Here is a 55,789-nt window from a genome sequence, read left to right on the forward strand (position 1 = left end):
TCACGACGGCGGGGTGCCTTGCGCAGCGAAATAAAGGAGGAGGCCGCAGGCCGGGGGACATTCGCGGAGCAAGGTACCCCGCCGGCGTGAGCAAGCCCCGAACAACAACGCTTCATTTTCAGAACTTCTCCGACCAAGGACGCAGATCGAGTTCGTGCGTCCACGCATCGCGCGGCTGCGAATGGAGCATCCAGTAGCTGTCGGCAATGTGGTCGGGGTTCAGGATGCCGTCGCTTTCCTTCAGCGCATAGCGCTCGGGGAAGTTGCTGCGGATGAACTCGGTGTCGATGGCGCCGTCGACCACCACGTGCGCCACGTGAATGCCCTGCGGACCCAGTTCGCGCGCCATCGACTGGGCCAGCGCGCGCAGCGCCATCTTGGCGCCCGAGAACGCGCCGAAGTTCGCCGCGCCGCGCAGCGACGCCGTCGCGCCGGTGAAGATGATCGTGCCGCGGTGCCCACCCTTGGGCATCTCGCGCGCCACCATCCGCTTGGCCACCTCGCGCCCGTTGAGGAAGCCCGAGAAGCAGGCCATCTCCCACACCTTGAAGTACTTGCGCGCAGTCTCGCTGAGGATGCTCTCGGGCACGTTGGCGCCGATGTTGAACACCATCACCTCGATCGGCCCGACGGTCGATTCGATCTGCTCGACGAGCGCGACCACTTCTTCCTCCTTGCGCGCATCGCAGGCAAAGGCATGGGCGCGGCCGCCGTCGGCCTCGATCTGCGCGACCAGCGGCTGCAGCTTGTCGAGGCTGCGCCGGGTGACGCAGGTGGCGAAACCCTCGCGTGCGAAGCGGCGTGCGATGGCACCGCCGGTGGCGTCGCCGGCGCCGACGATGAGCGCGGCTTTCTGCAATGCGGCCATGTTTCTTTATTCCTTGTAGTAGACGATCTGGTTGGAGGTGGCCAGCAGCACGCCCTTCTCGCTCCACAGATGCGCCGTCTGGTCGAAGAAACCGTTGAAGAACTGCTGCCCCGCCGCACGGCCGAGCAGGTAGCCCGTGCCGACCTCTGCCAGTTGCGCCGGGCCGGCGTGGAAGTAGGTGGTGATCGACACCGTGCCCGCCGGCACGTGCCTCGCCCGGCGCAGCCACACGCGCGGATAGAACACGTCGCTCATCGCGGCGAGCGAGGCGAAGTCGAGCGGGCGCGGTTGGGCGTCGCGCAGCCAGATGCGGGTTTCGCTGTGTTGCAGGCTGCCGTCCCACTTCGCGGGAATGCCGCCGCTGAAGGGGCGCATCTCGTACTGGTCGATCCACGCCACGCCCGATGGGCCGATGCTCATGCGGTCGACGGTCTCGGGCCGCGGCGCCTCGGGCATCGGCATGTCGCCCTCGCCCCAGGTGTCGCGGCGCGCGGCCGTCACCACGGTGGCGGTGGTCGTCATGTTGGGCGCGCCGCCGGGGCCGGGCTGCGTGACCTGCACTGTCCAGTGCTGTGTCGAGCGGTTGGTGCGCACGGCCGTGGCCTGGATGTCGAAAGCGCCCGCCTCGAGCGCGGCGGCGTAGTTGACGGTGAGCGCGATGGGCGTGCCGAGCACGTCGGGGTGCTGCATCACCGACTGCAGCACCAGCGCCGCCGTGGTGCCGCCGAACGGCCCGACCATGTTCCAGTAGTCGGGGCTGGTGGTGCCGGTGAAGTGCCCCACGCGGATGTCGCTGTGGTGGATCCTCAGGGCTTTGTCGAAGGGGTGCGTGCTCGTCGTCATGATCGGCAGTGTGCCTCCGGTGGGTGCGCTCGCGCAGTCGTGTGCGGGACGCCCCTGGCTGCGGCGCGGCACAGCCAGGGGGTCATGCTCAGACCCGCTCGAAGATCCCGGCGGCGCCCTGCCCCATGCCCACGCACATCGTGACCATGCCGTACTTCAGGTTCTCGCGGCGCAGCGCGTGCACCACCGTGGCCGAGCGGATGGCGCCCGTCGCACCGAGCGGATGGCCCAGCGCGATGGCGCCGCCCATCGGGTTGACCTTCGACGGATCGAGCCCCAGCGTGTTGATGACGGCCAGCGACTGCGCGGCGAAGGCTTCGTTCAGCTCGAACCAGTCGATGTCCTCGTGCTTCAGGCCCGCGTAGCGTAGCGCGGCGGGAATCGCTTCGATGGGGCCGATGCCCATGATGTGCGGCGGCACGCCCTTGCTGGCAAAGCTCACGAAGCGTGCGAGCGGCGTCAGGCCGTACTGCTTCACGGCCTTTTCGCTCGCCAGGATCAGCGCACCGGCGCCGTCCGAGGTCTGCGAGCTGTTGCCGGCCGTGACAGTGCCGCGCGCGGCGAACACGGTGCGCAGCCTGGCCAGGCCTTCGATGCTGGTGTCGGGGCGCGCGCCTTCGTCGAGGCTGACGGTGCGCGTCTTCGCGATCGACTCGCCGGTCTCCAGGTCGGGCGTGCGGTCGGTCACTTCGATGGGCGTGATCTCGTCGGCGAACTTGCCGGCCTTCTGCGCGGCCAGCGCCTTCTGGTGCGAGGCGAGCGCGAACTCGTCCTGCGCCTGGCGGCTCACCTTCCACTGCTGCGCGACCTTCTCGGCGGTGAGGCCCATGCCGTAGGCGATGCCCACGTCGCCTTCGCGTTCGAAGATGGAAGGCGACAGCGAGGGCGAGTTGCCCATCATCGGCACCATGCTCATGCTCTCGACGCCGGCGGCGATCATCACGTCGGCCTCGCCCACGCGGATGCGGTCGGCGGCCATCTGCACGGCCGACAGGCCCGATGCGCAGAAGCGGTTGACGGTGATGCCGCCGACGCTGGTCGGCAGCCCGGCGAGCACCGCGCCGATGCGCGCGACGTTCAGGCCCTGCTGCGATTCGGGAATCGCGCAGCCGCAGATGATGTCTTCGATGGCCTTGGGGTCGAGGCTGGGCACGGCGGCCAATGCGGCACGCAGCGTGGTGGCCAGCAGGTCGTCGGGGCGGTAGTTGCGGAAATAGCCGCGGTGCGACTTGCCGATGGGGGTGCGGGTGGCGGAGACGATGTAGGCGTCTTGGACTTGTTTGCTGCTCATGAGGAAGCTCCTGAATTTTCTTGCTCCTTCCCCCTCCGGGGGAAGGCTGGGATGGGGGCCGGCTGCGTCAACTCGACAAGTCGGTTGGCGATGGCCTGGCGCACCCCATCGAAATTGATGAACGGTTCATTCGATGCGAAGCGCAATACATCGAAGCCTTGTTCGCGAAAAAAGGCGTCGCGTCTCGCGTCATAGACCTGCTGGGCCTGATGTTGGGAACCGTCGAGTTCGACGATCAACTTCGGGGCCAGACAAGCAAAGTCCGCGATGTAGTTGCCCAGCGGATGCTGGCGCCGGAACTTCACGCCCAGTTGCTCCGAGCGCAGTCCACCCCAGAGCTTGCGCTCGGAATCCGTCATCTCCCGGCGAAGCACTTGCGCATTCGCTCGGGCATTGGGAGTGGACTGGTTTCGCATCGTGCTTGGTTGGAGAGCCCCCATCCCGGCCTTCCCCCGGAAGGGGAAGGAGGGATGCGGAAATCAGTTGCGCACCGGCTTGCCCGTGCTCAGCATCCCCATGATCCGCTCCTGCGTCTTCGGATGCACGATCAGCGAGCAGAACGCCTTGCGTTCCAGCGCCATCACGTATTCCTCGGTCACGAGCGAGCCCGCGTCCACGTCGCCGCCGGTGACCACGTTGGCGATCAGGCTGGCGATGTGGAAGTCGTGGGCGCTGATGAAGCCGCCGTCGCGCATGTTCACGAGCTGCCCCTTGATGGTCGCGGCGCCGCTGCGGCCCGCCACGCGGAAGCTGCGGCGCAGCGGCGGGCGGTAGCCGGCGTCGGCCATGGCCTTGGCCTGCTGCAGCGCCACGTACAGCAGCTCGTCCTTGTTCGGCACGATCACGTCGCTGTCGAGCAGGTAGCCGAGCTTCTTCGAGTCGAGCGCACCCGTGCCCACCTTCGCCATCGCGGCGGCGGTGAAGCCTTCGGTCAGGAACGGCAGCAGGTCGGTGCCCGTGGAAGCCGCGGCGTTCTCGGCTGCGCGGCGGGCGATGTAGGTCAGGCCGCCGGCGCCGGGAATCAGGCCCACGCCCACCTCGACCAGGCCGATATAACTTTCCATCGCGGCCACGCGCTTCGCCGAATGCACGGCCAGCTCGCAGCCGCCGCCCAGCGCCATGCCGCGCACGGCGGAGATCACCGGCACGTTGGCATAGCGGATCTTGAGCATGACGTTCTGCAGCTCTTCCTCGGCGCCTTCGACCGCGCCGATGCCGGCGACCACGAAGGCCGGCAGCATGGCCTGCAGGTCGGCGCCGACCGAGAACACCTCGTCGGGCGACCAGATCACCAGACCCTTGTATTCGGCCTCGGCCAGCTCGACCGCAGCGCCCAGCGCCTCGGCCACGTCGGGGCTGATGGCGTGCATCTTCGAATGGATGCTGGCGATGAGCACTTCACCGTCCAGCGTCCACACGCGCACGTCGCCTTCGTCGCTGATGGTGGTGCCGGCCGTGTTGGCATCGGCGGCGTTCGCGCCGAGCACGCTCTCGGGGAACAGCTGGCGGTCATGCACCGGCAGCCTGCGCTGCGGCACGAACCTGTTCTGCGATGCGCTCCACGAGCCTTCTGGCGTATGCACGCCGCCCGCCTCGGCCACCGGGCCTTCGAACACCCACCTGGGCAGCGGTGCGCTGCTCAGCGCCTTGCCGGCGTCGATGTCTTCCTGCACCCACTTGGCGACCTGCGCCCAGCCGGCTTCCTGCCACAGCTCGAACGGGCCCTGCTTCATGCCGAAGCCCCAGCGCATGGCGAAGTCGATGTCGCGCGCGCTCTCGGCGATGTCGGCCAGGTGCACGGCGGCGTAGTGGAAGCCGTCGCGCAGGATGGCCCAGAGAAACTGCCCCTGCGGTCCTTCGCTCTCGCGCAGCAGCTTCAGGCGCTCGCCCGCAGGCTTCTTCAGCATGCGGCCGTACACCTCGTCGGCCTTGGCGCCGGCGGGCAAGTATTCGCCGCTCTTCAGGTCGAAGCGCAGGATGTCGCGGCCCACCTTCTTGAAGAAGCCGGCCTTGGTCTTCTGGCCCAGGTTGCCCAGCTCCAGCAGCTTGGCGAGCACCGGCGGCGTCGCGAAGTTGGCGTAGAAAGGGTCGGTCTCGGCGTTCAGGTTGTCCTGCAGCGTCTTCACGACATGGGCCATCGTGTCGAGGCCCACCACGTCGGCGGTGCGGAAGGTGCCGGAGCTGGCACGGCCCAGCTTCTTGCCGGTGAGGTCGTCCACCACGTCGGGCGTCAGGCCGAACTTCTCGACCTCCTTCAGCGTGGCCAGCATGCCCGCGATGCCGACGCGGTTGGCGATGAAGTTGGGCGTGTCGTGCGCGCGCACCACGCCCTTGCCCAGCGTGCTGGTGACGAAGGCTTCGAGGTCGTCGAGCACCTGCGGCTGCGTGGTGGGCGTGTTGATCAGCTCCACCAGGAACATGTAGCGCGGCGGGTTGAAGAAGTGGATGCCGCAGAAGCGCGGCTTCAGCGCTTCGGGCAGCGCCTCGCTGAGCTTGGTGATCGACAGGCCCGAGGTGTTCGAGGCCAGGATCGAATGCTTGGCGACGTGCGGCGCGATCTTCCTGTAGAGGTCGAGCTTCCAGTCCATGCGCTCTGCAATGGCCTCGATGACGAGGTCGCACTCGCCGAGCTTGGCCAGGTCGTCTTCGTAGTTGGCCTGCTCGATCAGCACGGCGTCGGCCACGTCGCCGAGCGGCGCGGGCTTGAGCTTCTTGAGGTTGTCGATGGCGCGCGTGACGATGCCGTTCTTCGGGCCTTCTTTTGCGGCCAGATCGAACAGGACAACAGGCACGCGTACGTTGACGAGGTGGGCCGCAATCTGCGCGCCCATCACGCCGGCGCCGAGCACGGCGACCTTCTTCACTTGAAATCGGGACATAACTGGGCTTCGAAGTTTTGATTCGGTTCGGGGAACACCGCGGAACCGGCTTTGCCGGGCCGCTGGTGTTGCCCCCTTGAGGGGGAGGCTGCTACACGAAGTGAGCAGCTACGGGGGTGGGTCAAGGAACACGGTTCCAGGTTTGGGTGCGCCAGAAGGGGCCCAGGTAGCCGCGCACTTCGAGCTTCTTGCCGCCCTCGATGGGCGTGAAGCTCGCGCGGTATTCCTTGCCGTTCTCGGGGTCGAGGATCTTTCCGCCTTCCCAGACGTCCTTGCCCTCGGCCTTCTTGCCGCCGCGGATGATGTCGAGGCCGACCATGGGCTTGTCCTTGCGGTCGTCGCTGCATTCGCTGCAGACCGCGCCGGGCTTGGCGTCCTTGCCCAGCGCTTTCTCGATGCGCCCCGACAGGCCGCCGCCGGTCTCGGCGATGCTGATCTCGGCCTTGACCTCGCCCGTCTTGTCGTCCACGTTGCGCCACAGCCCCACCGGCGTGCTCTGGGCCATGGCCGAAGAAGCGGCGGTGGCGGCGAACAGGAGGGCTGCGAGTGTTGTCTTCATGATCGGCGAGTCCTGGAAGTTGAGGAAAGACGAGACGGTACTACCGCTCAGGCCAGTGCTGCGTCCGTGTCCATCAGCACCTTGCTGCCGGCACGCGCGGTGCGCATCAGCGTCGCGGTCTCGGGGAACAGCTTGGCGAAGTAGAAGCGCGCGGTCTGCAGCTTGGCGACGTAGAACGGGTCGGTGTTGCCGGCCGCGATCTCGCGCAGCGCGACCTGCGCCATGCGGGCGAACAGGTAGCCGAACACGAAGTGGCCGGCCACGCGCAGGTAGTCCACCGCGGCGGCGCCCACTTCGTCGGGGTTCTGGAAGCCCTTGAAGCCGATCTCGGTGGTGAATTTGGTGAGCTGGTCGCCCAGGCCCGCGATCGGGTTGATGAACTCGGCCATCTTCTCGTTCACGCCTTCTTCTTCCACCAGCTTGCCCACGAGCTTGCCGAACTTCTTGAGCGAAGCGCCGTTGTTGCCCAGCACCTTGCGGCCCAGCAGGTCCAGCGACTGGATGGTGTTGGTGCCTTCATAGATCATGTTGATGCGGTTGTCCCGCACGAACTGCTCCATGCCCCATTCCTTGATGAAGCCGTGGCCGCCGAACACCTGCATGCAGGCGTTGGTCGAGATGTGGCCGTTGTCGGTGATGAAGGCCTTGACGATGGGCGTGAGCAGCGCGACCAGCTCGCCAGAGTCCTTGCGCACCTTCTCGTCGGGATGGTTGTGTTCCTTGTCGAGCAGCAGCGTGCAGAAGATCTGCAGCGCGCGGCCGCCTTCGGCGTAAGCCTTGGCCGTGAGCAGCATCTTGCGCACGTCGGGGTGCACGATGATGGGGTCGGCTTCCTTGTCCTTGGCCTTCACGCCCGACAGCGAGCGCATCTGGAGGCGGTCCTTGGCGTAGGCCAGTGCGTTCTGGTAGGCCACCTCGGTCAGGCCGAGCGACTGGTTGCCCACGCCCAGGCGGGCGGCGTTCATCATCACGAACATCGCAGCCAGGCCCTTGTTGGGCTCGCCCACCAGCGTGCCGGTGGCGCCTTCGATCACGATCTGCGCGGTGGCATTGCCGTGGATGCCCATCTTGTGCTCGAGGCCGGCGCAGAAGATCGGGTTGCGCTCGCCGAGCGAGCCGTCGGCCTTGACCTTGAACTTCGGCACCACGAACAGGCTGATGCCCTTGCTGCCCTTTGGCGCGTCGGGCAGGCGGGCCAGCACCAGGTGGATGATGTTGTCCGTCATGTCGTGCTCGCCGGCCGAGATGAAGATCTTGCTGCCGGTGATGCGGTAGGTGCCGTCGGCCTGCGGTTCGGCCTTGGTGCGCAGCAGGCCGAGGTCGGTGCCGCAATGGGGTTCGGTCAGGCACATGGTGCCGGTCCACTCGCCGCTCGTGAGCTTGGGCAGGTAGGTCTTCTTCTGCTCTTCGGTGCCGTGCGCGACCAGCGCCTCGTACGCGCCGTGCGAAAGGCCGGGGTACATGGTCCAGGCCTGGTTGGCGCTGTTGAGCATCTCGAACAGGCACTGGTTCACCACGAACGGCAGGCCCTGGCCGCCGAACGCCGGGTCGCACGACAGCGCGGGCCAGCCGCCTTCGACGTACTTGGCGTAGGCGTCCTTGAAGCCCTTGGGCGTCTTGACTTCGTGCGTGGCCTTGTCGAGCGTGCAGCCCTCTTCGTCGCCGCTGATGTTGAGCGGGAAGGTCACTTCGGCGGCGAACTTGCCGGCCTCTTCGATCACCGCGTTGATGGTGTCGGCATCGGTCTCGGCGTGGGCCGGAAGCGCCTTGAGCTCCTCGGCGACGTTGAGCACTTCGTGCAGCACGAACTGCATGTCACGCACGGGCGGGTTGTAGGTAGGCATCCGGGACTCTCCTGGTCGAAGCTAGATAGAAAAAAGAAAAGGGAAAACGAAAAGGGAACGAGCCGCGCGCCCGGGTCAGCGCACGGTCTTGAGGCGGCGGCCCGCCGGCGCGGCGGCCGCATCGGGCTTGGGCGCATCGGGCGTGGCGGCGCGCGCGAGGATGTTGTCGAAACCGACATTGGCGCGGCCGATGGAGCCGGGCACCTGCAGGAAGCGCGCTTCGTAGTGCAGCGCGAGGATCAGGCCGTGGATCTCGAACGCCAGCTGGCGCTCGTCGGCGTCGGCGCGCAGATGGCCTTCGCTCTGCGACTGCACGATGGCGCGCAGCACGGCCGCCTGCCAGATGCTGACCGACTCGACCAGCGCGTCGCGCACCGGGCCCGGGCGGTCGTCGAATTCGGAAGCGCCGCTGATGTAGATGCAGCCCGAGTCGATCTCGGTCGAGGTGCGCTTCATCCAGTTGGCGAACATGGCGCGCAGGCGGGGCAGGCCGCGCGGCGCCTGCAGCGCGGGGAAGAACACTTCCTGCTCGAAGCGCGCGTGGTATTCGCGCACCACCGAGATCTGCAGTTCCTCGCGCGAGCCGAAGTGGGCGAAGACGCCCGACTTGCTCATCTTGGTAATTTCAGCCACCGCGCCGATCGACAGGCCCTCCAGGCCGATCTGCGCGGCCAGCGCCAGCGCTGCGTCGACGATGACGGCCTTGGTCTGCTGGCCCTTCTGGGCAGCACGGGCGGGCTTGGCGGGGGCGGCTGAAGCGGACATCGTGGAACTCCCGAATAAAACGAACGGTCGTTCTATTTTGCAGGGACTTCGCACTTTGGTCCGCCAAAGACCTTCAGCGAGAGAAGGTTAATTGATGCGCGAGAGGGCCGCAATCGGGCCCTCCCCGCATATAGCCTTTCAGAACTCCTGCGACACCGGCCGCAGCACCACTTCGTTGATGTCCACGTTCGCAGGCTGCTCCACCGCATAGACGACCGCGCGCGCCACCGAATCCGCCGGGATCTGGTTGGCGTCGTAGAACGCCTTCACGCCGGCGGCGCTCTCGGCGTCGCTGCTGCCGAACTTCAGTTCCGAGTCCACCGCGCCGGGCGAAACGACGGTCACGCGCACGCCACTGTTGCCCATTTCCACGCGCAGCCCTTCCGAGATGGCGCGCACCGCGTACTTGGTTGCGCTGTAGACGGTGCCGATGGGCGTGAACACCTTCAGCCCCGCGATCGACGCGATGTTGACGATATGCCCGCTGCCCTGCGCCTGCATGCGCGGCAGCACGGCGGCAATGCCGTACAGCACGCCCTTGATGTTGACGTCGATGGTGCGGTCCCACTCGTCGACCTTGAGCTTCTCCATGGGCGACAGCGGCATCACGCCCGCGTTGTTCACCAGCACGTCGATGCGGCCGAAGGCCTCCACCGTGGCGGCCGCAAGCTTGTCGAGGTCGGCGCGCCTGGCCACGTCGGTGGCCACCGCGATGGCCTCGCCGCCGGCTTCGCGGATTTCGGCGACGACCTTCTCGAGCCGGTCGGTGCGGCGGGCGGCGAGCACCACCTTGGCGCCACGCGCGGCCAGGTGGCGCGCGGTCGATTCGCCGAGCCCGCTGCTCGCGCCGGTGACGATGGCGACCTTGCCCTTGATGTTGTCTTGAACGGATGTCATGGCTGCTTTCCTTTGCTGGGGTGTTGAAGAGATGCCCTGAGTGTGGAAAATCCGCCTGTTCCCGTAAATGAAACTCTGGCGACTTCAAAATTCCTGAAAAAGGAACACTCCAGCTCCCATGTCCAATCGCCTCGAAGCCCTGCGCGTTTTCTGCGCCGCCGCCGATGCCGCCAACTTCCGCGACGCGGCCGTGCGCCTGTCGGTGTCGCCGCAGGTGGTGACGCGCGCCGTTCGCGAGCTCGAAGACCAGCTCGGCGAGCCCCTCTTCCATCGCAGCACGCGCGGCGTGCAGCTCACCGACTTCGGCCGGCAGCTCGCCGAGCGTGCGCGCGTGGCGGTGGGCGGCGTGGACGAGCTGTTCCACCGCACCGACCGTCGCGCGCTCTCGCAGCACGAGGGCACGGTGCGGGTCACGGCGCCGGGCATCTTCGGCCGGCGGCTGATTCCGCAGGCGCTGGCGCCGATGCTCGCCGCGCACCCCGGCCTGGTGCTGGACCTGCGCGTGTCGGAAGAGCATGCCGACGTGGTCGACCAGCAGATCGACATCGGCGTGCGCGTCGGGCCGTTGCGCGACGCGCGTTTCGTGGCGCGGCCGGTGGGCAAGATGGCGCTGCACGTGGTGGCCGCGCCATCGCTCATCGCACGCACCGGCGTGCCGAAGAAGATAGACGCGCTCGCGGGCCTGCCGCTTACAGCGCTGATCGACCGCATGTCGGGCAGGCCTTGGCCGATGCTCTTCAGCAAGGGCCGGCAACTGGCGGTGACATCGCCCGCCTTCGTCACCGACGACTTCGATGCCGAAGGCGCGGCAGTGCTCGCCGGCCTGGGCTTCGCGCAGCTGATCGGCTCGCTGGCGGAGCCCTGGCTGAAATCGGGCGCGCTGGTGCCGGTGCTGGAAGCCGACGCGCCGGAGCCGTGGCCTGTCTACGTGTACCGGCCGCAGCGCGCGCCGGTGCCGGCGCGCGTGCGGCTGGTCTACGACGAACTGGTCCGCGTGCTGCGCTGAACGCTCAAAGCTTGAACGGGACCACTTCCTGGCGCTGCTCGCCCAGGCCTTCGATGCCCAGCGTCATCACGTCGCCCTTCTTCAGGAACAGCGGCGGCTTCATGCCCATGCCAACGCCGGGCGGCGTGCCGGTGGTGATGACGTCGCCGGGCATCAGCGTCATGAACTGGCTCACGTAGCTCACGATCTTGGCCACGCTGAAGATCATGGTCCTGGTGCTGCCGGTCTGCACGCGCTGGCCGTTCAGGTCGAGCCACATCGAGAGCTTCTGCGGATTCTCGATTTCGTCGCGCGTCACCAGCCAGGGGCCGATGGGGCCGAAGGTGTCGCAGCCCTTGCCCTTGTCCCAGGTACCGCCGCGCTCGATCTGGTATTCGCGTTCGCTGATGTCGTTGATGGTGCAGTAGCCGGCCACGTAGTCGAGGGCGCTCTTCTGCGACACGTAGCGCGCGCGCGTGCCGATGACCACGCCGAGCTCGACTTCCCAGTCGGACTTGACCGAGCCCTTGGGCAGCATCACCGGGTCGTTCGGGCCCTGGATGCAGCTGTTGGCCTTGGTGAACACCACGGGCTCCTTGGGCACCGGCAGGCCGGATTCGGCCGCGTGGTCCGCATAGTTCAGGCCGATGGCGATGAACTTGCCGACGTTGGCCACCGGTGCGCCGAAGCGCGGCTTGCCCTTGACCAGCGGCAGCTTGTCGACCTTCTGCTTGCGCAGCCTGGCAATGGCGGCATCGCCCAGTTGCTCGGGGCCGATGTCCTTGACGACGGCGCTCAGGTCGCGCAGCTTGCCGTCGCTGTCGATGAGGCCGGGCTTTTCCTTGCCGGGGTTGCCATAGCGGACGAGTTTCATGCTTTCCTTTCAGTGCATTGAATTGATCAGTACGTGGAGCGGCCACCGGAGAGGTCGAAGACCGCGCCGGTGGAGAACGAGCAATCTTCGGTGCAGAGCCAGCCGACCATCGCGGCCACCTCTTCCACCGTGCCGAAGCGGCCCATGGGAATCTTCGAGAGCATGAAGGCGATGTGCTCGGGCGTCATCTGGTCGAAGATGGCCGTCTTCACCGCCGCGGGCGTCACGCAGTTCACGCGGATGCCGGTGTCGGCCAGTTCCTTGCCGAGCGACTTGGTCAGGCCGATGACGGCCGCCTTGCTCGCGCTGTAGGCGCTGGCGTTGGGGTTGCCGTCCTTGCCGGCCACCGAGGCGATGTTGACGATGCGGCCGTAGCCCCGGTCGCCCTGCTTGCGCATCTGCGCGACCACCTCGCGGCAGCACAGGAACACGCCGGTGATGTTGACGTCCATCACCTGGCGCCAGTCGTCCACCGGGTAGTCCCACAGCTTGGCGTTGGGCCCGGTGATGCCGGCGCTGTTGACCAGCGCATCGATGTGCGGCACCTGCGCCAGCGTGGCCGCCACGGCCTTGGCGACCGACGGCTGCTGCGACACGTCGACCTTCAGCGCGAAGGCCTTGCCGCCGAGCGACTCGGCCGCCCTTTGCACCGCCTCTTCGTCGCGGTCCCACAGCGTGACGCTGCCGCCCGAGGCCAGCAGCCGCTGCGCGATGCCGAAGCCCAGGCCCGTGGCGCCGCCGGTGACGACCGCGTGGCGGCCCGAGAAATCGAGCTGGTTCATGTCGTGATGCCGATGGCTCCTCGTGTCTTCGGGTTAGGCCCGATGATGGCCCGGGCGGTGTATCGTATTCTGAATTGGCCTTACCACTTGGCCAATTCAGGACAACCCTTAACCCACATCGCCGACCTCGTGCCCCTCCAGACCCTCGAACCCCAGCGCCTCTACCGCCAGATTGCAGACCAGCTCCGCGGCCTGATCGCCGAGGGCGAGTTCGACGTCGGCGCGCGCATTCCCGCCGAACGCGACCTCGCCAAGCAGCTGGGCGTGAGCCGACCTTCGGTGCGCGAGGCGCTGATCGCGCTGGAGGTGGAAGGCTGGGTCGAGATAAGAACCGGCTCGGGCGTGTACGTGCTGGACCGCTCGCACCGCACCGGCGCCCCCACGGCCGGCACCGAGTGGGGGCCGCTCGAGATCATCCGCGCGCGCCGCATGGTGGAAGGCGAGACCGCCGCCACCGCCGCGCAGCACGGCAAGCGCAAGGACGTGGAGGCCATGCGCCGCGCGATCCGCATGATGCGCGAGACGGCCGCGCGCAACGAGGTGCCGCACGAAGGCGACCGCGCCTTCCACCTGGCCATCGTCAACGCCTGCGACAACGTGGTGCTGACCGAGACGGTGCAAGGCTTCTGGGAATCGCGCCACGGGCCGATCTTCGCGCGCATGATCGATTACTTCGAGACCATGGAATCGTGGCAGGCCGCCATCGGCGAGCACGAAGCCATCGTCGATGCCATCGCGGCACGCGACGCGGCAGCCGCGCGCGACGCGATGCACCAGCACATGGACAAGTTCCACCAGAGATTCAGCGCGAGCTGGCGCCGCGCGAAGGCCTCCTGACAACAAACAAGCGCCGGCAGACACCCCACCATGACCCCCTACATCCGACTCCACCCCGCCGACGACGTCGTCATCGCGCGCTCCCAACTGCTCGGCGGCACCACGGTCGAGAACGTGGCCGTGCGCGGCCTCATTCCGCCGGGCCACAAGATCGCGATGCGCGACATCGCGCAGGGCGAACCGGTGCGCCGCTACAACCAGATCATCGGCTTCGCGAGCCGCCCCATCGGCGCGGGCGAGCATGTGCACACGCAGAACCTGGACATGGGCCCGGACAAGGGCGACTTCGAACGCGACTACGCCTTCGGTGCCGACGTGAAGCCCGCCCCCGCGAAGCGCGAAGCCACCTTCATGGGCATCAGGCGCGCCGACGGCCGCGTGGCCACGCGCAACTACATCGGCGTGCTGACCAGCGTGAACTGCTCGGCCACGGCCGCGCGCGCCATTGCAGACCACTTCTCGCGCAAGACCAATCCGCAGGCGCTGGCTGCGTTCCCGAACGTGGACGGCGTGGTCGCGCTCACGCACGGCACCGGCTGCGGCATGGACACGCAGGGCATGGGCATGCAGATCCTGGAGCGCACGCTCACGGGCTATGCCACGCACCCGAACTTCGCGGGCGTGCTGGTGGTCGGCCTCGGCTGCGAGGCCAACCAGATCAACGCCTGGCTCGCGACCGGCCACCTGGCCGAGGGCGAGAACTTCCGCACCTTCAACATCCAGGACACGGGCGGCACGCGCAAGACGGTCGTGAAAGGCGTGGCGCTCATCGAGGAGATGCTGCCGCGCGCCAACGCGGTGAAGCGCGAGCCCTGCAGCGCGGCGCACATCACCATCGGGCTGCAGTGCGGCGGCTCCGACGGCTATTCGGGCATCAGCGCCAACCCGGCGCTGGGCGCGGCGGTCGACCTGCTGGTGGCGCATGGCGGCACGGCCATCCTGAGCGAGACGCCCGAGGTGTACGGCGCGGAGCACCTGCTCACGCGCCGCGCGGTGAAGCGCGAGGTCGGCCAGAAGCTGGTGGACCGCATCAAGTGGTGGGAGCACTACACCGAGATCAACCAGGGCGAGATGAACAACAACCCCTCGCCCGGCAACAAGGCGGGCGGGCTCACCACCATCCTCGAGAAGTCGCTGGGCGCGGTCGCCAAGGGCGGCACCAGCAACCTCGAGGCGGTGTACGAATACGCGGAGCCCGTCACCGCGCACGGCTTCGTCTACATGGACACGCCGGGCTACGACCCGGTGAGCGCCACGGGCCAGGTGGCCGGCGGCGCCAACCTCATCTGCTTCACCACGGGGCGCGGCTCGGCCTATGGCTGCGCGCCCTCGCCCTCGCTCAAGCTGGCCACCAACTCGGCGCTGTGGCAGCGGCAGGAAGAAGACATGGACATCAACTGCGGCGAGATCGTCGACGGCACCGCGTCCATCCAGGAGATGGGCCAGCGCATCTTCGAGCTGGTGCTGGCCACCGCATCGGGCGCGCACTCCAAGAGCGAGCAGCACGGCTACGGGCAGAACGAGTTCGTTCCGTGGCAGGTCGGCGCGGTGATGTAGGCCCCCACAAGCACAAGGAGCAGCATGGCCACCCTTCCCTTCGGCTTTCTCGAGGGCACCGGCTTCGAGCACCTGGACCCGCGCTTCAAGCCGCGCATTCCCGGCCCCGAGCGCCTGCAGCGCCTGTGGACAGGCGCGCGCTGGTGCGAAGGCCCTGCGTGGTTCGCCGCGCACCGCACGCTGGTGTGGTCGGACATTCCGAACAACCGCATGCTGCGCTACGACGAGGTCAACGGCACGGTCGGCGTGTTCCGCGAGCCGGCCAACAACACCAACGGCCACACGGTCGACCGCGAAGGCCGGCTCGTGAGCTGCGAGCACCTCACGCGGCGCGTGACGCGCACCGAGCATGACGGCTCCATCACCGTGCTGGCGTCTCACTGGCAGGGCAAGCGCCTCAATTCACCCAACGACGTGGTGGTGCATTCGGACGGCGGCGTGTGGTTCACCGACCCGAGCTACGGCATCCTCTCCGACTACGAAGGGCTGAAGGCCGACAGCGAGATCGGCGCCTGCCACGTCTACCGCATCGACCCCGCCAGCGGCGAAGTGCGGCGCATGGCCGACGACTTCGTGAAGCCCAACGGGCTGGCGTTCTCGCCAGACGAATCGCTGCTGTACATCGCCGACACCGGCGCGAGCCATGCGGCGGACGGGCCGCGCCACATCCGCCGCTTCAGGGTGGGCGCCGACGGCCGCAGCCTGAGCGGCGGCGAGGTGTTCGCCGAATGCACCAACGGCCTGTTCGACGGTTTCCGGCTCGACACCGAAGGCCGCATCTGGACCAGCGCCGCCGACGGCGTGCACGCCTACGACCCCGACGGCACGCTGCTGGGCAAGATCCTCGTGCCCGAGCGCGTGGCCAACGTGTGCTTCGGCGGCCCCAAGCGCAACCGGCTGTTCGTCTGCGCCACCACCTCCCTCTATGCCATCACGCTGAACGCGAAAGGAATCTGATCCATGTCCAGAACATTGCCGGCCGACCACCTGCAGGCCACCGTTGCCAGCATCCTGCAGGCGGCGGGCAGCGCGCCCGCGGAGGCGCAGCAGGTGGCCGCGAACCTCGTGCTCGCCAACCTGAGCGGCCACGACTCGCACGGCGTGGGCATGCTGCCGCGCTACATCGACGCAGTGGCCGAGGGCGGCCTGAAGCCGAACACGGCCGTGAAGATCAACCTCGACATCGGCACGCTGATGGGCCTGGACGGCCAGCACGGCTACGGGCAGGTCGTGGGCGTGCAGGCAATGGAGCTGGGCATCGCGCGGGCCAAGCAGCACGGCAGCTGCATCTTCACGCTCTCGCATGCGCACCACCTGGGGCGCATCGGGCACTTCGCGGAAATGGCGACGGCGCAGGGTCTGGTGTCGATGCACTTCGTCAACGTGCTGTCGCGCCCGGTGGTCGCGCCCTGGGGCGGCGGCGACGGGCGCTTCGGCACCAACCCGTGCTGCATCGGCGTGCCGCTGGCGGGCGCCGAGCCCTTCGTGCTCGACTACGCCACCAGCCGGGTGGCGCAGGGCAAGATGCGCGTGGCCCACAACAAGGGTGAGCGCGTGCCCGATGGTTATTTGATCGACGAGAACGGCGCGCCCACCAACGACCCCGGCGTGGTCGTGGTGCCGCAGGGCAACGGCCTGTTCGGCGCGCTCATGACCTTCGGCGAGCACAAGGGCTACGGCATGGCCGTGGCCTGCGAACTGCTGGGCGGCGCGCTCACGGGCGGCGGCACCTGGCACCGGCAGGCGGACACGGCGCGCACCGTGCTCAACGGCATGCTCACGGTGCTGATCGACCCCGAGAAGCTGGGCACGCAGAAGTCCTTCGACGAAGAAGCGCGCGAGTTTGTCGACTGGCTGCGCCGCAGCCCGCCGGGACAGGGCTTCGACGGAGTGCAACTGGCCGGCGAGCCGGAGCGCAAGGCGCGCGCGGCGCGGCGCAAGGACGGGATCTGGGTGGACGACGCGACGTGGGGGGAAATCGTCGCGGCGGGAGCGAAGGTGGGCGTGGCCGTGGCGGCCTGATTCGCCGCACGCCGCGCAGGAAGCCCGTCAGACGATCAGCGCGATCGTGGCTTCCAGGTGCTCCGACGGTGCGCGCCGGAAGCCCGAACGCGCAAAGCGCTGCAGCTGCCCCACCACGAAGGCGGTGAGCGCGGCGGCGCGCACCTGGGCATCGACGCTCGGCGTGGCCGAACCGTCGGCGCTGGCGGCGCCGCGCAGCACCTGGCGCAGCGTGGCTTCGATCTTGTCGAAGAACTGGTTCATGCGCTGCTGCAGGCGTTCGTTTTCGAACACCAGCGCGTCGCCCACCATCACGCGCGTCATGCCGGGGTTGCGCTCGGCGAACTGCACGAGCAGCGTGAGAATGCGGCCGGCCTGCTGGGCGCCGGTGGCGCCCTCGCGCTCGAGGATCTGGTTGACGAGCGTGAAGACGCTCTGCTCGATGAAATCGATCAGGCCCTCGAACATCTGGGCCTTGCTCGCGAAGTGGCGGTACAGCGCGGCCTCGCTCACCTCGAGGCGCGCGGCCAGCGCGGCAGTGGTGACCCGCTCGGCACCCGGCTGCTCCAGCATGGAAGCAAGCGCCTGCAGGATCTGCACGCGCCGCTCGCCCGGCTTCGGGCGCTTGCGCGCCGGCGGGGTGAGCGTTTCAGCAGGGGTCTCTACGCCGGAAGCACTGGTCGTCTCTTCGTTCTGCATGGGAGCGCGTGCAAAGATGTAAACAATTGATTCTCGCACAGCGCAGTGAGCACGCGCCCACCCGGCGCATTCGGGGCTCAGCGGGCGCGGATCATCGTCCCGTAGGCCTGGTCGGTCAGGATCTCGAGCAGCATCGCGTGCGGCACCCGGCCGTCGATGATGTGCACCGCGTTCACGCCGCTCTTGGCCGCGTCGAGCGCGCCTTCGATCTTGGGCAGCATGCCGCCGGAGATGGTGCCGTCGGCGAACAGGTCGTCAATTTCGCGCGCGCTCAGGTTGGTGAGCAGCTTGCCGTCCTTGTCGAGCACGCCGGGCGTGTTGGTCAGCAGCATGAGCTTCTCGGCCTTGAGCACGGTGGCCAGCTTGCCGGCGACGACGTCGGCGTTGATGTTGTAGCTCTCGTTGTCCTCGCCGAAGCCGATCGGGCTGACCACGGGAATGAAGGCGTCGTCCTGCAGCGCCTTGACCACGCTGGGGTCGATGGAGACGATGTCGCCCACCTGGCCCACGTCGTGCTGCAGGTTGGGGTCGGCACGGTCGGCCAGCTTGAGCTTCTGCGCGCGGATCAGGCCGCCGTCGCGCCCGGTCAGGCCCACGGCCTTGCCGCCGGCCTGGTTGATGAGGCCCACGATGTCCTGCTGCACCTCGCCCGCGAGCACCCACTCGACGACTTCCATGGTCTCGGCGTCGGTCACGCGCATGCCCTGGATGAAGCTGCCCTTCTTGCCGAGCTTGTTGAGCGCCGCCTCGATCTGCGGGCCGCCGCCGTGCACCACCACCGGGTTCATGCCGACCAGCTTGAGCAGCACCACGTCTTCCGCGAAGTCGGCCTGCAGGGCCGGGTCGGTCATGGCGTTGCCGCCGTACTTGATGACGATGGTCTTGCCGTGGAACTTGCGGATGTACGGCAGCGCCTGGGCCAGGATCTCGGCCTTGTCGCGCGGGGGAATGTTGAGGACGGGGTCGGTCATGGGCGGTCAGGCTCCAAAGCGGTGGACGATAAGGTGAAGCTCAAATTCTCGCGCAATCCTGGCGACAGCCAACTGACTGGCCGCGCGGGAAACACCGTGGAACCGGCTTTGCCGGGCCACCGGTGTTGCCCCCTGCAAGGGGGTTGGCGCAGCGACACGAAGTGCGCGGAGACTGGGGGTGTTCCCGTTCACGGCCGCAGCCAGCGCGGCACCTTGAAGCGCACGATCATCAGGTACGAGCCCACGTAGGTGGTGATGAACACCAGGCAGAAGAACATCAGCACGTAGGTGTTGTTCCAGAACAGCACCGCCGGCACCACCGACATGGCCGCAAACATCCACAGGTAGGGCGAAGTGCGGTTGTTGCGCGCCAGCAGCTGCCGGGCTTCGTCGTCCGCGAAGGCCACGCGCACGATGCGCCGGAAGATCAGCTGGTGGAAGTGCAGCGCGTCGGCCGTGCCTGGCGACTGGCCGCGCGCCAGCTTGCGGTAGATGGAGAACAGCGTCTCCCACACCGGGTAGATCAGCAGCAGCATGGGAAACCACGGCGACACCACGCGGTGACGCTGCACCAGCGTCACGCAGGCCACGGCGATCACCATGCCCCAGACGTACGCGCCGCCGTCGCCGGCGAAGATCTTGCCGCGCGGGTAGTTCCACACCAGAAAGCCGAAGGTGGCGCCGACCAGGCACACCACCATGGCCGCCAGCTGGCGGTCGCCGACCTGCAGCGCCACGTGCGAGATGGCCAGGCAGACCAGCACCGCCACGGTGCCCGCGAGCCCGTTGTAGCCGTCGATGATGTTGAAGGCGTGCGGCAGGCCGCCGATGGCGAGCGCCGCGAACAGCACCGTGGCAAAGGGAATCATCGCCAGCCAGCCGTCGACAGTCTCGAAGCCGGTGCGCGCCACGCCCAGCCCCAGCAGCCAGCACACCAGCAGCGCCGAGCCAATGGTCAACCCGAGCCGGTAGCGCACCTTCACGCGCTGGGTGACGTCTTCCACGATGCCGCCGAGCACGGCCGGCGCAATGCACAGCAGCGTGAGCATCGAGGTGGTGACCGGCCAGGACACGTTGAACGGGTCGGTGCCGGTGATGCCGGCGGCCAGCCATGCCACGCCCATGCCCAGCAGGATGCCCGCACCGCCCAGGCGCGGCACATGGCCCTTGTGGAAGCGTTGGGGCATGTCGGCGCCGTAGATCCGGGCATGCCTGCGCGCGCGGCGCATGAACACCTGGACCGAGAAGGCGGCGACGAAGAAACTGATGACGATCAGAGCAATCATGTGTGGGGGTTGGGGAACCCTAGAATTCCCGAGCGAAATTAGACCATGCCGACACCCCCCTCCCCCTTCCCCGCTTCGTTTGCCCCGATCACCATTTCAATCGTGAGCCACGGCCAGCTCGCGCTGGTGCTGCCGCTGCTCGACCAGCTGGACCGCCACAGCCGCGAATCGACAGCCAAGGTGGTGCTCACGCTGAACATTCCCGAGCCGGACTTGCTCGCGGGCCGGAACTGGGGCTTCGAGGTGGAAAGGATCGAGAACGCGAGCCCCAAGGGCTTCGGCGCCAATCACAACCAGGCGTTCGAGCACTGCGCCACGCCCTGGTTCCTGGTGCTGAACCCGGACATCCGCTTCGACCGCGACGTGCTGGCGCCGCTGCTCGCCCAGGCCGCCCCCGATGCCGGCCTGCTGACGCCGCGCATCCTGGAGCCGGGCAAGAACACGCCCGAGCCGCACCGGGCGCTGCTCACGCCCTTCGAGATCGTCGGGCGCAAGAAGCCCGGCTACGTGCGCCCGAAGGTGCCGGCGTGGATTCCCGGCCTGTTCATGCTTTTTCGCAGCGAGGCCTACCGGCAGGTGGGCGGCTTCGACGAGAAGTTCTTCATGTACGGGGAAGACTTCGACATCTGCGCGCGCACCCGGCTGGCGGGCTGGAAGCTGCAGGTGGGCGAAGACCTGACGGCCCGGCACGACGCCCAGCGCGACAGCCACCGGAGCAAGAAATACCTGTACTGGCACGTGACCAGCCTGCTGAAGGTGTGGCTGTCGGGGTCGTTCTGGCGCTACCGGCGGCTCGCGGCCAAGGCGCCGGCGCGCTGACCAGCTAGTCAGCCGCGCTCGAGCAGATCCTGCGCGATGGCATGGCCGCCCCGGCCGAAGCGGGCGTAGCGCCCGCGAGCGGCCTCGGCCAGGATCGGAACCACCCGCAGCGGGCGCGCCTTCGGCAACCCGGCCCTGAAGCGCTGGTGCGCCACCTTGGCGCGCTGCGCCTCCAGCCAGGCGGCCGGCACCCGGTCGCCAAGCTGGAGCAGGCGCTGCAGCAGCGCATCGGCGCGATGCAGCCGCGCCACGTGCTTGTCGCCGCGCTCCGCAAACGCCTTGGCGATCTTCTCGGACAGCGTGAGCCGCCGCGCGCCGATCTGGTTGCTGGCGTGCTGGCGGTAGTCGATGGTCGGCTCGGGCAGCACGTCCATGCGGCCCGTGGCCGCGGCGATGGCGGCCAGCCACTCGTCATGCACCCACTCGGGCGCGAACGGGAGCGCCGCGTCGAGCAAAGTCCTGCGGAACATGGTGGTCGCGCCCGTCACCAGGTTGCGCCGCAGCAGCACGCTGAAGGCATCGCCACGCGAAATGGCCTCCAGTTCGGCGGGCTGCACTTCGAGCGCATGGAAGAGCGTGGAGCCCAGGGGCTGCAGCTCGGCATCGACGAGACGCGCGTCCGTATGCAACAGCAGCAGGTCGGGACGGGCCTCGAATTGCGCCGCCATGCGCGCGAGGCGGCCGGGGTGCCAGACATCGTCCTGGTCGCACAGCACGATGAGTTCGTGGCTGCAGGCGCGCACGGCCTGCTCGAAATTGCGCGTCACGCCCAGCGGCGGCGTGTTGCTGAACACCCGCAGCGCGATCCGGTCCGCCACGCCGAACAGGGCGATCGTGTCGCGAACGACGGCCAGCGTGTCGTCGGACGAGCCGTCGTCGGACACGATGATCTCGCGCGGCAAGGGCTCCTGCGTGCAGATGCTGCGGATCTGCGCGGGCAGGTAGCGCGCGCCGTTGCGTGTGCAGAGGGCGACGGAGATGTCTGGCGTCATCAGGCCGGAGGCACGCGAGGGGGCCAGGCGTAGCTGAAGTCTTCGCGGGCGAGCATGAGGTTGGGGCTGTAGGCGGGGTCGTTCTGCAGGATCGAGCCCCATCGGCGCTTCATGTAGGCAACATCGTCCATATATGGGCTGCTGGCTGGCTCCCCGCCTTTTCTTTCGCGCGCGGCGGGCTTGTGATCGAGCAACTCGGCGTAGGGCGTCCAGAGGGTGCGCAAACCGACCTCCCCCAGCCGAAGGCAGAAGTCGACATCCGCAAACGCCTCCTTGAGATGGCTTCCGTCGAAACCACCCACTTCGAGATAACGGTCTTTGCGAACCACCAGGCATTCCGAAGCGACGGCCGACAGCGATTGGATCAAAGCGGCGCGGCCGCCGTAGCCTTCGCGCCCCGCGGGCATCCCACGATGCGAGCGGCCAGCCACGCCATCCACCCCAAGGCCCAGGATGATGCCGGCGTGCGTCAGGATCCGGCGCCGGTCCATCAGGCGTGCGCCCACCGCGCCGACGCCGGGCTGCAGCGCCAGGCTCACCATTTCAGACAGCCATTCCGGCGAAATGACCTCGATGCTGTCGTCGACCAGCGCGATCACCTCTCCAGCCGCGGCACTGACCGCTTCGTTCCGCAGTTCGGCAGTTCCCAGCTTCTGCGTATGCCTCATCACCCGCACATTCCGCATCTTGGCGACAGACTCGAGGCAGACCTGCGAAGCCGAATCATCCGAAGCGTTGTCGACCACGATGATCTCGTAGTGCGGGTACGCCGTCTTCGCGATGATCGACTCCACACACCGGCGCAGCGATGCAGCGGCATTTCTCGTCGGGATGACCAAGGAGACCAGCGGCGGCGTGTCCGGCAATGCGTAGCGCACCCGGTAGCCGAACCCGATGTGCTCGGCGCTCGCGCGGGTCTGAGTGCGCTCGAAATGCTCGTTGAGCGCCCGCTCGCCGGCCACCACGGCGTAGGGCTTCGCGTCCATCGACTTCGCGGTGCTCTCGGCGTGAACGCGCCAGTGATAAAGCACCCTTGGGATATGGCGGACCTGCCCAGGTTCGATGCGCTCCATGCATCGGATCACGAGATCCCAGTCCTGCGAACCTTCCAGGCCCAGCCGGAAGCCACCCACGGCGCGAACCAGATCCGTCGAAAGCACACCCAGGTGGCTGAACATGTTCTGCGACCGGAAAAGGTAGGGGTTCCAGTCGCACTTGAAGTACGGGCCGGAGCGGATCAGCGCTTCGTCGATCTTGTCCTCGTCGGAATAGATCAGCCGGACATCGGGATGGCTGGCAATGCAGTCGGCCACCCAGAACAGCGCGTCTGCCGGCAGCAGGTCGTCATGGTCCATCAACGCGATCCACGAACCAGTGACCAATTCGAGTGCGCTGTTGGACGCGGCGGAGATATGGCCATTCTTGGGCCGGAACGCCACCTTGATGCGCGGATCGCTGTCGGCGTACGACTTCAGGATCGCCCGGACCTCCTGCGACGGAGACGCATCGTCCGCGATGCACAGCTCCCAGTTCGGGTAGATCTGCTCGCGCACCGACTCGATGGCTTCGCGCAGCCAGGCCGGATTGGGGTTGTACGAAGGCATGAGCACGGAGATCAGGGGGCGCTCGGGCAGGGAGGCCACGCGCTCGGCCAGCCGGGTCCTGGCCGCAGGCGTGAGCGTATCGTGCTCTCGAACCCAACGCGCATAGTCGTTGAACCCCGTGACGCGCCGCCCGAGTTCCCACTGAATGCCTCGCCAGCCCGCCTTGCGGAACATCCGCCATGCACGCTGGAGCCGTCCCCCGACACCAGGGGTTCTCCAGAGCACGGTCAGAAAGAAGTCGAAGAGCCGGGATACAGATTTCATAGACAACCTGCCGGCAGATGCGGCAAGGAGGAACTTTTTCGTGGAATACGCGCCGTACTGGCGGCTCGAGGGAGGAGTCAGGGCTCGATGTCAGCCAGCGGGCGATTATCTTCGCTTCCCGTTTCTGCCCTGTGTGGTGCCTGCCGCAGGTATATCGGAATGGCCTGTTCACCTCGCCCGGTAAAATCGCTCGGTTCACACAAAGGATAAAGATGAGGCGGCCCTCCAGCGCCCCCGGCAAGACGCTCTCGCTTGGCCAGGAGGGATCCGGAGTTGTTCGGGCGAAGACGCCACAGTCCGCGCACGCAGTCTCGTATCGACGCACATGAGTCAAGTTCACTCCAACCTTCACCGCAGCGCATGGGCCGACTGGTGGGAAGGGACACGCCGCACGGACATCTGGTGGACCCTCGCCTGGTTCGACATCGTCCTGCGCTACCGGCGCTCCATGCTCGGCCCCCTTTGGCTCACGCTGAGCATGGGCGTCATGATCGGCGGCATGGGCCCGCTGTATGCCTCGCTCTTCGGCACACACCTCGACAAGTTCTTTCCCCATCTGGCGCTCGGCGTGATCTTCTGGGGCCTGTTCTCCACGATAGTCACCGATGCCTGCAACGCCTTCGTCGGATCGTCCAACTATCTCAAGCAGGGCTACTTCCCGATCAGCCTGTTCGTATGGCGAGGCCTGTCGCGCAACCTGATCCAGTTCGCCCACCAGATCGTGCTGTACATCCCCGTGGCGCTCTGGGCCGGCATCTCCTTGTCATGGTCGGCGCTGCTGGTCATTCCCGCTTTCCTGATCCTCATCGTCAACGCGCATGCGCTTGGCCTTCTACTTGGCCTCGTCTGCACCCGCTACCGCGACGTGACGCAGATCGTCACCAGCGTCATGCAGATGCTGATGTTCCTGACTCCAGTGTTCTGGCTGCCCGAAAACCTCCCGGGCCGCGCCAAGTACGTGCTGTGGAACCCTTTCGCGCAGATGCTCGACCTGCTGCGCACCCCGCTCATGGGCGGCGTGGCCCACATTCACAGCTGGATCGGCATCGGCGTGTGGACCGTGCTGTGCCTGTCCCTTGCCAGCGTGCTGTTCGTCAAATACCGCCGTCGCGTCGTCTACTGGCTCTGATCCATGGCTTCCATTTCACTCAAGAACGTTTCGGTCAGCTTCCCCATCTACGGCGCGGGCTCGGCATCACTCAAGAAGACACTTGCGGCTTCGGTTACCGGGGGGCGCTTCGGCAAGGAAACCGGGGTCACCGTGGTGCAGGCCCTCAGCGGCCTCAACCTCGAACTGAAAAGCGGCGACCGGCTGGGCCTCATCGGCCACAACGGCGCGGGCAAGTCCACCCTGCTGCGTACGCTGGCGGGTGTTTACGAGCCGTCATCGGGCGAGCTGACGCGCCAAGGCTCGGTAGCCAGCCTGATCGATCCCGCGCTCGGCATCGAGATGGATGCAACCGGCGTCGAGAACATCATGCTGCGCGGCCTCGTGATGGGCATGAGCAAGAAAGAAGTCGACCGGCTCACACCCGAAATCTGCGAATTCAGCGGACTGGGTGAGTACGTGAACATGCCCGTTCGCACCTACTCCACCGGCATGATGATGCGCCTCGCATTCTCGATCTCGACCAGCGTCGAAGCCGACATCCTGCTGATGGACGAGTGGCTCTCCGTGGGCGACGCCGCCTTCACTGAAAAGGCCGAGCAGCGCATGCGGGACGTGGTGTCGAAGTCAGGCATTCTGGTGCTGGCATCTCATTCACCCGAATTGATTGCCAAGGAATGCAACCGGGTGATCCACATGGAGCACGGGCGGATCGTCGAGCGCTGAATTTCAGGCCAGTTGCAAGGCGTCGAGGATGGTTTCGCGCTGGTGCTGCCAGCCGAACTTGCGCAACGCATCCTCGCGCGCCCGCGCTGCCATCGACGCATACACCTCGGTGCTCTGGTCTATCGCTCGAAGAATCGATTCGGTCCATTCGTGGGCCTTCGACAGATAGCCGGTTTCGCCGTCGCTGATGGCGCGGCTGTAAGTGAAGCTGGGTGACGCGATGCTCAAGGTCCCAACGCTTGCTGCTTCAAAGTATTTCAACTCCGACTTGCAGTCGGTGAAAGCATTCGATTGCAGCGGCATCAGGTTGAATTCCACCGTGCCCAGCAGTCGCTGCAGGTTCACGTAGTCATGGAACGGCTGGCGGCTGATTCGATGCCGGAACTCGCGCATGGCAGGGCCGTGGTCAATATAGCCAACGACCATCACCTCCACATTCGGCCGCTCGGCGAGCACATCCACCAGCGATGGCTCCACGATCGCGTAATCGAGGCGGTGCGAGGGCGAACCGCTGAAATACCCAAGGATGGTCTTTCCGTTGCCTGAGAAGCGCGCGCGTTCCTTCGCTGCAAAGACCTTCTCCGCCAAGTCGAGTTGCTCCTTGTTCATGAAGTTCGGGATGACCGCCACAGGCAGGCCGGAGCAGTCTGCGATCTTCTGTGCGAGGAACGCGTTTGTCGTGATCGCTCCGTCACACAGTCTCAGCGTCTGGTGCATCCGGGCGATCATCGCAAACCAGTCGTCCCAGACACCCTTCTGGGTCACGTCGAGGCCCAGAGTCGCCACGACGAGGTGCGCGTAGTCGGTGTCGACCACCAGGTCATCGACATCGAACAGCACGCGCTTGCCGCGCGCCCTGAACTTGGTGATCAGGCCATTCACTTGATGGCAATACCGCGACCGGCAGATCACAAGCAGATCAGCGGCATCGGCAATCTCGTCGAACCGATCGCTGTCCGACAGGAAAAAATAGCTGGCCGACACGTCGCCTGCGTCAGGCTCATTCAGCACCTGGGCCATGTTGTAGGCACGGTAGCGGAAGGTGCTGTTGTTGGGTTCTTCGTAGAAGTAGGCCACGCGGACCTTGCTTCTGTACAACATGGACAGCCGAGTCGACAGCGGCTGCAGCCACGGGTCCGCGTAGGGGACGGGAGGAATGTCCAGGGCAAACATCAGCGTCGCGCAACAAGGATTTGGAGCGTCTGCTCGAACGACTGAACCCAATCCGCGCCCAATCCGTTGGCCGCCAGATTTCGGGTTCGCGTTTCGTTGTCGTCGGCAAGCGCGACACCAGCGCGTAGCGCATCGACCAACACATCGGTGTTTAAGTCTGCGCACAGAATGTTGGCCGAATAGTTCGACAGGTCCTGCTTGTTGGCAAACCTGTTGGTAACAACCACGGCACCGCTGGCGGCAAGATCGAAAGGTGGATAGCTGGGATGCGGCGTGTACATCAGGCACAGCCCAAGATCGATCGTTCCCGCCAAGTCGGCATACGCTTCCCAATCAAGCCCTTCACATCGCTCTGGCACGTAACCATCGCCGAAGCTCACGTTCGGAATGTCCTTGCCGACCAGAAAAATGTCCCACTGCGCAAGATCGAGCACACCTTCGTTGACTGCACGGTCGATAAGGTCGAGGCCAATGTGGAACAGATTGCGTGGATTGTTCGGCCTTGCATAGAAGAAAAAGCGTTTCTTGCCACCTGCCTCGCGCGGCCGCTGGTGGAAGAGCGTCTTGGGAAATGAGGGCTCGAACCACAGGCTATTGCGTTCAAGGTTCGTCAACCCGGTGGCGACGAGGTGTTCGAACAGCAACCGTGTGTTGACCACGAAGCGGATCTGCTGATTGCGCAACACGCGCTCGCATTGCACGCGGTCTTCGCCGAACGGATAGAACATCCGCTCATCCTCTTGAAGCAAATAGATGATCGAGGCGGGCGGCACGCTGGCAAGCGTTGCGGCGGTGGTCCACCACGACGTCGTGATGAAAAGTTCTTCGGCGTGGATATCCAGGCTGGCCCGCGCCTCAGCGGCTGGAAGCAGTCCAGTATCCGCCCCCGAGTGCGCAGCGAAGGCAAACTGAATTTCATGCACCAGTTCGATGCCGTAAGCACTCAGGATCTGAGCCGCGTTCGCGGGCGAAGGTGCTTCGGTCCGGGTCACGATACGCAGCGTTGCATTCATCCGGTTTGCCAGCAGTGCCGCAAACAACAATGCTGTGCCCACACCACCGAAAAGACTGCCTGAGCCGATGCTGTCAGTTACCAAGCTGACCCGCGGCAGTTCTGGCCGGGGAATTGAGTACGTACTCAGCGGCTCTTGCGCCACGAAACGTTTGCCCAGCAGTTCGGGAACCGTGGTCTGTACGCGATTCGCAGCGCCGCGAAGCGCCGCCGCGTCTTGAATGGCCTGCACAGGGTGCCCGGCTACAGCCGCACCTAGCTTTGCGCGAACCAACCTTGCGGTCGCAACCGTTCCTTTTGCTCGCCAGAAGGCGATAAATCTTCGAATTCGCGCAATCATTTATTAATTCCAATCTTATTATTTGACTTCAGCATTTAATTTCCAAGAAGACGCATGGATCAAACCAGGATTCAACCAACTCATCCCAGCAAAAATACAAAAATTTCCATCGACTTATTAATCTTGGAAATCAACATCATCTAAAGCCTAGCGCAATGATCAGTCCAAAGCTAGCCAGCACCGCCCACCTTGCGAAACACTATATACCGGCTGGCCAAGTAAGCTGTAACCGTGTAAACCGGCATACCGATCGTCTGGGCGAAGTAGGTATTCAGATTTAACAAATCTATCGCAGTCACAACTGTCGCCAGATTTGCCACATAGGCAATGCCCGTGGCAACAAAAAATTTCACAACCGCCGGAGCCCAGTTACCTTTATATGCAAAAGTCCAGCGACTGTTCAGCGTAAAACTCACGCAAATTCCAACCGCATATCCGATTGCATTAGCAACGACGTCACGGGCGTCGAAAAAATATTTAGCAGCAAAAATTACAGATAGTCCAATCAATGTATTGGCAACGCCGACCACTAGAAACCGAGCGAACTGAAACGAAAGGATTTTTCCGGCGGTCATAGGAGTGCAGAGAAGTCAATCCAGCAATACGATAGGATGCGATATTTGCATGCCAATTAAGTTTCGTGCCGATTCGGATTGGCGTGCAATGCACGCTCAAAACTAAGAAGTTGAGCAATTCCGACAGTCAAACTGCGAGCATAAGACTTTCCATTCTCATTCAACACAACTGAACGGAACTGAACACGCCGAAGATACAGGCTTGAAGCCTTGCTTGCACCAGTGGTGATTCGAGGCGATTTCCTTGCGATTCGCCTGAATATGGAAATTATTTCTGCAATCGTCGCGGGACGTTCGGACGCAATTATTTTCATCCAGACGCCGCTTCGCCCAGTCAAGCCACGCAATACCTTTACGATGCTCATCGCTGCGTCGTCGACAGATATGTAGTCGCGTATCGTATCGATGGGTACATAGATACTGACTGGTCGGTTACGAATAATGCTGCGCGCAATGTGTGTCAACAACCCCTGGGGCTTTCCTGGCGCCTGGCCTGCACCATAAAGTGTGGAAATCCGGGCGAGAAGCACAGCTATATTCGAATTGCCAACACCAAAAGCCCGAAGCAACTCTTCCTGTTTCAGTTTTTCCCGAGCATATGCGTTGCTCGGCGCAACGGGCGATGCTTCCGTCACCACGTCGACGCCACAAGCGCCGTAGATTGCGCCTGCGGAGCTGGAAAAAACAATGCCGCCTGGCATTGCCATCAGGGGCTTGCTTGCTTGAAGCAGCGACAGCAATTTTTCGATTGCGCGCGTTTCCGGCATCAAGTCTTCCGCAGTGCTGCCCATCGTTCCTACGCCTGCGGCCCAATAAATTTCCCATCGTTCATGGCCAGCAGCATCCAAAGCAAACGTCTCGACCGCCTCTTCAAGCTGCACAGCCAGTCGCAATTCGTCTGACCAATGAAACCGCTCAACCGGTGCAAACGATTTTGTTTCATCAAATGAAAGCGCTCGACCGAAAGCCGAACCCAGCAAACCACGAGCACCAATCACCCAAGTCAACGTCATGGTCGATTCGATCGCGTCGGCTTCGAACTGACCACGTATAACGGCTTCCCCATAACGATACCCATCGTCACTGCCAAGTACTCCGCAATCACGCCGAGCGCGGTGAGAATCACGCCGGAGAAAAAAGCCACAACTACTGCGAGCGAAGTCCAGCCTTCGACCGGCACCTGACCGGTATATTTTTCATAGACTGCGTAAAGAGCAAACCCAAGTGCGAGAAGAATGGAGAAGAAACCAACAACAGTAATAAGGCGAAGAGGTCTTGTTCCCGTCGTAAGAACGAGGCTCCAGAAATGCCTGATCAAAGAAAGGAAAGAGTATCCAGATGGCCTTCCCATTTCTTCTCTGAGGCGCAAAGGACAATGCCCCACCCGGCCGGTGATCCAAAACAGGCCCACATCAAGATAAACGCCGTTTCCGCAGTAAGCAGAGAGCGTTCGAGCAATTTCTCCGTCTATCAACCTGAAGCTATTGAAGCGACCAATTGATTTGTTGCCCAGCAATCGCTTGCTGATCGCCTTGGCAGTAGAACTCGCCAAATTCCTCAACCAACCGTGCGGAGGAGGATTGGTTGGCTGTGCGTAAACGAGTTGAAGCGCGTCTTTTTGCGCCATGTCGAGCATTGCAGCAATGCTTTGTGGATCCTGCTGGCCGTCTTCGTCCATCGTAACGACCCAGTCGCCGGTCGCGCTCGCCATTCCAGCCATCGTTGCAGCATGCTGCCCATAGTTACGGGAAAGCCAGATCGGCTGGACGAACTCATACATGCCTGCCAGCTGTTCGATTGCAAGGTCTGAGCGGTCGGGCCCACAGTCATGCACAAGCAAGACTTCGCAGACGAAGAATTCATTCCCGCCTTGCGTCAGCTGAGGCTGCGTAAGTTTCACAAGCTCGGTAATGAGCCTGGGTAGCGTTTGCTGCCCGGCGTAGACCGGAATAACGATGGAAACTCGATGAGGTGTTTTCATTGCTGTATTCCGGTGATCGAATTTTTAACGGGTTGCATAGGGGCGCATTGGGTGGCTGAGAATGGTCCTGCAGTTTGAATTGATAGCAAACTCATTGGGCCAAGCAAATAATCGCCAGATCGTCGACGACAGTAATAGCCCCAACGTCGGGCCACGGCGACGCCTTTGCACAATACGCCTCCCCAACAGTATTTTGAGCTCCAGATGCTTTTTTGAAGTTGTAGCCCGATACCTCCACCAAAAGCGGAACCTTGGAGTACTCAGGCGAAAACGCAGATATATTCATATCCCCCTGAATCATGCTCATCCTGGCAGAGTGCCGCCAACTCCCACCGCCCACATATACAAACTTTACTTCTAAAAAATCCGGTCTTTGTTCCAAACGCGAAACAATTCTGTTTGCCTCCATTCGATCCCAACCGTTGATTCGCTGCTGATCTGCAAAAATCTGGTTGTTGATAAAAACAAATGCAAAAACGACAAACACTATCATCGCCGTCGATAGTCGAAAAATCCACCCATTCAGGATCGATTTTAAAAATGGCGCAGATAACAAAAGCAACAAACCGAAAATCACTGGTATTTGGGGAAGCACACGGGCAACCGGATACCAGTCCTTGAAGGGTAGGATCACACCAACGGTCGCGGGAATGAGCAAAACAACAGCTATGACGATTCCAAAAAGATGAGGCGTACTGCCACTTCGAAACATTTTTATAAAACGCTCACACAAAACTGCGACGCCAACCGTAACAGGAAACGCAAGCATAACTTTCAGCCAATGTGGCGCGATTGGCTCATTTTTCCAAAATACATTCTGAAAGAGAGCCCAGACCTGAGCCATTCGCGCAGGAATCTCGTGCAATGAAATAAACTTCGACCGCCCCGTAGGCTCGATAAATCCAACTTGCTTGAGGATCGCCAGAATTGCAAGAAACATGAACGCCGATAGCGCGCAACTTATTGCAAGCGTTACATAGTTTCTTGAGCGTGTAGATTCCTTAGGTGCATCGATACACTTAACATCAGAAAATGCCTCAAACAAAAAAGCAAAAATGATAGCTACCGCGAAGTAGTTAAGAAACCCTTGGTACACAAATAGCATGCTAAGCGTAGCGAGCGTGCAAATTACGTGCTTAAGGAGGCCTGCACTCTTGCTTGACGCAGCTTCCAATGCAACGATTGAAAGCGCCGCAGCAACGCAATAGCCCGGAAGCACCATACGAAATGTCAGTATTTCTGACAGGTATGGGTGTATAACCATTGCCGAGCCAATAAGCACGGTACCTGATGCATTCGCAGCACCAACAAATCGCAATATTGCCAAAACGAGTGCCGCTTGCAATAACAGGGCGCAAAGTCCAAGGGAAAGGTACAGGTCATTTATGTTGACTCCGAGGGAATCGATTACCCAATCGAGCGCCCCCAGCAGAAATCGCCCCTGTGTCAAAAAAACACCTAACTCCCCTTTGTTGAATCCCTGCCCAAATGCGTAGTCATCAACGGCGAAGCCGCGAAGCACTGCGCCACCTTTGGCAACAAGCGCGACCGCAAAGAATATTAATAGCAATCGGATGTGTTGCTGTATTGGCTGCTCGTCGAACCTGTAGCCAAAAAGCTTTGTCGACCTGACAAAGGAAGAATCAGTCATCCTCATGCCATCTATGCCGCTATGCGAAGCTTTGATTTCGCACCCCTTTGCTTTTTCTTTAACGCATCAGAAAAAATATCACTCGGTTCGGCGATGCATCCTGCAGAACTCGTTTGACGAACAAGCGAAACTCGCTTCATGCGTATTGCGTGACCCGTGCCCGAAACACACTTATGTGTTGCGCCTGCAGAAATTGCCTTGAGGTTCCACCCCCAATCCTCATATCCCATTTGTGCGAGAAGATCTGTTTCCGGGTAAGGGTTTTCAACCAAAAAACCCCGGCGCACGAAGCATAATGATGTCCAATAGTTGACCAATGCCAAGCCCGCTAAATCAAAGGATTCGCTCTCGCTGTCGATATGGACGAAAACATGAGGGTCGTGACCGAAATAGACATTCAACTCCGGATGAAGCACGAGTTCACGCGGGTCCGATCGCGCCATCTCGAGCGCCTTGACGATCCAACTCTTTTCCCATAAATCATCGCCATCAAGAAAGGCGATATATTCGCCCTCGGCAAGCAAAGCAGCTTGATTTCGGCAATGGCCCACATCGCCATAGTCCATGGGAATTATTTTTGCGTTTTCCATATCGGCTATACAGCGCTGAACGACCTCCTTGGTGAGTTCGTCCGAACGATCCATGGCCACCAGTAGTTCGACAGTCAGGTTTTTTTCTCGTGCTGATTCAAAACATCTTCGAACACTGTCCAGCGTGGGTTTCAACAACAAGCCTTCCCTGTGCGCGTTCACAACCGCGGTTACGTCAACCTTGAACATTTGCGACTCCGCTACTTGTCTTTGAAGGAAAAAAAAGCTTCGATTTGAACGCAGTCCACGAGCGCTCTGTTCCGATCTTTTTTCTCATCGCTTCCAGACGCTTTGCGACCTCTGCGGGATCGCCGACAATTTGCTGAATTGCCGCGCAGTATGCATTTTCGTCGTCCAGCGCGTCGATCAACCAACCAGTTTCCGGCGTAACGAGTTCCGATACGCCACCCACATTGCTCGCAATGATCGGAACGCCTGCCGCAGCCGCGTTGATAAGCACAGTTGGCATCCCCTCGAAGCGCGAAGTAAAAAGAAATGCGCTGTATTTTTGCAGCGGAAGTTTATTGAATGATGAAAAAAAACCAAGAACACTGACGTTTTGAAATTCACTCGCGAGCGATTTCAACTCATTCTCACGCGCGACCTCACCTCCTCCATACACGTCCAGTGTCACAGGCGGTTTCTTCTTGATAATTCGAACCAGCAACTCCGTATTTTTTTGATAACAGAATCGTCCGGCCCAGAACACAGCGGGTTGCGGATTGGGCGACAATTCATTGTCATGCAGGGAATGAATATCATCCAATGCTGGCTGCGGCAAGAATTTCAACTTCTGTTTGAGCGACTCAGTCAAGCCGAATCTTTCAGCCACTTCGTTTAAAAATACTTGAGTATCGAAATACACCGTATCGACATTGATGATGCCAGCCCGAAAGTGGGTGTCCGCATAACCTGCACCACGGCCGTCTTCAGTAAAGTCACGGCAAAACAGTGCCACATGAATTCGACAGATTTTTTTGAAGGCGCGGCCCTTTTCCAGAATGGCATCCCAACACGCCAAGCTGTTTACATTCATGATTGACGCTGGTTGAACTGCAAATATCAGAGCTTCGACGATTCGTTGCCTTTGTTTTTGATTTAGCTTTGCGTCGTAGTCGGAAAGAACCAGCACTTGCGTTCCCGTGGGCAACCAATCGAAGGCATCCACGTTCGCATGGTCCGTCAACACCAGTAGCACGGCCCGGACGCCCAGTTTTTCCTGAGCCGCCCGCACCATATTTACGCCGGCTAAGTCTGCGCCACCCTTGACCAACCAAGGCATGAAAAGGATGTGCTCGATCCCGTCTGGAAGATCGTTGAAGATATCTCGCCAAGCGATACCGAGTTCGTCCGATGGAATACTGAAATTGGGTCTAAGCCGAAGGTGCTTCCCATGCAAGGGATGGCAAGCTTCGATTTCTGGATCGAGCGCCATTAAATCTGCGACCGTTTGTTTCACGACGGCCGAGATCTTTGGACTCATGCCCTTAAAGCGGCCTTCTTTGATTCCGTGCTCCAGATAGTGGAGCAGTGGGTGCACGTTGTGCAGAACCACATCGGGGTAGATTTCTCCGTACCAAGCACAATCGAATTCTTCACTTCCCTTTAGTCCTTCGAACCCGCCATATCGCAGGAAATGCAGATAAGGATCCTGACCTTGAAGATGGGGATAAGTCTCCAGATACCACTCGGGATCGAACAGGTCGGTAGCTCGAAGAATTTCAAGGTCACGAGCCTCTTGTTCGCTTAGCAAAACGCCATTGATCGAATAGGAGTTCGGAGAACCGGCAACAGCTGAATAAGTGCCAGCTATTTCACGTCCTTCGCTGGTTCCCCACTGGAGATAGTGGACAAGTGGATTTGCTCCGCTGAGCGCAACATCCTTGTACGTCTGGAGATACCACGCCGAGTCGAATTTCTCGCTCGGAGCTCTTCCTTCTTTTCCTCCGAAACGAAGGAAGTGCGACAACGCGTCGCTAGCTGAAACGTCCGGGTTCCTCGTTAGATACCAGTCCTTGTCGAAGAAGCCAGACCTTTTAACCAAGCTGGCGGCTCGATATTCCCTCATATACCGGACAGCGCGTGCCAGCACATCCTTAACATTCATTATCTACTTCCACAACTCATAAGCCTGCATTATTGAAAATCCGCTCGACCGGTTCGAAGCCTTCAAAAGTGCGCCGATGCCGAGAACATCGTCAAGATCGCAGTGAATTGGAGCAATGTAATTTTGATCAGCAAATTTTTTGCGGGGCGCGAAATTTTTTCAGTCAAAGGTATCTGCCTGCCTCAGCGGTAAACCTTCGCTATCCTTTTTCGACAATTGCGGCAGAACGCCGATATCAGGCCATTCGATACGCAGATGTGCGTCGTTCCAAGCGATGCACCTCTCATGCTCGGGCGAGTAATAGTCAGTGGTCTTGTACAAAAAATCCGCGCTTTCACTCAAAACAAGAAACCCGTGCGCGAACCCTGGCGGAATCCACAGTTGCTTGTGGTTCTGGTCGTTAAGTTCAGTGCCGACCCAATGGCCGAAAGTTGACGACGACCGCCTAATGTCTACTGCCACGTCGAACACTGCGCCGCGGGCAACGCGCACTAGTTTGCCCTGCGCATTCTGGATCTGGTAGTGCAAGCCTCGGAGCACGCCACGCGACGATTTGGAATGGTTGTCTTGAACGAATTCAAACTTCTTGCCAACCGCCTCGTCAAATGCGCGCTGGTTGAAGCTCTCGAAAAAGAAACCACGCGCATCGCCGAATACTTTCGGCTCGATGATCAGCACCTCTGGAATGGCGGTTTTGACCACATTCATGAGCGAACCTCCTCGGCGAGCAGGTGGTTTAGGTATTTGCCGTAACCATTCTTTTGCAGCGGCGCGGCAAGCTTGGCCAACTGATCGCGATCGATAAATCCGTTGCGCCAAGCGATTTCTTCCGGGCAGGCAATCTTCAGCCCTTGGCGATGTTCAAGCGTCGCAATGAATTGGCCCGCTTCAAGCAGGCTCTCGTGCGTGCCAGTATCCAGCCACGCGTAGCCGCGCTGCATGATCTGCACATTGAGCTGGTCGAGGTCTAGGTACGCCTGATTTACCGCCGTGATTTCCAGTTCCCCGCGCGCGCTCGGCTTCACCGCCTTCGCGATATCTACGACCTGGTTGTCGTAGAAGTAGAGGCCCGTCACCGCATAGCTACTCTTCGGCTTCAGCGGCTTTTCTTCGATGCTGCTGGCCTTGCCCTTGGCGTCGAATGCCACCACTCCATACCGCTCGGGGTCGTGCACGTGATAAGCAAAGACGGTGGCACCAGAGTTCTTCGCATCAGCACCGCCGAGCAGATGTGCCAGGTCATGCCCATAAAAGATGTTGTCCCCCAACACCAGCGCACTGGGCGAATTCCCTACGAACTTCTCACCAATGATGAAAGCCTGCGCCAGCCCATCCGGACTCGGTTGAACCGCGTACTGCAGATTGATGCCCCACTGGCTGCCATCACCCAACAGTTGCTGGAACCGCGGCGTGTCCTGCGGCGTGCTGATGATCAAAATGTCGCGCATGCCGCCGAGCATCAGCGTGCTCAGCGGGTAGTAGATCATCGGCTTGTCGTACACCGGCAGCAGCTGCTTGCTCATGGCAAGCGTGGCCGGGTGCAGGCGGGTGCCCGAACCGCCGGCCAGGATGATGCCTTTGCGTTGCGTCGTCTTGGTCATGCTTTTGTTTTTTCGTGGGTGTTTGTTCTTCAAAGCGTCTCGCGCAGCATGCGCGCAACGCCTTCCTGCCAGGGCGGCAGGCGCAGGCCGAAAGTGGTCTGCAGCTTGGTGGTGTCAAGACGCGAGTTGTGCGGGCGCTTCGCCGGGGTCGGGAAGGCGCTGGTCGGCACGGCCTCGACAGCCTGCGGGCCGGCCTTGAGCTCGACGCCGGCCTGCTGCGCCATTTCGAGCACGAAGCGCGCATAGCCGTGCCATGTCGTTTCACCGCCCGCAATCGCGTGATAGAGCCCGGCCTTGGCCGGATCCTGCAGCGTGGCGCGGATGGCATGGGCCGTCACGTCGGCCAGCAGCTCGGCACCAGTGGGCGCACCGAACTGGTCGTCGATGACGGTCAGCTTGTCGCGCTCCTTGGCCAGGCGCAGCATGGTCTTGGCGAAGTTGCCGCCGCGTGCCGCGTACACCCAGCTTGTGCGGAAGATCAGGTGGCGCGGGCAGTGCTGCGCCACCAGTTGCTCGCCTTCGAGCTTGGTCTGGCCGTACACGCTGAGCGGGCCGGTCGCGTCGTCTTCCTTCCAGGGCTTGCTGCCGCTGCCATCGAAGACGTAGTCGGTCGAGTAGTGCACCATCAGCGCGCCGATCTGCTGGGCGGCTTCGGCCACCACGCCGGGCGACGTGGCGTTGAGCTTGCGCGCGAATTCGGGTTCGCTCTCGGCCTTGTCGACGGCCGTGTGTGCTGCGGCATTCACGATCACGTCGGGGCGGACCTTCAGCACCGTCTCGGCCAATTGCTCCGGCCTGCTGAAGTCGGCGTGGAAATCGGTGCTGTCGAAGTCGAGCGCCACCAGTTCGCCCAGCGGCGCAAGGCTGCGTTGCAGTTCCCAGCCGACCTGTCCGCCCTTGCCCAGCAGCAGCAGCTTCATGCCGCGGCCTTTGCGTCGTATTGCTTCTCGACCCACTCGCGGTAGGCGCCGCTTTGCACGTTGCGCACCCACTCGCTGTTCGCGAGGTACCACTCGACGGTCTTGCGGATGCCGGTGTCGAAGGTCTCGGCGGGCTTCCAGCCGAGTTCGGCTTCGAGCTTGCGTGCGTCGATGGCGTAGCGGCGGTCGTGGCCGGGGCGGTCGGTGACGTAGGTGATCTGCTCCTTGTAGGGCTTGCCGTCTGCCTTGGGGCGCAGCTCGTCCAGCAGCGCGCACACGGTATTGACGATCTCGATGTTCGGCTTCTCGTTCCAGCCGCCCACGTTGTAGGTCTCGCCCAGTTTGCCGGCCTCGAGCACGCGGCGGATGGCGCTGCAGTGGTCCTTCACGTAGAGCCAGTCGCGCACCTGCATGCCGTCGCCGTACACGGGCAGCGGCTTGCCGGCCAGCGCGTTGACGATCATCAGCGGGATGAGCTTCTCGGGGAAGTGGAACGGGCCGTAGTTGTTGGAGCAGTTGGTGGTGAGCACCGGCAGGCCGTAGGTGTGGTGCCAGGCGCGCACGAGGTGGTCGCTGGCGGCCTTGCTGGCCGAGTACGGGCTGTTGGGCTCGTACTTGTTCTCTTCGGTGAAGGCCGGGTCGGTCTTCGAAAGCGAGCCGTAGACCTCGTCTGTCGACACATGCAGGAAACGGAAGGCCGTTTTCTGGTCGGCCGGCAGCGCGCTCCAGTAGCCGCGCACCGATTCGAGCAGGCGGAAGGTGCCGAGCACGTTGGTCTGCACGAAGTCTTCGGGGCCGTGGATCGAGCGGTCCACATGCGATTCAGCGGCAAAGTTGACCACGGCGCGCGGCTTGTGCTCGGCCAGCAGGCGGTCGACCAGGGCGCTGTCGCCGATGTCGCCCTGCACGAAGATGTGCCGTGGGTTGTTCTTGAGCGATGCGAGCGTCTCGAGGTTGCCGGCGTAGGTCAGCTTGTCGAGGTTCACGACAGGCTCGTCGCTGCTCGCGATCCAGTCGAGTACGAAATTGGCGCCAATGAAGCCAGCGCCGCCGGTAACCAAGATCATGGGGTCCCCTGAAGTTGAAAGTCATCGCCGTGTCGCAATGAACATTAACGTTCGATTATCCCATTGGGCCAATTGGCGGAAACACAAGACGTTACCGTTCTGCCCTCGGCGTGTTTACAATCGTTCGCGATACCGCAGGAGAGCGGGCCACCCCGGTGGCCCTACCGAAGGCGCAAACTCCCATAAACGCTCAGGTCGGCCCGACGAAGTCTTGGATTTCGGCAAGGGGTCAGTACTGCATCAACTGAAACGCCGTCTGGAGAGACGCCACTTCACGTGGCGCACCGAAGGAGCAAATTCGTTGCAATGGCGCAACGAATGAATCTCTCAGGTACCGAGGACAGGGGGAGCGGCAACTTGGACAGCGGTCGTCCGGTTGCTTGCTATTAATTCAATAGTATTCACCCTCGCCCGCCGTTCAAGCGCAGCACCTCAAAGGTACTTGAAATGCGCGTGATCGTTCTTGGCGCCGGCCTGCTCGGCGTGACCTCGGCTTACTACCTCCAGCAACTCGGCCACGAAGTGACCGTGATCGACCGGCAGGCCACCCCGGCCGCCGAAACCAGCTTCGCCAATGGCGGGCAGATTTCCGTCAGCCATGCCGAACCCTGGGCCAACCCCAGCGCGCCGCTCAAGGTGCTGCAATGGCTGGGCAAGGAAGACGCCCCGCTGCTGTTCCGCATCCGCGCCGACATGCGCCAGTGGCTGTGGGGCCTGCAGTTCCTGCGCGAATGCACGCCGGCGCGCACCCGCCACAACATCGAGCAGATCGTGCGTCTTGGCACATACAGCCGCTCGATGTTGCAACAGTTGCGCCGCGACACCGGCATCGCCTACGACCAGCGAACCCAGGGCATCCTCCACTTCTATACGACGCAGAAGGAATTCGACGGCGCCCTCGCGCCCGCCGAGCAGATGCGCGCCCTGGGATGCGAACGCCAGGTCATCTCGGCAGACGAGGCCGTGAAGATCGAGCCCGCCCTCGCCCACATCCGCCCCAAGCTGGCCGGCGCGACCTACACAGCCGAGGACGAATCCGGCGATGCCAACCGCTTCGCGCGCGAACTCTCCCGGCTCGCGGCCGAAGCCGGCGTGAAATTCCTGATGAGCCACACCGTCACCGCCCTGCGCGAGGCCGGCGGCAGCATCGACCACGTGGAGGTCACCGATGCCGAAGGCCGCTTCCAGCGCATTCGCGGCGACGCCTTCGTGATGGCGATGGGCTCGCTGAGCCCGCTGCTCGCGGCGCCGCTGGGCATCCGCCTGCCGATCTATCCGGCCAAGGGCTATTCGGTCACGCTGCCCGTCAAGGACGCCTCCAAAGCGCATCAGGTCTCGCTGACCGACGACGAATTCAAGCTCGTGTTCTCACGCTACACCTCGGAATCCGGCGACCGCTTGCGCATCGCCGGCACGGCGGAGCTCAACGGCTACGACCGCGACCTGAACCGCGTGCGCTGCGAAGCCATCGTGCGCCGTGTCGAAGAGCTGTTCCCCGGCGCCGGCGACACCACGCAGGCCCAGTTCTGGACCGGCCTGCGCCCCGCCACGCCAAGCAACGTGCCGCTGATCGGCAAGACGAAGCTCGCCAACCTGTTCCTCAACACCGGCCACGGCACGCTCGGCTGGACGCATGCCTGCGGCTCCGGCAAGTCGATCGCGCGTATCGTGAGCGGGCTCGCACCGGAGGTGGATTTCGCGTTCACGGGGATGCCGGCGCCGCAGCCACGCATGCTGCAGCCGGCATGATCCGAGGCTGAAAGGTGTTCAGTCGTTGGACGTGAACACCGTCAACACCCCCGTATAGCCATACAGGTGGTGCCGCGCGATCTCCCCGGCGGCGAAGAACCCGACCAGCGGCACGTCGCCCAGCGCGTGCCGCACGATCTGCAACTCGGCGCCCGGCGCGCCGAAATGCGGGCCGCCACGCCCGGAACAGCTCACGTACACCGCACCCGCGATGCGCCGCGCCGGATGCGGCGCCGCCTCGGCCTCGCCGGCAGCCACGGCGCGCGCGGTGGCCAGCGTCTGCTCTTCGGGCTCCAGCTCTTCGCGGATCTCGGCGCAGATGCGCATCAGGTCGGCCCGCGCCGCCTGCGCATTGCGGCGGCAGAAGGTCAGCCGCATGCCGGCTTCGGCCGTGTCGGCAATCGCGATGCCGCGCCGCGTCGGGTCGAGCCCGATGATGTGGCGCACCAGCACGTCGGCGCCCAGGTCGCCGGTGCGGCGGATGCCGTCGCTGCCCGCGTCGGCCAGCCCGACCAGCGTGTTGCGCACGGCGTCGATGGCTTCCTGCGGCCTCTCCAGCGACACCTGCAGGTCGGCCAGCAGCACGTCCAGGGCCGGTTCGCCGTCGAGCCTGAGCAGCAGGTTGCCGTCGGCCTCGGTGATCTCGCGCTTGCGCACCGCGCCCGAGCGCAGCGGCTGGCAGCCCTGCGTGACGCGCGACACCAGCCGCACGCCGTCGCCGAACACCACGCCCGACAGGCCGCCCGAGAACACACCGCCCGCCGCCCCATGGCCGCGGATGTTGCCGTTGCCGCCGACCGCGAACTGAAGCGCGCCGCCACGGCCCGACGAGAGCCCGCCGAACAGGTAGCCGGTGTCGGTGCGGCCCGCCATCTCGGCGATCAGCTCGGTCAGGTCGGGCGTGGCCGGGTCGGCGTGCACCAGCGCGGTGTGGGCCTCGAAGCCGCTCATTTCGGAGTTGCCCAGCGGCGCGACGCCGGAGAACACCCGGTACTGGTCGCTCGGCAGCGCGCAGAGCATCAGCGTCATGCCGGGCTCGTCGAAGTATTCGGCGTTGTTGGCCGCCACGCCGATGCCGACGGTGCCCGACCAGTCGGTCACCTCGGGCAGTTCGGCGCTCAGGTGGTCGAGGATGTCCTGCGCCTCGGCGGCGTAGTGGTCGGTGATGTAGAGCAGCCCGAGCGTCGGCGACGGCGCGTAGTCGGGCAATGCCATCTGTGCGCGCAACTGGGCCAGCACGAGGCCGGCCGCCATGCGCCATTGCGGATGGGTGGCATGACCGGAGGGAAACAGTTTCATGATGCGTGCCAACCCGTTCTTTCCAAAAAATGTATGGGTATGACGTCAGCGCCGGCTGGAGGTTCGCTTGCGCGCGGCGGTCGACGTCTTTTTCCTGGCGGCCGGAGCCGCCGCCTTCTTTGCCGCGGCAACGGGCTTGCGGGCCTTGGTTGCCGCCGGCTTGCCGCCCATCGCCTTGCCGACCGCGTCGGCCAGCGGCTGGGCCATGGCCGGCACCTTCAGCTGCGCGGCGTCCTGCAGCGCCGAGCTGGCGATCTGCTGGAACTGCTCGGTGAGCGAGCCCCACCACTGCATGGGATCGATCACGCCGGCGCCCTCGCCGGCCTTCGATTTCGCGGCGGCCGGACGCGCGCGCGTCTTCGTTTTCTGCGGCGCCTGCGCTTCCTCTTCCTCGGGCAGCTCGTCTTCTTCCTCGACCTCCTCGGGCTCCGGCTCGACCGGGGCTGCCGAGGCTGCTGCCGCGGGCGCCGGGGCCATGGCAGCAGCCTGCTTGGTGAACGCGCTGGCGATGTCTTCCATGCGCACGTTCATGCCGCGCAGCGTCGACAGCGTCATCTTCTGCACCTCGAGCGCCTGGATGGTGGCCTTGAGCGCATGGCCGTTCTGCTCGAGCCAGTACTGGACCGTCTTGAGTTCCTGGATGCGCTTGTCGACTTCTTCCACGCTCAGGGTTGGTGCGACCCAGCTCGCGAGGCTCGGAATTCCCGGCACCGAACCGGCGCCTGCACCCGCCGCGGCGCCGCCGGCGAGGTTCTTCAGGAAGTCGAATCCGGGGACGAACTGGCTGAAGTCGAAGGGCTTGCTGGCGTTGCTCATGCGGAAGGTCTCCTGGGAGGGTTTTCTTGTGTTCCCAGCTTACTCCAAGCCCTTGCCGTCCGGCCCGGCCGGCGCGGGGATTTACCTGCCGTCAGAGTTCGTCGCGGACCTTGCTGAAAACCTTCCAGAAAGTGGCGTCCTGCGAGGTCGCGAAGTTGATGCGCATCATGGTGCTCGGCGGCCGGCGCGCATGGAACAGCGAGCCCGGCGCCAGCAGGTAGCCCTGGTCGAGCATGCGCTGCGTGAGCGCGTCGGTGTCCACGCCCGTGTCGACCCAGCCGAACAGCCCCGCCGGCTCCGACGCGAAGGTGCAGCCGTGCGACATGGCGAGCTTCACCGCCCGCCCTCGCGCCCCGTCGAGGCGGATGCGCACCCGCTCCGAATGCCGGCGCAGCTGGCCCTGGTCGATGCACCACGACAGCGCCCGCTCGAAGAGCGTGGGCGAGGTCAGCGTGGCCAGCAGCTTGGTCTCGAGCAGCCGCTCCTTCAGCGCGGGCGGCGCGGCCAGGAAACCGATGCGCCAGTTGGGCGCCAGGATCTTGGCGAAGCCGCTCACGTAGATGGTGCGCTGCAGCCCGTCGAGCGCGCTGAGCCGGGTGGCGTGCTCGGGCGCGAGGTGGCTGTAGGTGTCGTCCTCGACGATGTGGAAGTCGTGCTCGTTCGCCAGCTTGAGCACGCGGTGCGCGCTGCCCGGCGTGAGGCTGTAGCCGGTCGGGTTGTGCAGCACGCTCACGCTCACGAACAGCTTGGGGCTGTGCAGCTTGCAGTACTGCGCCATCACCTCCAGATCGGGTCCGTCGGCGCGGCGCGGCACCGGCAGGATGCGCATGCCCAGCGCCTCGAGCCGCGCGAATTCGAGCGCCCATCCCGGCTCCTCGACCATCACCGGGTCGCCCGCGCGAAGCAGCGTGCGGCTCACGATGTCCAGCGCATGGGTGGCGCCGATGGTGGTCACGATCTGGTCGGGCGTGGCCGGCACGTTGATGCCCACCAGCTTCTGCGACAGGCTGCGCCGCAGGCTCATGTCGCCGGCGGGCTCGCCGTACTGGAGCGACAGCTCCTGCAGGGCGGCCGTGCTGGTCATGCGCCGCACGGCCGTGGGCATGAAGGTCGACGACATCCAGTCGGGCGGGAACACGCCCATGCCCGGCTGCGGCTTGTCGCTGGGCCGGTGGAACATGCTGCGGATCAGCGAACTGGCGTCGGCCGGCACGCGCGAGGCCATCATCTGCACGGCGATGGCCGCCGGCATGCCGATGGCATCCGGGCCATTGGTCCCATGGGTGCCATTGGTGCGATTGGCCAGGCGACCTTCCTGTACCGGCGCGGCGTCGCGCACATAGAAGCCGCGCTGCCGGCGGGCTTCGACCAGCCCCTGCGCCAGGAGCTGGTCGTACGCGGCGACGACCGTGTAGGGGCTCACCCCCTGCTGCCGCGCGCATTCGCGCACGGAGGGCAGCCGCGCGCCGGGCGGCAGCAGCCGGGTACGGATGCGTTCGGCCAGCCGGTCGGCCAGCTGGCCCGTGAGCGACTGGGTGGAGGTTCTTGTCAGCATGCGTGCCCGTGTTCCAGAAGAGCCTTGTGGGCTCTGTGCCGAAGGAATGACCAATACAGTTTCAGTGTTTGTTCGATCATCTGTACTGGAACTGTAATGGTCTCAAGTTTAGAGTGTGTGTCATGAACTGGCAAGAATTCACCGCGCTGCTGGTGCTGGCCACGGCGATGAGTTTCTCGCCCGGTCCCAACACCACGCTCTCGACCGCCCTGGCGGCCAACGGCGGCCTGCCGCGCGCGATGCGCTTCGTGGTCGCGGTGCCGGTCGGCTGGACGCTGCTTCTGGTGCTGTGCGCCGCAGGCATCGGCGCGCTGGTGGTGGCGGTGCCGCCGCTGCGGGTGGCCATCAAGGCCCTGGGCATCGGCTATCTGCTGTGGCTGGCCTGGAAGCTCAGCGGCAGCGCGACGCTCGGCAACGCCGACAGCGCCAGGCTGTCGGTCGGCTTCGGCCAGGGCGTGATGCTGCAGTTCGTCAACATCAAGGCCTGGCTGCTGGCGCTCACGCTAGTGGCCGGCTGGATCGCCGGGCAGCCCGATGCGCTGCGCCGCTTCGCCATCGTGGCGCCGGTGATGCTGTTCTTCGCCTTCGCCAGCAACTTCGCCTATGCGCTGGTCGGTGCCCTGCTGCGCGATTGGTTGTCCAAAGGCGCGCGGCTGCTGTGGTTCAACCGCGCGATGGGCCTGGTGCTGGTGCTCACCGCCTGGTGGATGGTGAGCGTATGAGGCCGGGCATCAAGGACGAGACGCTGGGCATGTGGCTCGGCGTCGTCGGCGTGGCCATGTTCGCCATCACGCTGCCGATGACGCGGCTGGCCACCGGCTCTCAAGACGCGCCGCAGTTGTCGCCCTGGTTCGTCACGCTCGGGCGCGCGGCGCTGGCGGGCGTGCTGTCGGCCGTCTTCCTGCTGGTGACGCGCTCGCCGCGCCCGGCGCCGCACCAGTGGCGGCCGCTGGGCATCGCGGTGCTGGGCAATGCCGTCGGCTTTCCGCTGCTGCTGGCCTACGCGCTGCGCGTGGTCACGGCCAGCCATGCGGCGGTGGTGACGGCGCTGCTGCCGCTGGTCACCGCGGCCGTGGCGGCCTGGGTGCTGCACCAGCGCGCACGGCTGGGTTTCTGGCTCTGCGCCATCGCGGGCAGCCTGCTGGTGGTGGTGTTCTCGGTGCTGCGCGCCAGCCAGGCGGGGCACGGCTTCGGCTTCGAGTGGGCCGACCTGCTGCTGGTCGGCGCGGTCGTCGCGGCATCGTTCGGCTACATCTACGGCGCGCAGGTCACGCCGTCGCTGGGCGCCGAGCGCGTGATCTGCTGGGTCTGCGTGATGGCGCTGCCCGTCACGCTGCCGGCCACGCTGGCGCTTTGGCCGCGGCAGCCCGTTGCCACCTCGGCCTGGCTCGCCTTCGTGTACGTGGGCATGTTCTCGATGTGGATCGGCTTCTTCGCCTGGTATCGCGGCCTGGCGCTGGGCGGGGCGCTGCGTGTGAGCCAGACGCAACTGCTGCAACCATTCCTGTCGATCCTGGCGTCGATCCCGCTGCTGGGCGAGCCGCTCGACGTGGTGACGCTGGGCTTCGCGATCGCGGTGGTGTCCACCGTGGTCGTGGGCAAGCGGCTGTCGCAGCCGGCCAGCCCCGCCACCAACCCGGCACAGGCCGCAGCGCCGAAAATGACGCCTGCCGCCGCCCGCAAGGCCAGCCCGCACGGACGCTGATCCGCCGTACCCTCTCCTTCGAATCTCACCTCACCGCCTGAAAGAAGAAAGCCATGAACTGGAAACTCGCCGCCCGCGCCGCAAAGATGAACCCCTCGGTGCTGCGTGAAATCCTGAAGGTCACCGAGCGCCCCGGCATCATCAGCCTGGCCGGCGGCCTGCCCTCGCCCAAGACCTTCCCGATCCAGGCGTTCGCCGACGCCTGCGCCGAAGTGCTGCACAACGACGGCCAGGCCGCGCTGCAGTACGCCGCCAGCGAAGGCTACGCGCCGCTGCGCCAGGCCGTGGCCGACATGCTGCCCTGGGACGTCGACGCCTCGCAGGTGCTCATCACCACCGGCTCGCAGCAGGGGCTGGACCTCGTCGCCAAGGTGCTGATCGATCCGGGCAGCAAGGTGCTGGTCGAGACGCCCACCTACCTCGGCGCGCTGCAGGCCTTCGGCCCGATGGAGCCGACCCCCGTGGGCGTGGCCAGCGACGACGAAGGCGTGATCGTCGACGACCTCGTGGCCAAGGCCAAGGACGCGCGCTTCGTCTACCTGCTGCCCAATTTCCAGAACCCCACCGGCCGCACCATGACCGAGGAGCGCCGCGCCGCCGTGTCCGCCGCCGCCGCGCAAGCCAACCTGCCGATCGTCGAGGACAACCCCTACGGCGAGCTCTGGTTCGACGAAGCCCCGCCGCTGCCGCTGGCCGCGCGCAACCCCGAAGGCGTGATCTACCTGGGCTCGTTCTCGAAGGTGCTGGCTCCCGGCCTGCGCCTGGGCTTCCTGGTGGCGCCCAAGTCGATCTACCCGAAGCTGCTGCAGGCCAAGCAGGCGGTCGACCTGCACACGCCGATCTTCACGCAGCGCATGGTTTCGGCCGTCATGAAGGACGGCTTCCTGGACCGCCACGTGCCCACCATCCGCGCCCTCTACAAGCGCCAGCGCGACGCGATGATCGCCGCGCTCAAACGCGAGATGGCCGGCCTGGACGTGAAGTTCAACGCGCCCAAGGGCGGCATGTTCCTGTGGGCGCGCCTGCCCGAGGGCGTCGACACCGTCACGCTGCTGCCCAAGGCGGTGGAGCGCAACGTGGCCTTCGTGCCGGGCGCGCCGTTCTACGCGGGCGAAGGCGATCCGCGCACGCTGCGCCTGTCGTTCGTGACCGCGAGCGTGGAAGAGATCGACACCGCCATCGCCGCGCTGGCACAGACGCTGCGCGAAGAACTGGTGCTGCTCGGCGACAGGCAGCTCGCAGCCGCGCAGATCTGAAAGCCTCACAGGAGCCTTTCCTTGATCGGCCTCGCGACGCTCTCGCTCTTCCTGCTCGCGGTACTGGCGCTGTTCCTGTCGCCGGGCCCGAACATGGCGTTCGTGCTCTCGCACGGCGTGGCCCATGGTCCGCGCGGCGGGTTCGCGGCGGCCGTCGGCATCTCGGCGGCCGACCTGGTGCACACGCTGTTCGCGGCCACCGGCGTCACCGCGCTGGTGGCGGCGTGGCCGCCGTCGTTCGACGTGCTGCGTTATGCGGGCGCGCTGTACCTGGTGTGGCTGGCGGTGCAGGCGCTGCGAAGCGGCGGCGGCCTTCGCGTCGGCGCGCGGGCGCAGCCGGCCGGCTTCGGCCGCATCGTGCGCATGGCGCTGCTGAACAACCTTGTCAATCCGAAGGCGCTGCTGTTCTTCATGGTGTTTCTGCCGCAGTTCGTCGACCCCTCGCGCGGCAGCGTGCCGCTGCAGCTGGTGCAGCTCGGCGTGGTGCTGTCGATGGCCGCGCTGGCCTTCAATACGCTGCTGGGCGCGTGCAGCGGGCAGATCGGCCGCTGGCTGCACGACCGGCCCGGCGCGGCGCGGTTCCAGAGCGGCCTGCTGGCCGCCGTGATGCTGGGGCTGGCCGTGCGCCTGCTCTTCCTCGATCGTCCTTCACCTCGCTGAAGAGGGCTTGCCATGAACGTTCTGAAGATCGCGGCCTTCTCCGATGGCGAGACGGGCGGCAACCCCGCCGGCGTCGTCATCGCCGATGCGCTGCCGCCCGCGGCGCAGATGCAGCGCATTGCCGCGGAAGTCGGCTTTTCGGAAACCGCGTTCGCCGCCCGCGCCGATGACGGCGGCTGGCGCGTGCGCTACTTCGCGCCGCAGTCCGAAGTGCCCTTCTGCGGCCACGCGACGATCGCGCTGGGTGCCGCGCTGGCAATGCAGCAAGGCGACGGCGTGTTTCCGCTCGCGCTCAACAATGCGCGGATCACGGTGGAAGGCCGGCGCAGCGGCAGCCTGGTCGAGGCCGCGCTGCAGTCGCCGCCCACGCGCAGCGCCGCGGCGTCGCCCGAGCTTGTGGCCGAGGCCCTGGCCCTTTTCGGCCATGCCCGGCAAGACCTGGATCCGCGCATCCCGCCGGCCATCGCCCACGCGGGTGCCGACCATCTGGTGCTGGCCCTGAATAGCCGCGCGGCGCTTTCGGCGATGCACTACGAGCTGGAAGCCGGCCGCGCGCTGATGGCCCGCGCCGGGCTCACGACCATCGTGCTGGTCTTTGCCGAGACCGCGCAGCGGCTGCACACGCGCAACCCTTTCGCGTCCGGCGGCGTGTACGAAGACCCCGCCACCGGCGCCGCCACGGCCGCGCTGGCCGGCTACCTGCGCGACATCGGCTGGCCGCACGGCGGCGCCATCGACGTGGTGCAGGGCGAAGACATGGGCATGCTGTCGCGCCTGCACGCCGACATCTCGCCCGTGCCGGGCAGCTCCATCCGCGTGTCGGGCACCGCGCGCATCATGCGGCCCTGAGCCGCCGAAGAACCTGCAAAAGAAAGAACCCGACCATGCTCAATATCTGGGGCCGCATCAGCTCGATCAACGTCCGCAAGGTGGTGTGGTGCGCGCAGGAACTCGGGCTCGACTTCCAGCGCACCGAGGCCGGCGGCAAGTTCGGCATCGTGCAGACGCCCGAATACCTGGCGCTCAACCCGAATGCCATGGTGCCCGCCATCGACGACGGCGAAGGCGCCGAGCGCGTGACGCTGTGGGAGTCGAACGTGATCGTGCGCTACCTCTGCGCCAGGCATTCGCACGGCAATTTCTACCCGAGCGAACTGCCCGCGCGCTTCGACGCCGAACGCTGGATGGACTGGCAGCAGACCACGCTCAACCGCGCGAGCCGCGACGCCTTCATCCAGTGGGTGCGCACGCCGCCGTCGGAACGCCAGAGCGCGCTCATCGACGCCTCGGTGCGCGAGAGCGAGGCGCTGTTCGCGATTCTCGACGCGCACCTGGCCAGGCGCGCCTATCTCGGCGGCGACAGCTTCACCATGGCCGACATCCCCGTCGGCTGCGAGGCGCACCGCTGGTTCGGCCTGCCCGCGGCCGAATACCGCCGGCCGAGCTGGCCGAACGTGGAGCGCTGGTACGCCGATCTCCTTTCCCGCCCCGGCACGCGCGGCGTGCTCGATCTAAGCCTCGAATGAAACTGATGAAATCCCGCCCCTTCAAGCAAGTCGACGTCTTCACGGCCACGGCCTACCGCGGCAATCCGCTGGCCGTGGTGATCGACGGCGACGGCCTCGACGACGCCGCGATGCAGCGCTTCGCGCAGTGGACCAACCTGTCCGAGACCACCTTCCTGCTGCCGCCCACCGAACCGACGGCCGACTACCGCGTGCGCATCTTCACGCCCGGTGGCGAGCTGCCCTTTGCCGGCCACCCGACCATCGGCAGCTGCCATGCATGGCTGCAGGCCGGCGGCAAGCCCAAGGCGCCCGGCATGGTGGTGCAGCAATGCGGCGCGGGCCTGGTGCCGCTGCGCCGCGAGGGCGAACGCCTGGCCTTTGCCGCGCCGCCGCTCAAGCGCAGCGCGCCCAGCCCCGCGCTGCTGGCCAAGGTGGCTGGCGCGCTGGGCCTGAAGGCGCAGCAGATCATTGCGGCGCAGGTGCTCGACAACGGCCCGGTCTGGTTCGGCCTGCTGGTCAATGACGCCGACGCCGTGCTGGCGCTCACGCCCGACCACCGCACGCTCAAGGAGCTCGGCGTGAAGGCCGGCGTGGCGGGCGTTCCCGCGGCCATCGACACCTCGCCGCTGATCGGCCGCTCCAACCGCGAGGCCCGCGCCTTCGGCAACCGCCCGGCCGCCGAGTACGACGACGGCGCGAAGATCGACCTCGAGGTGCGCGCCTTCGCCGAGCCCGTCGGCGTGCAGGAAGACCCGGTCACCGGCAGCCTGAACGCGAGCCTGGCCGAGTGGCTGATCGCCGACGGCCACATGCCCGAGCGCTATCTCGCGGCGCAAGGCCAGTGCCTCGGCCGCGCCGGGCGCGTGTACATCGAGCGCGACGCCGAAGGCCGGATCTGGGTCGGCGGCGACGCCGTGACCTGCATCGACGGCCAGGTCACGCTGTAGGCATGACGACCGCCATGCGTGCGCGACTCGACCACCTCGTGATCGCCGCGGCCTCGCTCGACGAGGGCGTGGCGTGGTGCGAAGCCACGCTCGGCGTCATGCCGGGGCCGGGTGGCACCCATCCGCTGATGGGCACGCACAACCGGCTGCTGAATATCGCGAGCGATGCATTCCCGGCGGCCTACCTGGAAATCATCGCGATCGAGCCCGGGCGGCAGCCCTCGCGGCCGGGCACGCGCCGCTGGTTCGACCTGGACGACCACGAACTGCGGGCCGGCCTGGCCCGGCAGGGGCCGCGGCTGATCCATTTCGTCGCGCGCGTGCCCGACGCGCATGCGGCCATGCGCGCCCTGGCGCACGAAGAGCATGCGCACATCGACCGCGGCCAGTTGCTCGAAGCCTCGCGCGACACGCCGGCCGGCCGGCTCGAATGGCAGATCACCGTGCGCGACGACGGCCAGCGGCTGTTCTACGGCGCGTTGCCCACGCTGATCCAGTGGGGACCGGTGCACCCCACCGACGCGATGCCGGCGTCCGGCCTTGCGATGCGCGCATTGCGGGCCACGCACCCGCGCGCACCCGCCCTCGCGGCGGCCCTGTCGGCCATCGGCATGCAGGACATGCGCGTCGATGCCGGCCCGCCCAATCTCGTCGCGCTGCTCGACACGCCGCGCGGCCCCGTCACGCTCGAATCCAAAGGACTCTGACGATCATGCTGACACTCACGGAAATCGCGTGGTTCGCCCTCGCCTCCCTGCTGCTGGCGCTCACGCCGGGGCCGAACATGATCTATTGCGTATCGCGCACGCTGATCCAGGGGCGCCGCGCCGGACTCATCTCGCTGGGCGGCGTGCTGGCGGCTTTTCTGGTGCACCTGTTCGCGGCGGCGCTGGGCCTCACCGCGTTGCTGCTGGCCGTGCCGCTCGCATTCGACGCGATCCGCATCGCCGGCGCGGCCTACCTGATGTGGCTCGCATGGCAGGCCGTCAAGCCCGGCGGCAACGCGCCCTTCGAGGCCCGCGCGCTGCCGGCCGATCCGCCGGCCAGGCTGTTCCGCATGGGGTTTCTCACGAACCTGCTGAACCCGAAGGTGGCGATGTTCTATCTATCTTTCTTTCCGCAGTTCATCCATCCCGAGCGCGGCTCGGTGCTGCTGCAGAGCATGCAGCTGGGCGCCGCCCAGATCGCGACCAGCGCGGCGGTCAACACCGTGATGATCGTCGGCGCCGCCAGCATCACCGCGGTGCTGTCGCAAAGCGCGGGCTGGCTGCGCGCGCAGCGCTATGTGATGGGCAGCGTGCTGGCCGCGCTGGCGGTGCGCGTGGCGCTGACCGAACGCAAGTGAGCAAGGACCTCCGATGAGATTCACCCGAGAAGAGATCGAGGCCGCGCAGCGCACCGTGCGCTCGGCCATGCCGCCCACGCCGCAGTACGCATGGCCGCTGCTCGCCCGGCGCCTGGGTGCCACCGTGTGGGCCAAGCATGAGAACCACACGCCGGCCGGGGCATTCAAGATCCGCGGCGGGCTGACCTACTTCGAGACGCTGGCGCGCGAGCAGCCCGGCGTGCGCCACGCCATCAGCGCCACGCGCGGCAACCACGGCCAGTCGGTCGGCTTCGCCGCGCGGCGCCATGGGCTGGCCGCGACCATCGTGGTGCCGCATGGCAACTCGCTCGAGAAGAACGCGGCCATGCGCGCACTCGGCGTCACGCTGGTGGAGCACGGCGACGACTTCCAGGCCGCCGCCGAACACGCGGCGCTGCTGGCCGAACGCGACGCACTGCACCGCGTGCCTTCGTTCCACCGCGAACTGGTGCGCGGCGTGTCCACGGCCTATGTGGAGTTCTTCGACGCACTGGCGCACACGCCACCGGACGTGATGTTCGTGCCCATCGGCCTGGGTTCCGGCTTTGCCGCCGCGGCTGCGGCGCGCGCGCATTGCGGGGCGAAGACCAAGCTCATCGGCGTGGTGTCCGCGCACGCCACGGCCTACCGCGATTCCTTCCGCGCCGGCAAGCCGGTCGAGTCGCCTGTGACCACGCGGCTGGCCGACGGCATGGCCTGCCGCACGCCGGTGCCCGAGTCGGTGGAAGTGATCTTGCGCGAAGCCGACGACGTGATCGCCGTCACCGACGACGAAGTGGCCGAGGCCATGCGCATCCTCTTCAGCGACACGCACAACGTGGCCGAAGGCGCGGGCGCGGCGGCGCTGGCGGGTGCGCTGCAGCAGCAGGAGCGCTGGCGCGGCAGGACGGTGGGTATCAGCGTGAGCGGCGGCAATGTCGATACGGACATGTTCGCCGGGGTGCTGGCGCGCACCGCTTCCTGAGCCGCGGGGCTACGGCAGCGGCCCCGTGTTGGCGGTGCTCAGCGGCAGCCGCGACACCTCGGCCAGCAGCAGCGCCAGTTGCCGCGCGGCCGCATCGATCACGGCCTGGCCGCTCTCGGGCGTGGCCGCGGCCGCGTTGCCGGCGGCGCCGTGCGCGTTGTAGTCCTCCATCGCCCAGCCCAGCTTGGCGCTCTTGCCGTTGCCCAGCAGCGCGTAGTCGGCTGAGCGCTGCTGCGACGTCGAGCTGAAGTCGCGCGCCTCGCCCATGCGCACCAGCTGGGGCGTCAGCGCCAGCATCATCGAAGTCTCGATTTCGCCCGCATGCACGCCGAATCGATGCTCGTGCGCGCTGAAGCGCTCGCCGGCCTCGCCCAGCGGCAGGTTGAACCAGCTCACGCTGTAGACGATGAGCCCGTGCGCCGCGCGCAGCTCGCGCGCCACGATGTCCATCGCGCCCACGTGGCCGCCGTGCGCATTGAACAGCACCAGCTTCTTCACGCCCGCGCGCGCCACGCCGGCGCCGATCTCGTTCCACACACGGATGAGCGTCTGCGCCGACAGCGTGAGCGTGCCCGCGAAACGCGCGTGCTCCGGGCTCAGGCCGATCTGCTGCGTGGGCAGGAACAGCACCGGCAGCCCCGCCGGCAGCAGCGGCAAGGATGCGGCGACGATGCCGTCGGCCAGCACCGTGTCCACGCCCAGCGGCAGGTGCGGCCCGTGTTGCTCGGTCGCGCCCAGCGGCAGCACCGCGACGGTGGAAGCCGCGTCGAGCCCCGCGAAATCGCGCGTCGTGAGCTGGGACCAGTAACGGGGCAACGAGGAGGCCGTGGATGCGTTCATCACGCGATCTTAGGCCGTGCGTGCCGCCGTTTCCGAGCGCGCTTGTCTGACAGAACCTGTCAACGCTGACCCCAAAAACGCCAATCTATTCACATTTAGAACCGTTTCTTGGCACTTAAGTTTGCTTTTGTTAACAGTTCTATCTAGAGTCGATTGCAGATTCAATTTTTCATGGAGCTTTCGGTCCCGACGCATTCGGGGCCGGGAGTTCGGCTTTTGCGGCGGCCCCAGGCCGCGCAAAAGGCGCAATTTAAGGGAGCAGAGTGTTCATCCAGAAAAAAGCTGGAGGCACGGTCTTGGGTGGGCGTCCGTCGGCGCTTGCCTGCGCCTTGTCTCGTCACCTCGAACAAGCAGCACGAGGATTTCCCCCGATCGTTTGCGCGCTGGCCATGGGTGCTTCACCCGCGGCCTTCGCGAATCCGCCCATCGCAGCCACCGCACCCGCGGCCAACCCATCGGCGGCCTATGGCGCGCAGCAGCACGACGCCTTGATCGCAGCGCGCCGCGCCGACCGCATCGGCGCCGCGCAGGCTTTGCAGCAGTTGAAGGACTGGCTCGCCGCGCCGCTCACTGACGCCGAACGCCGGCGCGTGGTGTCCGACGCGGTGGCCATCGCGGCGGCCGACAGCCAGTTCGCCGAAGCCATCGCGTTCGCCCGCCAGGTTCCGCTCGCCTCGCTGAACGACTATGCATTGGGCCCGCTCGCGCTGGCCGCGCGCCGCACGCATGACCTGTCGCTGCAGGGCGAAGTCATTGCCCGGTGGCGCGCACGGCAGCCGCAAGCGCGCGAGCCGCGCATCCACGAAGCCTTCTGGAAGCTCGACAGCGGCGACGTCGCCGGCGCCAAGGCGATCTACGACGCCCTCGCGCGGCAACCGGTCCCGCAGGTCGAAGACCGCGTCGCCTTGCTCGAACTGCGCGGTGCCATGGCGCGCGCCGAAAAGCAACCGCTGCAGGCGCTCGCCGCCTACACCGAGGCCGGCGCGCTGCGGCCCGAGCGCCGCGACCTGCGCCGCGAAACCGACTTCCTGCTCGCGGACAGCGGCGCCGCATCGACCGCGTTCGACGACGCCGATGCCGCCGAGCGCGCGCATCCCGGCAGCTTCTCGCCGCTGGCGTTGTCGACGCTGCAGCAGCAGGCGCTGGCACAGCGGCTGCGCTGGGCCATCGAGGAACGCGACCAGCGCCTGGGCGCGGCGCGCCTGACGGCACTCGACCGCGTGCTGGCCGACGAGGAAACCGCGCTGGCCCGGCTCGACGCATCGGCCGCCCAGGCCGCGCCGGAAGATGCCGACGCATGGCGCCAGTTGCGCGTGCGGCTGCTGGCCGACCGGCTGCTGGCGCTGGTGGAGCGTGGCCGCCCCGCGGATGCCATCGCGCTCTACGAATCGCTGCGCGCAGCCGGTACCGACCTGCCCTTCTGGGGCCTCGGTGCCGCGGCCCGCGCCTTCGCGCAGGAGCGCCGCTCGATCGACGCCGTGCCGCTCTACGAAGCTGCCGTGGCCAAGGGCGGCGCCGACCTGCCGATGCCCGACGACCTGTATTTCGGCCTGATCTACGCCTACCAGGACACCGGCCGCTTCGAGGACGCCGAGGCGCTCCTCAAGCGGCTCGAAGAAGCCACGCCGGCGCTGATGCGCCTCTCGCCCGAAGCCGGCCGGCCCAACGGCCAGTACACCGACGTGAGCGGCATGCGCGGCCTGCTGCAGCTCTACACCGACCGCGCGGCACTCGCGCAGCAGAGCTTCTCGACGCTGACCGGCGAAGCGCCGCTGAACGCCGGCTACGCCTACGGCGCGGGCCAGACCGAGCGGCTGCGCGAGCACCCCGAGGCCGCCGTCGCGCGCTTCGAGGCACAGGCCGCCGACCAGCCCTACGACATCAGCGCGCGCGCCGGCCATGTCGAGGCACTGCTCGACGCCGGTGAATTCCGCCAGGCCCGCGAGCGCGCCGAATCGCTCGCGGCCGACGTGCCCGAGGCCGCCGAGGTGCGCGACGTGGAGCGCAAGCGCCGCGCCGCGACCGGTCCGCGTCTCGAAGTCGACGCCGAGGCCTCGTCGGGCGGCGCGGCCATCGCCAACCGCGAGTGGCGCATCGACAGCCGCCTCAGCTCCGGCCTCATCGACGACCAGTGGCGCGTGTTCTACGACCAGACGCTGGGCCGCGGCACCACCGACATCGGCAACGCCAACTGGGCGCGCGGCGGCCTGGGCCTGGCCTGGCAGCAAGGCCGCTGGCTGGCCGAGGGCGTGCTGCAGCATGCGAACAGCGGCCCCTACCGCAACAGCGTGGCGGGCCGCGTCGACTACCGCGCGGGCGACGCATGGCGCCTCTCGGCCACCTACGACGGCGACAGCAAGGAGCTGCCGTGGAAGGCCCGCGTCGCCGGCATCGGCGCGCACGAGACCGGCGCGAGCGTGGGCTACGTGGTGAACGAATCGCGCCGCTTCGACCTGCAATGGCAGCGGCTGGACTTCAGCGACGGCAACCTGCGCAACGGCCTGGAACTGGGCTGGCGCGAACGCTGGGTGAGCACGCCGCGCTTCCAGCTCGAGACCCGCCTGGGCGCCGGCACCAGCCGCGGCCGCGACATCGACACGCCCTACTTCAACCCGTCGAGCGACAGCACGGTGCAACTGGCGGTGCGCGCGCAGTG

At 65.2% G+C, this 55,789-nt stretch carries 52 protein-coding genes and 2 riboswitches (1 of these 54 cut by a window edge); of the genes, 20 read left to right on the forward strand and 32 right to left on the reverse strand.

Annotation, left to right across the window (positions count from 1 at the left end):
* Positions 1-118 precede the first annotated feature (118 nt).
* From AC1RVW_RS12270 to AC1RVW_RS12310, 9 genes are all read right to left on the reverse strand, one after another.
* The gene (locus AC1RVW_RS12270) at positions 119-868 is read right to left on the reverse strand and encodes an SDR family oxidoreductase (RefSeq protein ID WP_285413524.1); all 750 of its coding nucleotides are present in this window, start codon (positions 866-868) and stop codon (positions 119-121) included.
* A gap of 6 nt (positions 869-874) precedes the next feature.
* A complete protein-coding gene (locus tag AC1RVW_RS12275) occupies positions 875-1,711 on the reverse strand; it encodes an acyl-CoA thioesterase (RefSeq protein ID WP_493200157.1) in 837 nt (278 codons plus the stop codon).
* Between the two features lie 88 nt (positions 1,712-1,799).
* Complete coding sequence (locus AC1RVW_RS12280; RefSeq protein ID WP_493200159.1) at positions 1,800-3,002, reverse strand: acetyl-CoA C-acyltransferase; 1,203 nt, start codon at positions 3,000-3,002, stop codon at positions 1,800-1,802.
* Complete coding sequence (locus AC1RVW_RS12285) at positions 2,999-3,418, reverse strand: endonuclease domain-containing protein (RefSeq protein ID WP_493200160.1); 420 nt, start codon at positions 3,416-3,418, stop codon at positions 2,999-3,001. Before AC1RVW_RS12285 ends, AC1RVW_RS12280 begins: the two co-directional genes overlap by 4 nt.
* Before the next feature lie 63 nt (positions 3,419-3,481).
* Positions 3,482-5,881 (reverse strand): 3-hydroxyacyl-CoA dehydrogenase/enoyl-CoA hydratase family protein, encoded by a 2,400-nt coding sequence (locus AC1RVW_RS12290; protein ID WP_493200162.1) that lies wholly within the window; start codon positions 5,879-5,881, stop codon positions 3,482-3,484.
* Positions 5,882-6,002: 121 nt separating this feature from the next.
* Positions 6,003-6,440 (reverse strand): DUF2147 domain-containing protein, encoded by a 438-nt coding sequence (locus tag AC1RVW_RS12295; protein WP_106935793.1) that lies wholly within the window; start codon positions 6,438-6,440, stop codon positions 6,003-6,005.
* Positions 6,441-6,487: 47 nt separating this feature from the next.
* Positions 6,488-8,284, reverse strand: a complete 1,797-nt coding sequence (locus tag AC1RVW_RS12300) for an acyl-CoA dehydrogenase C-terminal domain-containing protein (RefSeq protein WP_409194839.1) — start codon at positions 8,282-8,284, stop codon at positions 6,488-6,490.
* A 75-nt stretch (positions 8,285-8,359) separates the two neighbouring features.
* Positions 8,360-9,049, reverse strand: a complete 690-nt coding sequence (locus AC1RVW_RS12305; RefSeq protein ID WP_081268369.1) for a TetR/AcrR family transcriptional regulator — start codon at positions 9,047-9,049, stop codon at positions 8,360-8,362.
* 138 nt (positions 9,050-9,187) lie between these two features.
* Positions 9,188-9,946 (reverse strand): SDR family oxidoreductase, encoded by a 759-nt coding sequence (locus tag AC1RVW_RS12310; RefSeq protein ID WP_493200165.1) that lies wholly within the window; start codon positions 9,944-9,946, stop codon positions 9,188-9,190.
* 118 nt (positions 9,947-10,064) lie between these two features.
* On the opposite strand from AC1RVW_RS12310, the gene AC1RVW_RS12315 reads away from it, so the two are divergent.
* Positions 10,065-10,952, forward strand: a complete 888-nt coding sequence (locus AC1RVW_RS12315) for a LysR family transcriptional regulator (protein WP_285413517.1) — start codon at positions 10,065-10,067, stop codon at positions 10,950-10,952.
* A 4-nt stretch (positions 10,953-10,956) separates the two neighbouring features.
* Here the strand turns inward: AC1RVW_RS12315 and AC1RVW_RS12320 are convergent, their stop codons facing one another.
* Positions 10,957-11,805, reverse strand: a complete 849-nt coding sequence (locus AC1RVW_RS12320; protein ID WP_081268366.1) for a fumarylacetoacetate hydrolase family protein — start codon at positions 11,803-11,805, stop codon at positions 10,957-10,959.
* Positions 11,806-11,831: 26 nt separating this feature from the next.
* Positions 11,832-12,587, reverse strand: a complete 756-nt coding sequence (locus tag AC1RVW_RS12325; protein WP_106935799.1) for an SDR family NAD(P)-dependent oxidoreductase — start codon at positions 12,585-12,587, stop codon at positions 11,832-11,834.
* Positions 12,588-12,716: 129 nt separating this feature from the next.
* On the opposite strand from AC1RVW_RS12325, the gene AC1RVW_RS12330 reads away from it, so the two are divergent.
* The 4 genes from AC1RVW_RS12330 to AC1RVW_RS12345 are packed head-to-tail and all read left to right on the forward strand — an operon-like array spanning position 12,717 to position 17,003.
* Positions 12,717-13,424, forward strand: a complete 708-nt coding sequence (locus tag AC1RVW_RS12330) for a FadR/GntR family transcriptional regulator (protein ID WP_493200167.1) — start codon at positions 12,717-12,719, stop codon at positions 13,422-13,424.
* Between the two features lie 30 nt (positions 13,425-13,454).
* A complete protein-coding gene (locus AC1RVW_RS12335) occupies positions 13,455-14,981 on the forward strand; it encodes a UxaA family hydrolase (RefSeq protein ID WP_493200169.1) in 1,527 nt (508 codons plus the stop codon).
* 24 nt (positions 14,982-15,005) lie between these two features.
* On the forward strand, positions 15,006-15,938 hold the full coding sequence (locus AC1RVW_RS12340; RefSeq protein ID WP_409194833.1) for an SMP-30/gluconolactonase/LRE family protein: 933 nt from the start codon (positions 15,006-15,008) through the stop codon (positions 15,936-15,938).
* Positions 15,939-15,941: 3 nt separating this feature from the next.
* Complete coding sequence (locus AC1RVW_RS12345) at positions 15,942-17,003, forward strand: malate/lactate/ureidoglycolate dehydrogenase (RefSeq protein WP_081268361.1); 1,062 nt, start codon at positions 15,942-15,944, stop codon at positions 17,001-17,003.
* 27 nt (positions 17,004-17,030) lie between these two features.
* Here AC1RVW_RS12345 and slmA read toward each other — a convergent pair whose 3' ends face one another.
* The 3 genes from slmA to AC1RVW_RS12360 form a co-directional block, all read right to left on the reverse strand.
* The gene (gene slmA, locus AC1RVW_RS12350; RefSeq protein ID WP_081268360.1) at positions 17,031-17,681 is read right to left on the reverse strand and encodes a nucleoid occlusion factor SlmA; all 651 of its coding nucleotides are present in this window, start codon (positions 17,679-17,681) and stop codon (positions 17,031-17,033) included.
* 77 nt (positions 17,682-17,758) lie between these two features.
* Entirely contained in the window at positions 17,759-18,652 is an 894-nt protein-coding gene (gene argB / locus AC1RVW_RS12355) for an acetylglutamate kinase (RefSeq protein WP_081268359.1), read from the reverse strand.
* Positions 18,653-18,840: 188 nt separating this feature from the next.
* Positions 18,841-19,938, reverse strand: a complete 1,098-nt coding sequence (locus AC1RVW_RS12360) for a glycosyltransferase family 4 protein (RefSeq protein WP_081268358.1) — start codon at positions 19,936-19,938, stop codon at positions 18,841-18,843.
* Positions 19,939-19,983: 45 nt separating this feature from the next.
* Here AC1RVW_RS12360 and AC1RVW_RS12365 point away from each other — a divergent pair, with 45 nt between their 5' ends.
* The gene (locus tag AC1RVW_RS12365; RefSeq protein ID WP_493200172.1) at positions 19,984-20,757 is read left to right on the forward strand and encodes a glycosyltransferase family 2 protein; all 774 of its coding nucleotides are present in this window, start codon (positions 19,984-19,986) and stop codon (positions 20,755-20,757) included.
* A gap of 8 nt (positions 20,758-20,765) precedes the next feature.
* Here AC1RVW_RS12365 and AC1RVW_RS12370 read toward each other — a convergent pair whose 3' ends face one another.
* Entirely contained in the window at positions 20,766-21,749 is a 984-nt protein-coding gene (locus AC1RVW_RS12370; RefSeq protein ID WP_493200174.1) for a glycosyltransferase family 2 protein, read from the reverse strand.
* A complete protein-coding gene (locus AC1RVW_RS12375) occupies positions 21,749-23,617 on the reverse strand; it encodes a glycosyltransferase family 2 protein (protein WP_493200176.1) in 1,869 nt (622 codons plus the stop codon). The genes AC1RVW_RS12370 and AC1RVW_RS12375 overlap by 1 nt, the downstream gene beginning before the upstream one ends.
* 325 nt (positions 23,618-23,942) lie before the next feature.
* Here AC1RVW_RS12375 and AC1RVW_RS12380 point away from each other — a divergent pair, with 325 nt between their 5' ends.
* Positions 23,943-24,746 (forward strand): ABC transporter permease, encoded by an 804-nt coding sequence (locus tag AC1RVW_RS12380; protein WP_106935806.1) that lies wholly within the window; start codon positions 23,943-23,945, stop codon positions 24,744-24,746.
* Between the two features lie 3 nt (positions 24,747-24,749).
* The gene (locus AC1RVW_RS12385; RefSeq protein ID WP_106935807.1) at positions 24,750-25,451 is read left to right on the forward strand and encodes an ABC transporter ATP-binding protein; all 702 of its coding nucleotides are present in this window, start codon (positions 24,750-24,752) and stop codon (positions 25,449-25,451) included.
* A gap of 3 nt (positions 25,452-25,454) precedes the next feature.
* On the opposite strand, the gene AC1RVW_RS12390 is transcribed toward AC1RVW_RS12385, so the two are convergent.
* The 12 genes from AC1RVW_RS12390 to rfbB all read right to left on the reverse strand — a co-directional run bounded on the left by AC1RVW_RS12390 (position 25,455) and on the right by rfbB (position 38,468).
* Positions 25,455-26,528 (reverse strand): glycosyltransferase family protein, encoded by a 1,074-nt coding sequence (locus AC1RVW_RS12390; protein WP_493200178.1) that lies wholly within the window; start codon positions 26,526-26,528, stop codon positions 25,455-25,457.
* A 95-nt stretch (positions 26,529-26,623) separates the two neighbouring features.
* A complete protein-coding gene (locus AC1RVW_RS12395) occupies positions 26,624-27,976 on the reverse strand; it encodes a rhamnosyltransferase WsaF family glycosyltransferase (RefSeq protein ID WP_493200179.1) in 1,353 nt (450 codons plus the stop codon).
* Positions 27,977-28,146: 170 nt separating this feature from the next.
* Positions 28,147-28,551, reverse strand: coding sequence for a GtrA family protein (locus AC1RVW_RS12400; protein ID WP_493200181.1), 405 nt, complete (start codon positions 28,549-28,551; stop codon positions 28,147-28,149).
* A gap of 56 nt (positions 28,552-28,607) precedes the next feature.
* Positions 28,608-29,564 (reverse strand): NAD-dependent epimerase/dehydratase family protein, encoded by a 957-nt coding sequence (locus tag AC1RVW_RS12405; protein ID WP_493200183.1) that lies wholly within the window; start codon positions 29,562-29,564, stop codon positions 28,608-28,610.
* Positions 29,561-30,532: a glycosyltransferase gene (locus AC1RVW_RS12410; protein WP_493200185.1), complete on the reverse strand. Its 972-nt coding sequence runs from the start codon at positions 30,530-30,532 to the stop codon at positions 29,561-29,563. Before AC1RVW_RS12410 ends, AC1RVW_RS12405 begins: the two co-directional genes overlap by 4 nt.
* Positions 30,533-30,623: 91 nt before the next feature.
* Positions 30,624-32,183 carry a hypothetical protein gene (locus AC1RVW_RS12415; RefSeq protein WP_493200186.1) on the reverse strand — a complete coding sequence of 520 codons (1,560 nt, stop codon included), beginning with the start codon at positions 32,181-32,183 and terminating at the stop codon, positions 30,624-30,626.
* 11 nt (positions 32,184-32,194) lie between these two features.
* Positions 32,195-32,962, reverse strand: coding sequence for a glycosyltransferase family 2 protein (locus AC1RVW_RS12420; protein ID WP_493200188.1), 768 nt, complete (start codon positions 32,960-32,962; stop codon positions 32,195-32,197).
* On the reverse strand, positions 32,949-34,880 hold the full coding sequence (locus tag AC1RVW_RS12425; protein ID WP_493200190.1) for a glycosyltransferase family 4 protein: 1,932 nt from the start codon (positions 34,878-34,880) through the stop codon (positions 32,949-32,951). Before AC1RVW_RS12425 ends, AC1RVW_RS12420 begins: the two co-directional genes overlap by 14 nt.
* 159 nt (positions 34,881-35,039) lie before the next feature.
* Complete coding sequence (rfbC, locus tag AC1RVW_RS12430; RefSeq protein WP_493200192.1) at positions 35,040-35,588, reverse strand: dTDP-4-dehydrorhamnose 3,5-epimerase; 549 nt, start codon at positions 35,586-35,588, stop codon at positions 35,040-35,042.
* Positions 35,585-36,481, reverse strand: coding sequence for a glucose-1-phosphate thymidylyltransferase RfbA (gene rfbA / locus AC1RVW_RS12435; protein WP_493200194.1), 897 nt, complete (start codon positions 36,479-36,481; stop codon positions 35,585-35,587). Before rfbA ends, rfbC begins: the two co-directional genes overlap by 4 nt.
* Positions 36,482-36,510: 29 nt before the next feature.
* Complete coding sequence (gene rfbD, locus AC1RVW_RS12440; protein ID WP_106935829.1) at positions 36,511-37,401, reverse strand: dTDP-4-dehydrorhamnose reductase; 891 nt, start codon at positions 37,399-37,401, stop codon at positions 36,511-36,513.
* Positions 37,398-38,468 carry a dTDP-glucose 4,6-dehydratase gene (rfbB, locus tag AC1RVW_RS12445; RefSeq protein ID WP_493200196.1) on the reverse strand — a complete coding sequence of 357 codons (1,071 nt, stop codon included), beginning with the start codon at positions 38,466-38,468 and terminating at the stop codon, positions 37,398-37,400. Before rfbB ends, rfbD begins: the two co-directional genes overlap by 4 nt.
* Positions 38,469-38,593: 125 nt before the next feature.
* A riboswitch (glycine riboswitch) is annotated at positions 38,594-38,697 on the forward strand.
* A 17-nt stretch (positions 38,698-38,714) separates the two neighbouring features.
* A riboswitch (glycine riboswitch) is annotated at positions 38,715-38,822 on the forward strand.
* A 93-nt stretch (positions 38,823-38,915) separates the two neighbouring features.
* On the opposite strand from rfbB, the gene AC1RVW_RS12450 reads away from it, so the two are divergent.
* Positions 38,916-40,217, forward strand: a complete 1,302-nt coding sequence (locus tag AC1RVW_RS12450; protein WP_493200198.1) for a D-amino acid dehydrogenase — start codon at positions 38,916-38,918, stop codon at positions 40,215-40,217.
* Between the two features lie 18 nt (positions 40,218-40,235).
* Here AC1RVW_RS12450 and AC1RVW_RS12455 read toward each other — a convergent pair whose 3' ends face one another.
* The 3 genes from AC1RVW_RS12455 to AC1RVW_RS12465 all read right to left on the reverse strand — a co-directional run bounded on the left by AC1RVW_RS12455 (position 40,236) and on the right by AC1RVW_RS12465 (position 43,887).
* Positions 40,236-41,516, reverse strand: coding sequence for an FIST signal transduction protein (locus tag AC1RVW_RS12455; protein ID WP_493200200.1), 1,281 nt, complete (start codon positions 41,514-41,516; stop codon positions 40,236-40,238).
* A gap of 45 nt (positions 41,517-41,561) precedes the next feature.
* Positions 41,562-42,332, reverse strand: coding sequence for a PhaM family polyhydroxyalkanoate granule multifunctional regulatory protein (locus AC1RVW_RS12460; protein ID WP_493200202.1), 771 nt, complete (start codon positions 42,330-42,332; stop codon positions 41,562-41,564).
* 91 nt (positions 42,333-42,423) lie between these two features.
* A complete protein-coding gene (locus tag AC1RVW_RS12465) occupies positions 42,424-43,887 on the reverse strand; it encodes an aminotransferase-like domain-containing protein (protein WP_493200203.1) in 1,464 nt (487 codons plus the stop codon).
* A gap of 122 nt (positions 43,888-44,009) precedes the next feature.
* Here AC1RVW_RS12465 and AC1RVW_RS12470 point away from each other — a divergent pair, with 122 nt between their 5' ends.
* From AC1RVW_RS12470 to AC1RVW_RS12515, 10 genes are read left to right on the forward strand one after another with little or no spacing between them, the layout of a single operon-like run.
* On the forward strand, positions 44,010-44,609 hold the full coding sequence (locus AC1RVW_RS12470) for a LysE family translocator (protein WP_081268328.1): 600 nt from the start codon (positions 44,010-44,012) through the stop codon (positions 44,607-44,609).
* Complete coding sequence (locus AC1RVW_RS12475; RefSeq protein ID WP_106935836.1) at positions 44,606-45,592, forward strand: DMT family transporter; 987 nt, start codon at positions 44,606-44,608, stop codon at positions 45,590-45,592. Before AC1RVW_RS12470 ends, AC1RVW_RS12475 begins: the two co-directional genes overlap by 4 nt.
* A gap of 53 nt (positions 45,593-45,645) precedes the next feature.
* Positions 45,646-46,848 (forward strand): aminotransferase-like domain-containing protein, encoded by a 1,203-nt coding sequence (locus tag AC1RVW_RS12480; protein WP_493200205.1) that lies wholly within the window; start codon positions 45,646-45,648, stop codon positions 46,846-46,848.
* A 21-nt stretch (positions 46,849-46,869) separates the two neighbouring features.
* Positions 46,870-47,508, forward strand: coding sequence for a LysE family translocator (locus tag AC1RVW_RS12485; RefSeq protein WP_493200206.1), 639 nt, complete (start codon positions 46,870-46,872; stop codon positions 47,506-47,508).
* Positions 47,509-47,520: 12 nt separating this feature from the next.
* Complete coding sequence (locus tag AC1RVW_RS12490) at positions 47,521-48,357, forward strand: PhzF family phenazine biosynthesis protein (RefSeq protein WP_493200208.1); 837 nt, start codon at positions 47,521-47,523, stop codon at positions 48,355-48,357.
* 35 nt (positions 48,358-48,392) lie between these two features.
* Positions 48,393-49,034, forward strand: coding sequence for a glutathione S-transferase (locus AC1RVW_RS12495; RefSeq protein ID WP_106935840.1), 642 nt, complete (start codon positions 48,393-48,395; stop codon positions 49,032-49,034).
* Positions 49,035-49,039: 5 nt separating this feature from the next.
* Positions 49,040-49,963, forward strand: a complete 924-nt coding sequence (locus AC1RVW_RS12500; RefSeq protein ID WP_493200210.1) for a PhzF family phenazine biosynthesis protein — start codon at positions 49,040-49,042, stop codon at positions 49,961-49,963.
* Positions 49,964-49,977: 14 nt separating this feature from the next.
* Positions 49,978-50,670, forward strand: a complete 693-nt coding sequence (locus AC1RVW_RS12505; RefSeq protein WP_493200269.1) for a VOC family protein — start codon at positions 49,978-49,980, stop codon at positions 50,668-50,670.
* Positions 50,671-50,675: 5 nt separating this feature from the next.
* Positions 50,676-51,308, forward strand: a complete 633-nt coding sequence (locus tag AC1RVW_RS12510) for a LysE family translocator (protein ID WP_081268321.1) — start codon at positions 50,676-50,678, stop codon at positions 51,306-51,308.
* Positions 51,309-51,321: 13 nt separating this feature from the next.
* On the forward strand, positions 51,322-52,293 hold the full coding sequence (locus AC1RVW_RS12515; protein ID WP_493200212.1) for a threonine dehydratase: 972 nt from the start codon (positions 51,322-51,324) through the stop codon (positions 52,291-52,293).
* Between the two features lie 9 nt (positions 52,294-52,302).
* Here the strand turns inward: AC1RVW_RS12515 and AC1RVW_RS12520 are convergent, their stop codons facing one another.
* Positions 52,303-53,133: a creatininase family protein gene (locus tag AC1RVW_RS12520; protein ID WP_493200214.1), complete on the reverse strand. Its 831-nt coding sequence runs from the start codon at positions 53,131-53,133 to the stop codon at positions 52,303-52,305.
* A gap of 389 nt (positions 53,134-53,522) precedes the next feature.
* Between AC1RVW_RS12520 and pgaA the strand changes: the two genes are divergently transcribed.
* Positions 53,523-55,789, forward strand: partial view of a poly-beta-1,6 N-acetyl-D-glucosamine export porin PgaA gene (pgaA, locus tag AC1RVW_RS12525; protein WP_493200216.1) — the 5' portion only. Its footprint extends 238 nt past the window's final position; the window shows 2,267 of its 2,505 coding nt (coding positions 1-2,267); its start codon is at positions 53,523-53,525; its stop codon lies beyond the right edge, outside the window.

The sequence above is a fragment of the Variovorax sp. MPBD4-3 genome (assembly GCF_058809745.1).

Excerpts from the sequence above, each read along its gene's own strand:
- AC1RVW_RS12270 (WP_285413524.1), bottom strand. The coding sequence starts at position 868 with ATGGCCGCATTGCAGAAAGCCGCGCTCATCGTCGGCGCCGGCGACGCC.
- AC1RVW_RS12275 (WP_493200157.1), bottom strand. The coding sequence starts at position 1,711 with ATGACGACGAGCACGCACCCCTTCGACAAAGCCCTGAGGATCCACCAC.
- AC1RVW_RS12280 (WP_493200159.1), bottom strand. The coding sequence starts at position 3,002 with ATGAGCAGCAAACAAGTCCAAGACGCCTACATCGTCTCCGCCACCCGC.
- AC1RVW_RS12285 (WP_493200160.1), bottom strand. The coding sequence starts at position 3,418 with ATGCGAAACCAGTCCACTCCCAATGCCCGAGCGAATGCGCAAGTGCTT.
- AC1RVW_RS12290 (WP_493200162.1), bottom strand. The coding sequence starts at position 5,881 with ATGTCCCGATTTCAAGTGAAGAAGGTCGCCGTGCTCGGCGCCGGCGTG.
- AC1RVW_RS12295 (WP_106935793.1), bottom strand. The coding sequence starts at position 6,440 with ATGAAGACAACACTCGCAGCCCTCCTGTTCGCCGCCACCGCCGCTTCT.
- AC1RVW_RS12300 (WP_409194839.1), bottom strand. The coding sequence starts at position 8,284 with ATGCCTACCTACAACCCGCCCGTGCGTGACATGCAGTTCGTGCTGCAC.
- AC1RVW_RS12305 (WP_081268369.1), bottom strand. The coding sequence starts at position 9,049 with ATGTCCGCTTCAGCCGCCCCCGCCAAGCCCGCCCGTGCTGCCCAGAAG.
- AC1RVW_RS12310 (WP_493200165.1), bottom strand. The coding sequence starts at position 9,946 with ATGACATCCGTTCAAGACAACATCAAGGGCAAGGTCGCCATCGTCACC.
- AC1RVW_RS12315 (WP_285413517.1), top strand. The coding sequence starts at position 10,065 with ATGTCCAATCGCCTCGAAGCCCTGCGCGTTTTCTGCGCCGCCGCCGAT.
- AC1RVW_RS12320 (WP_081268366.1), bottom strand. The coding sequence starts at position 11,805 with ATGAAACTCGTCCGCTATGGCAACCCCGGCAAGGAAAAGCCCGGCCTC.
- AC1RVW_RS12325 (WP_106935799.1), bottom strand. The coding sequence starts at position 12,587 with ATGAACCAGCTCGATTTCTCGGGCCGCCACGCGGTCGTCACCGGCGGC.
- AC1RVW_RS12335 (WP_493200169.1), top strand. The coding sequence starts at position 13,455 with ATGACCCCCTACATCCGACTCCACCCCGCCGACGACGTCGTCATCGCG.
- AC1RVW_RS12340 (WP_409194833.1), top strand. The coding sequence starts at position 15,006 with ATGGCCACCCTTCCCTTCGGCTTTCTCGAGGGCACCGGCTTCGAGCAC.
- AC1RVW_RS12345 (WP_081268361.1), top strand. The coding sequence starts at position 15,942 with ATGTCCAGAACATTGCCGGCCGACCACCTGCAGGCCACCGTTGCCAGC.
- slmA (WP_081268360.1), bottom strand. The coding sequence starts at position 17,681 with ATGCAGAACGAAGAGACGACCAGTGCTTCCGGCGTAGAGACCCCTGCT.
- argB (WP_081268359.1), bottom strand. The coding sequence starts at position 18,652 with ATGACCGACCCCGTCCTCAACATTCCCCCGCGCGACAAGGCCGAGATC.
- AC1RVW_RS12360 (WP_081268358.1), bottom strand. The coding sequence starts at position 19,938 with ATGATTGCTCTGATCGTCATCAGTTTCTTCGTCGCCGCCTTCTCGGTC.
- AC1RVW_RS12365 (WP_493200172.1), top strand. The coding sequence starts at position 19,984 with ATGCCGACACCCCCCTCCCCCTTCCCCGCTTCGTTTGCCCCGATCACC.
- AC1RVW_RS12370 (WP_493200174.1), bottom strand. The coding sequence starts at position 21,749 with ATGACGCCAGACATCTCCGTCGCCCTCTGCACACGCAACGGCGCGCGC.
- AC1RVW_RS12375 (WP_493200176.1), bottom strand. The coding sequence starts at position 23,617 with ATGAAATCTGTATCCCGGCTCTTCGACTTCTTTCTGACCGTGCTCTGG.
- AC1RVW_RS12380 (WP_106935806.1), top strand. The coding sequence starts at position 23,943 with ATGAGTCAAGTTCACTCCAACCTTCACCGCAGCGCATGGGCCGACTGG.
- AC1RVW_RS12385 (WP_106935807.1), top strand. The coding sequence starts at position 24,750 with ATGGCTTCCATTTCACTCAAGAACGTTTCGGTCAGCTTCCCCATCTAC.
- AC1RVW_RS12395 (WP_493200179.1), bottom strand. The coding sequence starts at position 27,976 with ATGATTGCGCGAATTCGAAGATTTATCGCCTTCTGGCGAGCAAAAGGA.
- AC1RVW_RS12400 (WP_493200181.1), bottom strand. The coding sequence starts at position 28,551 with ATGACCGCCGGAAAAATCCTTTCGTTTCAGTTCGCTCGGTTTCTAGTG.
- AC1RVW_RS12405 (WP_493200183.1), bottom strand. The coding sequence starts at position 29,564 with ATGACGTTGACTTGGGTGATTGGTGCTCGTGGTTTGCTGGGTTCGGCT.
- AC1RVW_RS12410 (WP_493200185.1), bottom strand. The coding sequence starts at position 30,532 with ATGAAAACACCTCATCGAGTTTCCATCGTTATTCCGGTCTACGCCGGG.
- AC1RVW_RS12415 (WP_493200186.1), bottom strand. The coding sequence starts at position 32,183 with ATGACTGATTCTTCCTTTGTCAGGTCGACAAAGCTTTTTGGCTACAGG.
- AC1RVW_RS12420 (WP_493200188.1), bottom strand. The coding sequence starts at position 32,962 with ATGTTCAAGGTTGACGTAACCGCGGTTGTGAACGCGCACAGGGAAGGC.
- AC1RVW_RS12425 (WP_493200190.1), bottom strand. The coding sequence starts at position 34,880 with ATGAATGTTAAGGATGTGCTGGCACGCGCTGTCCGGTATATGAGGGAA.
- rfbC (WP_493200192.1), bottom strand. The coding sequence starts at position 35,588 with ATGAATGTGGTCAAAACCGCCATTCCAGAGGTGCTGATCATCGAGCCG.
- rfbA (WP_493200194.1), bottom strand. The coding sequence starts at position 36,481 with ATGACCAAGACGACGCAACGCAAAGGCATCATCCTGGCCGGCGGTTCG.
- rfbD (WP_106935829.1), bottom strand. The coding sequence starts at position 37,401 with ATGAAGCTGCTGCTGCTGGGCAAGGGCGGACAGGTCGGCTGGGAACTG.
- rfbB (WP_493200196.1), bottom strand. The coding sequence starts at position 38,468 with ATGATCTTGGTTACCGGCGGCGCTGGCTTCATTGGCGCCAATTTCGTA.
- AC1RVW_RS12450 (WP_493200198.1), top strand. The coding sequence starts at position 38,916 with ATGCGCGTGATCGTTCTTGGCGCCGGCCTGCTCGGCGTGACCTCGGCT.
- AC1RVW_RS12455 (WP_493200200.1), bottom strand. The coding sequence starts at position 41,516 with ATGAAACTGTTTCCCTCCGGTCATGCCACCCATCCGCAATGGCGCATG.
- AC1RVW_RS12460 (WP_493200202.1), bottom strand. The coding sequence starts at position 42,332 with ATGAGCAACGCCAGCAAGCCCTTCGACTTCAGCCAGTTCGTCCCCGGA.
- AC1RVW_RS12465 (WP_493200203.1), bottom strand. The coding sequence starts at position 43,887 with ATGCTGACAAGAACCTCCACCCAGTCGCTCACGGGCCAGCTGGCCGAC.
- AC1RVW_RS12470 (WP_081268328.1), top strand. The coding sequence starts at position 44,010 with ATGAACTGGCAAGAATTCACCGCGCTGCTGGTGCTGGCCACGGCGATG.
- AC1RVW_RS12475 (WP_106935836.1), top strand. The coding sequence starts at position 44,606 with ATGAGGCCGGGCATCAAGGACGAGACGCTGGGCATGTGGCTCGGCGTC.
- AC1RVW_RS12480 (WP_493200205.1), top strand. The coding sequence starts at position 45,646 with ATGAACTGGAAACTCGCCGCCCGCGCCGCAAAGATGAACCCCTCGGTG.
- AC1RVW_RS12490 (WP_493200208.1), top strand. The coding sequence starts at position 47,521 with ATGAACGTTCTGAAGATCGCGGCCTTCTCCGATGGCGAGACGGGCGGC.
- AC1RVW_RS12495 (WP_106935840.1), top strand. The coding sequence starts at position 48,393 with ATGCTCAATATCTGGGGCCGCATCAGCTCGATCAACGTCCGCAAGGTG.
- AC1RVW_RS12500 (WP_493200210.1), top strand. The coding sequence starts at position 49,040 with ATGAAATCCCGCCCCTTCAAGCAAGTCGACGTCTTCACGGCCACGGCC.
- AC1RVW_RS12505 (WP_493200269.1), top strand. The coding sequence starts at position 49,978 with ATGCGTGCGCGACTCGACCACCTCGTGATCGCCGCGGCCTCGCTCGAC.
- AC1RVW_RS12510 (WP_081268321.1), top strand. The coding sequence starts at position 50,676 with ATGCTGACACTCACGGAAATCGCGTGGTTCGCCCTCGCCTCCCTGCTG.
- AC1RVW_RS12515 (WP_493200212.1), top strand. The coding sequence starts at position 51,322 with ATGAGATTCACCCGAGAAGAGATCGAGGCCGCGCAGCGCACCGTGCGC.
- AC1RVW_RS12520 (WP_493200214.1), bottom strand. The coding sequence starts at position 53,133 with ATGAACGCATCCACGGCCTCCTCGTTGCCCCGTTACTGGTCCCAGCTC.